Origin of the sequence: Marinovum sp. (genome assembly GCF_048263515.1) — a bacterium.
Taxonomy (GTDB): Bacteria; Pseudomonadota; Alphaproteobacteria; order Rhodobacterales; family Rhodobacteraceae; genus Marinovum.
This window is the reverse complement of record NZ_JBLXEC010000008.1, coordinates 113,420-157,617: the sequence shown is the minus strand read 5'-3', so window position 1 is coordinate 157,617 and position 44,198 is coordinate 113,420. Positions and strand designations below refer to the sequence as shown.

The 44,198-nt window shown below is 67.0% G+C and carries 44 protein-coding genes and 1 other RNA gene; 22 read left to right on the top strand and 23 right to left on the bottom strand.

Annotated features, from left to right (window positions below; genetic code table 11):
* Both ACN0SE_RS10225 and ACN0SE_RS10220 read right to left on the bottom strand, forming a co-directional pair.
* On the bottom strand, window positions 1–131 hold a 131-nt coding region (locus ACN0SE_RS10225; protein WP_417268718.1), incomplete at its 3' end, for a GTP-binding protein.
* 90 nt (window positions 132–221) lie between these two features.
* A complete protein-coding gene (locus ACN0SE_RS10220; protein WP_417524409.1) occupies window positions 222–827 on the bottom strand; it encodes a hypothetical protein in 606 nt (201 codons plus the stop codon).
* A 113-nt stretch (window positions 828–940) separates the two neighbouring features.
* Between ACN0SE_RS10220 and ACN0SE_RS10215 the strand changes: the two genes are divergently transcribed.
* Window positions 941–2,305, top strand: coding sequence for a cytochrome P450 (locus ACN0SE_RS10215; RefSeq protein ID WP_417524408.1), 1,365 nt, complete (start codon window positions 941–943; stop codon window positions 2,303–2,305).
* 249 nt (window positions 2,306–2,554) lie between these two features.
* Here ACN0SE_RS10215 and pheT read toward each other — a convergent pair whose 3' ends face one another.
* Window positions 2,555–4,954, bottom strand: a complete 2,400-nt coding sequence (pheT, locus tag ACN0SE_RS10210; protein WP_417524407.1) for a phenylalanine--tRNA ligase subunit beta — start codon at window positions 4,952–4,954, stop codon at window positions 2,555–2,557.
* Between the two features lie 582 nt (window positions 4,955–5,536).
* Window positions 5,537–6,658 (bottom strand): alanine dehydrogenase, encoded by a 1,122-nt coding sequence (gene ald, locus ACN0SE_RS10205; protein ID WP_417524406.1) that lies wholly within the window; start codon window positions 6,656–6,658, stop codon window positions 5,537–5,539.
* A 154-nt stretch (window positions 6,659–6,812) separates the two neighbouring features.
* Between ald and ACN0SE_RS10200 the strand changes: the two genes are divergently transcribed.
* The 4 genes from ACN0SE_RS10200 to ppk2 all read left to right on the top strand — a co-directional run bounded on the left by ACN0SE_RS10200 (window position 6,813) and on the right by ppk2 (window position 9,464).
* Window positions 6,813–7,271 carry an Lrp/AsnC family transcriptional regulator gene (locus ACN0SE_RS10200; RefSeq protein ID WP_048533159.1) on the top strand — a complete coding sequence of 153 codons (459 nt, stop codon included), beginning with the start codon at window positions 6,813–6,815 and terminating at the stop codon, window positions 7,269–7,271.
* 96 nt (window positions 7,272–7,367) lie between these two features.
* Window positions 7,368–7,703 carry a hypothetical protein gene (locus tag ACN0SE_RS10195; protein WP_417524405.1) on the top strand — a complete coding sequence of 112 codons (336 nt, stop codon included), beginning with the start codon at window positions 7,368–7,370 and terminating at the stop codon, window positions 7,701–7,703.
* Window positions 7,704–8,411, top strand: coding sequence for a Hint domain-containing protein (locus ACN0SE_RS10190; protein ID WP_417524415.1), 708 nt, complete (start codon window positions 7,704–7,706; stop codon window positions 8,409–8,411).
* Between the two features lie 138 nt (window positions 8,412–8,549).
* Window positions 8,550–9,464, top strand: coding sequence for a polyphosphate kinase 2 (gene ppk2 / locus ACN0SE_RS10185; protein WP_417524404.1), 915 nt, complete (start codon window positions 8,550–8,552; stop codon window positions 9,462–9,464).
* 94 nt (window positions 9,465–9,558) lie between these two features.
* Here ppk2 and ACN0SE_RS10180 read toward each other — a convergent pair whose 3' ends face one another.
* The 3 genes from ACN0SE_RS10180 to ACN0SE_RS10170 form a co-directional block, all read right to left on the bottom strand.
* Entirely contained in the window at window positions 9,559–10,683 is a 1,125-nt protein-coding gene (locus ACN0SE_RS10180) for a M48 family metallopeptidase (RefSeq protein WP_417524403.1), read from the bottom strand.
* Entirely contained in the window at window positions 10,680–11,996 is a 1,317-nt protein-coding gene (locus ACN0SE_RS10175) for a DUF898 family protein (RefSeq protein ID WP_417524402.1), read from the bottom strand. The genes ACN0SE_RS10180 and ACN0SE_RS10175 overlap by 4 nt, the downstream gene beginning before the upstream one ends.
* Window positions 11,997–12,074: 78 nt before the next feature.
* On the bottom strand, window positions 12,075–14,381 hold the full coding sequence (locus ACN0SE_RS10170) for a DNA topoisomerase IV subunit A (RefSeq protein ID WP_417524401.1): 2,307 nt from the start codon (window positions 14,379–14,381) through the stop codon (window positions 12,075–12,077).
* Between the two features lie 200 nt (window positions 14,382–14,581).
* Between ACN0SE_RS10170 and ACN0SE_RS10165 the strand changes: the two genes are divergently transcribed.
* From ACN0SE_RS10165 to ACN0SE_RS10145, 5 genes are all read left to right on the top strand, one after another.
* Window positions 14,582–15,124: an SH3 domain-containing protein gene (locus ACN0SE_RS10165; protein ID WP_417524400.1), complete on the top strand. Its 543-nt coding sequence runs from the start codon at window positions 14,582–14,584 to the stop codon at window positions 15,122–15,124.
* A gap of 300 nt (window positions 15,125–15,424) precedes the next feature.
* Entirely contained in the window at window positions 15,425–16,183 is a 759-nt protein-coding gene (locus ACN0SE_RS10160) for an SH3 domain-containing protein (RefSeq protein ID WP_417524399.1), read from the top strand.
* A gap of 79 nt (window positions 16,184–16,262) precedes the next feature.
* Entirely contained in the window at window positions 16,263–17,090 is an 828-nt protein-coding gene (locus ACN0SE_RS10155; protein ID WP_417524398.1) for an SDR family NAD(P)-dependent oxidoreductase, read from the top strand.
* Window positions 17,091–17,177: 87 nt separating this feature from the next.
* Entirely contained in the window at window positions 17,178–17,381 is a 204-nt protein-coding gene (locus tag ACN0SE_RS10150) for a twin transmembrane helix small protein (RefSeq protein ID WP_417524397.1), read from the top strand.
* 1 nt (window position 17,382) lies between these two features.
* Window positions 17,383–17,955, top strand: coding sequence for a cob(I)yrinic acid a,c-diamide adenosyltransferase (locus ACN0SE_RS10145; RefSeq protein ID WP_417524396.1), 573 nt, complete (start codon window positions 17,383–17,385; stop codon window positions 17,953–17,955).
* Between the two features lie 398 nt (window positions 17,956–18,353).
* On the opposite strand, the gene ACN0SE_RS10140 is transcribed toward ACN0SE_RS10145, so the two are convergent.
* From ACN0SE_RS10140 to nudC, 3 genes are read right to left on the bottom strand one after another with little or no spacing between them, the layout of a single operon-like run.
* Window positions 18,354–19,169, bottom strand: a complete 816-nt coding sequence (locus ACN0SE_RS10140) for a DUF4198 domain-containing protein (protein ID WP_417524395.1) — start codon at window positions 19,167–19,169, stop codon at window positions 18,354–18,356.
* A 59-nt stretch (window positions 19,170–19,228) separates the two neighbouring features.
* Entirely contained in the window at window positions 19,229–19,696 is a 468-nt protein-coding gene (locus ACN0SE_RS10135) for an SRPBCC family protein (RefSeq protein WP_417524394.1), read from the bottom strand.
* A gap of 39 nt (window positions 19,697–19,735) precedes the next feature.
* A complete protein-coding gene (gene nudC / locus ACN0SE_RS10130; protein WP_417524393.1) occupies window positions 19,736–20,701 on the bottom strand; it encodes an NAD(+) diphosphatase in 966 nt (321 codons plus the stop codon).
* 97 nt (window positions 20,702–20,798) lie between these two features.
* On the opposite strand from nudC, the gene ffs reads away from it, so the two are divergent.
* An RNA gene (ffs, locus tag ACN0SE_RS10125) (signal recognition particle sRNA small type) lies at window positions 20,799–20,897 on the top strand.
* Window positions 20,898–21,165: 268 nt separating this feature from the next.
* Here ffs and ACN0SE_RS10120 read toward each other — a convergent pair.
* The 7 genes from ACN0SE_RS10120 to ACN0SE_RS10090 form a co-directional block, all read right to left on the bottom strand.
* On the bottom strand, window positions 21,166–22,203 hold the full coding sequence (locus tag ACN0SE_RS10120; protein WP_417524392.1) for a YeiH family protein: 1,038 nt from the start codon (window positions 22,201–22,203) through the stop codon (window positions 21,166–21,168).
* Window positions 22,204–22,231: 28 nt separating this feature from the next.
* Complete coding sequence (locus ACN0SE_RS10115) at window positions 22,232–24,220, bottom strand: tripartite tricarboxylate transporter permease (RefSeq protein WP_417524391.1); 1,989 nt, start codon at window positions 24,218–24,220, stop codon at window positions 22,232–22,234.
* A 106-nt stretch (window positions 24,221–24,326) separates the two neighbouring features.
* Window positions 24,327–25,289 (bottom strand): tripartite tricarboxylate transporter substrate binding protein, encoded by a 963-nt coding sequence (locus ACN0SE_RS10110; protein ID WP_417524390.1) that lies wholly within the window; start codon window positions 25,287–25,289, stop codon window positions 24,327–24,329.
* Between the two features lie 40 nt (window positions 25,290–25,329).
* On the bottom strand, window positions 25,330–26,331 hold the full coding sequence (locus ACN0SE_RS10105) for an Ldh family oxidoreductase (protein WP_417524389.1): 1,002 nt from the start codon (window positions 26,329–26,331) through the stop codon (window positions 25,330–25,332).
* The gene (locus ACN0SE_RS10100) at window positions 26,324–27,256 is read right to left on the bottom strand and encodes a hydroxyacid dehydrogenase (protein ID WP_417524388.1); all 933 of its coding nucleotides are present in this window, start codon (window positions 27,254–27,256) and stop codon (window positions 26,324–26,326) included. The genes ACN0SE_RS10105 and ACN0SE_RS10100 overlap by 8 nt, the downstream gene beginning before the upstream one ends.
* A 2-nt stretch (window positions 27,257–27,258) precedes the next feature.
* Window positions 27,259–28,419 carry a UxaA family hydrolase gene (locus tag ACN0SE_RS10095; protein ID WP_417524387.1) on the bottom strand — a complete coding sequence of 387 codons (1,161 nt, stop codon included), beginning with the start codon at window positions 28,417–28,419 and terminating at the stop codon, window positions 27,259–27,261.
* Between the two features lie 32 nt (window positions 28,420–28,451).
* Entirely contained in the window at window positions 28,452–28,742 is a 291-nt protein-coding gene (locus ACN0SE_RS10090; RefSeq protein WP_417524386.1) for a UxaA family hydrolase, read from the bottom strand.
* A 142-nt stretch (window positions 28,743–28,884) separates the two neighbouring features.
* Between ACN0SE_RS10090 and ACN0SE_RS10085 the strand changes: the two genes are divergently transcribed.
* Window positions 28,885–29,586, top strand: coding sequence for a GntR family transcriptional regulator (locus ACN0SE_RS10085; RefSeq protein ID WP_417524385.1), 702 nt, complete (start codon window positions 28,885–28,887; stop codon window positions 29,584–29,586).
* A gap of 59 nt (window positions 29,587–29,645) precedes the next feature.
* Here the strand turns inward: ACN0SE_RS10085 and ACN0SE_RS10080 are convergent, their stop codons facing one another.
* The 3 genes from ACN0SE_RS10080 to ACN0SE_RS10070 all read right to left on the bottom strand — a co-directional run bounded on the left by ACN0SE_RS10080 (window position 29,646) and on the right by ACN0SE_RS10070 (window position 31,372).
* Window positions 29,646–30,491: a neutral zinc metallopeptidase gene (locus ACN0SE_RS10080; protein ID WP_417524384.1), complete on the bottom strand. Its 846-nt coding sequence runs from the start codon at window positions 30,489–30,491 to the stop codon at window positions 29,646–29,648.
* Window positions 30,492–30,627: 136 nt separating this feature from the next.
* Entirely contained in the window at window positions 30,628–30,999 is a 372-nt protein-coding gene (locus tag ACN0SE_RS10075; RefSeq protein ID WP_417524383.1) for an STAS/SEC14 domain-containing protein, read from the bottom strand.
* A gap of 70 nt (window positions 31,000–31,069) precedes the next feature.
* Window positions 31,070–31,372 carry an HNH endonuclease gene (locus ACN0SE_RS10070; protein ID WP_417524382.1) on the bottom strand — a complete coding sequence of 101 codons (303 nt, stop codon included), beginning with the start codon at window positions 31,370–31,372 and terminating at the stop codon, window positions 31,070–31,072.
* A 153-nt stretch (window positions 31,373–31,525) separates the two neighbouring features.
* On the opposite strand from ACN0SE_RS10070, the gene ACN0SE_RS10065 reads away from it, so the two are divergent.
* The 4 genes from ACN0SE_RS10065 (at window position 31,526) to ACN0SE_RS10050 (ending at window position 36,458) form a co-directional block, all read left to right on the top strand.
* Window positions 31,526–32,890 (top strand): mechanosensitive ion channel family protein, encoded by a 1,365-nt coding sequence (locus ACN0SE_RS10065; RefSeq protein ID WP_417524381.1) that lies wholly within the window; start codon window positions 31,526–31,528, stop codon window positions 32,888–32,890.
* Window positions 32,887–34,077, top strand: coding sequence for a TIGR03862 family flavoprotein (locus tag ACN0SE_RS10060; RefSeq protein WP_417524380.1), 1,191 nt, complete (start codon window positions 32,887–32,889; stop codon window positions 34,075–34,077). Before ACN0SE_RS10065 ends, ACN0SE_RS10060 begins: the two co-directional genes overlap by 4 nt.
* Before the next feature lie 27 nt (window positions 34,078–34,104).
* Complete coding sequence (locus tag ACN0SE_RS10055; protein WP_417524379.1) at window positions 34,105–35,280, top strand: MFS transporter; 1,176 nt, start codon at window positions 34,105–34,107, stop codon at window positions 35,278–35,280.
* A gap of 155 nt (window positions 35,281–35,435) precedes the next feature.
* Window positions 35,436–36,458, top strand: coding sequence for an aspartate-semialdehyde dehydrogenase (locus ACN0SE_RS10050; RefSeq protein WP_417524378.1), 1,023 nt, complete (start codon window positions 35,436–35,438; stop codon window positions 36,456–36,458).
* Window positions 36,459–36,519: 61 nt separating this feature from the next.
* Here ACN0SE_RS10050 and ACN0SE_RS10045 read toward each other — a convergent pair whose 3' ends face one another.
* Entirely contained in the window at window positions 36,520–36,972 is a 453-nt protein-coding gene (locus ACN0SE_RS10045; RefSeq protein WP_417524377.1) for a hypothetical protein, read from the bottom strand.
* Between the two features lie 181 nt (window positions 36,973–37,153).
* Between ACN0SE_RS10045 and ACN0SE_RS10040 the strand changes: the two genes are divergently transcribed.
* Window positions 37,154–37,507, top strand: coding sequence for a hypothetical protein (locus ACN0SE_RS10040; protein ID WP_417524376.1), 354 nt, complete (start codon window positions 37,154–37,156; stop codon window positions 37,505–37,507).
* Window positions 37,508–37,529: 22 nt separating this feature from the next.
* Here the strand turns inward: ACN0SE_RS10040 and ACN0SE_RS10035 are convergent, their stop codons facing one another.
* The gene (locus tag ACN0SE_RS10035; protein ID WP_417524375.1) at window positions 37,530–38,183 is read right to left on the bottom strand and encodes a carbonic anhydrase; all 654 of its coding nucleotides are present in this window, start codon (window positions 38,181–38,183) and stop codon (window positions 37,530–37,532) included.
* A 164-nt stretch (window positions 38,184–38,347) separates the two neighbouring features.
* Between ACN0SE_RS10035 and ACN0SE_RS10030 the strand changes: the two genes are divergently transcribed.
* The 4 genes from ACN0SE_RS10030 (at window position 38,348) to speB (ending at window position 42,050) form a co-directional block, all read left to right on the top strand.
* Complete coding sequence (locus ACN0SE_RS10030) at window positions 38,348–38,713, top strand: hypothetical protein (protein WP_417524374.1); 366 nt, start codon at window positions 38,348–38,350, stop codon at window positions 38,711–38,713.
* 103 nt (window positions 38,714–38,816) lie between these two features.
* Window positions 38,817–40,229 (top strand): leucyl aminopeptidase family protein, encoded by a 1,413-nt coding sequence (locus ACN0SE_RS10025; RefSeq protein WP_417524373.1) that lies wholly within the window; start codon window positions 38,817–38,819, stop codon window positions 40,227–40,229.
* A complete protein-coding gene (locus ACN0SE_RS10020) occupies window positions 40,226–41,098 on the top strand; it encodes an NlpC/P60 family protein (RefSeq protein ID WP_417524372.1) in 873 nt (290 codons plus the stop codon). Before ACN0SE_RS10025 ends, ACN0SE_RS10020 begins: the two co-directional genes overlap by 4 nt.
* Window position 41,099: 1 nt before the next feature.
* Window positions 41,100–42,050, top strand: coding sequence for an agmatinase (gene speB / locus ACN0SE_RS10015; RefSeq protein WP_417524371.1), 951 nt, complete (start codon window positions 41,100–41,102; stop codon window positions 42,048–42,050).
* Between the two features lie 277 nt (window positions 42,051–42,327).
* On the opposite strand, the gene ACN0SE_RS10010 is transcribed toward speB, so the two are convergent.
* Window positions 42,328–42,813 (bottom strand): DUF3576 domain-containing protein, encoded by a 486-nt coding sequence (locus ACN0SE_RS10010; RefSeq protein WP_417524370.1) that lies wholly within the window; start codon window positions 42,811–42,813, stop codon window positions 42,328–42,330.
* A gap of 297 nt (window positions 42,814–43,110) precedes the next feature.
* On the opposite strand from ACN0SE_RS10010, the gene ACN0SE_RS10005 reads away from it, so the two are divergent.
* Window positions 43,111–44,148, top strand: a complete 1,038-nt coding sequence (locus ACN0SE_RS10005; RefSeq protein WP_417524369.1) for a porin — start codon at window positions 43,111–43,113, stop codon at window positions 44,146–44,148.
* The last annotated feature ends 50 nt before the right edge of the window (window positions 44,149–44,198 follow it).

Below are 44,198 nucleotides of genomic sequence, written 5' to 3'. Positions count from 1 at the left end.
TGGTCGTAGGCCTTGAAGTCACCGAAGTACTTGGTGATCGCCGCGGTCAGCGTTGTCTTGCCGTGGTCAACATGGCCGATGGTGCCAATGTTGCAGTGCGGTTTGGAACGCTCAAACTTTTCCTTTGCCATGTCTTCTGGCGCCTCGTGGTCTGGGGGGCCGGACTTGGCCCGTTGCTACATCGCGGGCGAGATATTGGCTTTGAAGAGGAAAATCAAGCGTCAGTTGACCGGTTGCGCCGCCTTGTTGGTCTTCTTGCCCTCGGGGGCTTTCTCGACGCGGGCCTCGGGGGTGAACCAGCCGAAGCGCTTCTGCTGCACGCCGAGCCAGACCTCGAGCTGCTTGGCGCCCTTGATCACCAGGTTTTCCATCTGCTCCTCGGCGGTCTGGGTCAGGCCCGAGCCCGCCACCGTCTCGGCGCTGAGCGCCTCGAGCACGGTGATCTCGTGCGGTTCCTCGTTCAGCTTGATGCCCTTTTCGTCGTCCCAGACGGTGACCCGGAAGATCAGCACCGACTTGGGCTGCAGCACCAGCGGCACGCCGACCTGGGCCAGCACGTAGCCCTCGATCGAGATGCCGAAGTGATAGAGCCGCTTGTCCTCACCGTCGTAGCGGCGGAAACGGTCCTCGACCGCCTTGTCGAGCGCCGCGACCCATTGCTCTTCGCTGGCCTCGCGCGACAGCGGGCCCTTGACGAGGTTGGGGGCGATGACGATCGAATGCGCCAGCTTGAAGTCGCCCAGCGGTGCCGGGGCCTCGTCGAGATCGCGGCCGTCGCCACAGGACACAAGGGTGACAAGGGCAATCAGGGCAATCAACGCGCGCATCGGCAAGGGTCCTCTCTGGATCGTGCAGGATCGTTCCTAGCCGAGAGGACAAGGTGGCGCAATTGCACGCGGGCCCCTGACCCCTATATCTTGTAGGCAAAGGAGACCGTGCCATGCCGGACACCACCCTGCCACCGCGCCTGCCGGTGCATGTGCCGCTGGGCACGAGGCCGCTGGGCCTGCTGGCCAGCCTCTCGGCCGCACGGCGCAACCTGTTGAGCATCATACCGAAAATCGCCACCACCCAGCCGATGGTCTCTGGCCGGACCGGCGCGCGCTGGCACATGGTGATGGACCCCGAGGCGATCCGCGCGATGCTGCTCGAGCGGCTCGACGATTACCCCAAGTCCTTGGTGACAAAGAACCTCTTGCGCCCGGCGATCGGCGAATCGTTGTTCATCGCCGAGGGCGCGCATTGGCGCTGGCAGCGCCGGGCGGCGGCGCCGGTGTTCTCGCATCGCAACGTGATGAACCTGGCGCCGATCATGAGCCAGGCCGCAGAGCGCTGCTGCGCGCGCATTGCCGAGGCCGGGCCGAGGGCCGTGAACCTGCATGACGAGATGGTGACCACCACCTTCGACGTGATCTCTGACGTGACCTTTTCCGGTGACAGCGTGTTCGACAAATCCGGCGTGCACCGGGCGATCGACGACTACATCGCGGCGGCGGGGAAGATTTCGCTCTTCGACATGCTGGGCTTTCCCGACTGGGTGCCGCGACCCGGGCGCATCCTGTCCGGCGGCGCGGTCAAGCAGATGAAGGCGGTGGCCGACAGCGCCATCGACGCCCGCGCCGCGCGCAGTCATGACGGGGTGCCGGACCTCCTCGACCTGCTGCTGGCCGGCGAGGACCCCGAGACCAAGCGCAAGATGAGCGTGGCCGAGCTGCGCGACAACCTGCTGACCTTCATCGTCGCCGGGCATGAGACCACGGCGCTGGCGCTGTCGTGGTCGCTCTACCTCTGTGCTTTCGACCAGAAGGTGCAGGACCGCGCGCGCGAAGAGGCGCAGGCGGTGTTGCAGGGGCGGGCGGCCGGTGGCGAGGACCTGGCGCAGTTGCCGTTTGTCCGCCAGATCGTCGACGAAGCGATGCGGCTGTATCCGCCGGCGGGGATCATCTCGCGCACGGCGCAGAAGGCCGACACGCTCTGCGGTCGCGAGGTGCGGCCGGGAGATACGGTGATGGTGCCGATCTATGCGCTGCACCGGAATGCGCTGCTCTGGGAGGAACCGGACGCCTTTCGGCCCGAGCGGTTTGCCGACCGCAAGGCGGTGCCGCGTTATGCCTATCTGCCGTTTGGTGACGGGCCGCGGATCTGTATCGGCGCAAGTTTCGCCATCCAGGAAGCGGTGATCATTCTCGCGACGCTGTTGTCGCGGTTCCGGTTCACGCCGGTGCCGGGGCGGGAGCCCGAGCCGGTGATGATCATCACCGTGCGTCCCGAGGGCGGGGTGTGGTTGGAGGCGGAGGCGGTGTGAATGGTGGGTTGGAAACCCACCTTACACGGTCCGTAGGGTGGGTTTGTAACCCACCTTACCGATTAGATTTCGTCCGGCGCGGAATCAAGGCCGTCAGGCCGCCGCGCCATCGCCGACCCGCCCCCCGGGGCGGCGATTTGGGTGCGTAGGCGCGTCGCTCAGGTCTTTTCCGGATTTGGCAGGGATAAAGTGCTGCCGATCGACGGTTGGATCGCCACCCCGCGTGTCGGCGATGGCGCCCGCCAAACCTCAGCCCCGCAGCACGCCGCCTGTCGCCTTGCCGACCTTCTCGACCACCTTGGCGGAGACCGCCTCGATGTCCTTTTCGGTCAGCGTCTTGTCGGTCGGCTGCAGCCGCACGGTGATCGCCAGGGATTTCTTGCCCTCGCCGAGCGAGCCACCGATGAACTCGTCGAACACCCGCACCTCGGAAATCAGCCCCTTGTCGGCCCCGCCAGCGGCATTGACCACGTCGAGCGCCGCCACGTCCGCATCCAGCACGAAGGCGAAATCGCGTTCCACCGCCTGCAGGTCGTTCAGCTCGAGCGCAGAGCGCGTCGCGCCGGAGTTGCGCGGCAGGGGGATTTGCTCGGGGAAGAGGGTGAAGGCCATCGCCGGGCCCTTCACGTCCATTGCCTGCAGCACCCTGGGGTGCAGCTCGCCGAAGACGCCCAGCACCTTCTTGGGCCCGAGGCAGATCACCCCGTGGCGACCGGGATGGAACCAGCCCGGGCCGTCGCGGCGGATCTGCGCCTTGGCGGGGGCGCCCATGGCGGCCAGGATCGCCTCGGCATCAGCCTTGGCGTCAAAGACATTCACCGGGCGCGAGGCGCCATGCACGTCCTTGGGACCAGTGCGGCCGACCAGCAGGCCCGCCACCTGGTTGCTCTGCTCGCCGGGTTCGCCGCCCTGAAAGACATGGCCCAGCTCGAAGAGCGCCATGTCCATGAAGCCCCGCGCCTGGTTGCGCGCGGCGGCCTGCAACAGGCCCGGCAGCAGGTCGGGGCGCATGTGGCTCATCTCGGACGAGATCGGGTTGGCCAGACGGGTGGCATCCTCGCCACCGTCGAACAGCTGCGCCGAGCGCTCGTCGATGAAGCTGTAGGTCACGCATTCGTTGTAGCCCAGCGCCGCGGTGGTGCGCCGCGCGGCGGCCTCACGTTTCTGCATCGGCGACAGGATCGGCCGCGGCACGCCCTCGGAGGGGCGGGGCAGCGGACGGGCCGGCAGCTTGGTCAGCGAGGCGACGCGCGCCACCTCTTCCACCAGGTCGGCGGTGCCCAGCACATCGGGGCGCCAGGAGGGGACATGCGCCATGTTGCCCTCGAGCCGGAAGCCCAGCGAGGTCAGGATCTGGCGCTGTTCGCTCTCGGGGATCTCCATGCCGACCAGCGATTGCAGCCGCTTGGGGTCAAGCTCGTAGGCCCGCGCCACGTTGGGCACCTCGCCCGCGACCACGATCGACGAGGCCTCGCCGCCGCAGAGATCGAGGATCATCTGCGTCGCATCCTCCATCGCCTGCATGTTGTAGGCCGGGTCGATGCCGCGTTCGTTGCGATAGCGCGCGTCGGAGTTGATCTTGAGCGCGCGGCCGGTCATGGCGATCTGGATGTGATCCCAGACCGCGGCCTCGAGAAAGACATTGGTGGTCTCGTACGTGCAGCCGGTGGGCAACCCGCCCATGATGCCGCCGATGCTCTCGATGCCCTGGTCGTCGGAGATCACCACCTGGCCCTCGGAGAAGGTGTATTCCTTTTCGTCGAGGCCCATCAGGGTCTCGCCGCCCCGGGCGCGGTGAACGCGCAGGTTGCCCTGCACCTTGTCGGCGTCGAAGACGTGCAGCGGACGGTTGCGGTCATAGGTGAAGAAGTTGGTGATATCGACCAGCCGCGAGATCGGCCGCAGGCCGATGGCGCGCAGCCGGGTCTGCAGCCACTCGGGCGAGGGGCCGTTCTCGACATTGCGGATCAGCCGGCCGGCAAAGACCTCGCAGCCATCCTTGCGGGTGTCCTCGTCAATGCTGACGCTGATCGGGCAGGGGAAATGGCTTTCGACGTGGCTGGCGTCGGGGCGCTTGAGCTTGCCCAGGCCGCGCGCCGCGAGGTCGCGGGCGATGCCATGCACCCCCAGCGCATCGGGGCGGTTGGGGGTGATCGCAATCTCGATCACCGGGTCGACCTTGGCGGGATCATTCTCGGCCAGCCAGTCGGTGAAGCGCTGGCCGACCTCGCCGGAGGGCAGCTCGATGATGCCGTCGTGTTCTTCGCTGAGTTCCATCTCGCGCTCGGAGCACATCATGCCGTAGCTCTCGATGCCGCGGATCTTGCCGACGCCGATGGTGGTGTCGATGCCGGGGACATAGACGCCGGGCTTGGCGATCACCACGGTGATGCCTTCGCGCGCATTGGGGGCGCCGCAGATGATCTGGGTCTCGCCGTCGGCGGTGGCCACCTGGCAGACCTTGAGCTTGTCGGCATCGGGGTGTTTCTCTGCCTTGAGCACCTTGCCGATGGTGAATTCCCCCAGACGTTCCGCCGGGTTCGAGACCTCCTCGACCTCGAGGCCGAGATCGGTGAGCGCATAGGTGATCTCGTCGACCGAGGCCTGCGTGTCGAGATGATCCTTGAGCCAGGACAGGGTGAATTTCATGTGCGTCGCTTCCGGTCAGTCATTCGGGTTGCGCCGGGAGATACCGCAAAGGGCAGAGAGGGGAAAGACCTGGTGAGTTTGGGGGGTGACGGTGCGCAGAGGCCATGGAGCAAAGCGCCAAGCGCGTTAACAGCGGCTGCAAGCCGCCGCGCATCGCCGGGCCGCCCCTCGGCACGGCGATTTGGCCAACGAGGCGCGTCGATCTGATCCTTTGCGGACTTGGCTGGGATAAAGTGCTGCCGAACCAACCGGGGTCGCCGCACCGCGGCCCGTCGATACGCGGCTCGCGCTTGGATCAGGACAGGTGGCGAAGCAAGCGGCGCGTTCGGATTGAAGGACCAAGCGCGTTAACAGCGGCCAAAGGCCGCCGCGCATCATGCCAGAGGCATGCCTTTGGCATGACGGGCCGCCTCCACGGCACGGCGATTTGGCTGACCCAAGCGCGCCGACCTGATCTCTTCCGGTCTTGGCGGGGATAAAGTGCTGTTGAACCAGCCGCAGATCGCCGCACCGCGGCCCGACGAGACGCGGCTTGAGCAAACCGCCGGACCGCCCACCGGCCCGGCGATCCACGCCAGGCGCCTAGCCTGCCGAGACCAGAGCCTTGGGGTCGGTCACCGAGATGCCCAGAGCCTCGCCCACGGCGGCATAAGTCAGCTGCCCGGCATGCACGTTCAACCCGGCCAGCAGATGCGGGTCATCGGCGCAGGCCTGCTTCCAGCCCTTGTCGGCCAGGGCCAGCAGGAAGGGCATCGTCGCATTGCCCAGCGCGATGGTCGAGGTGCGCGCCACGGCGCCGGGCATGTTGGCCACGCAGTAATGCATGATGCCGTCGACCTCGTAGATCGGATCGGCATGGGTGGTGGCCTTCGAGGTCTCGAAACAGCCGCCCTGGTCGATCGCCACGTCCACAAGCGCCGCGCCGGGTTTCATGTCAGCCAGCTCGGCCCGTGAAATCAGCTTGGGCGCCGCCGCTCCGGGGATCAGCACAGCGCCGATCACCATGTCGGCCTCGCGGGCGATCTCGGCGGTATTGCCGGCGCTGGCGAACATCGTCTTGAAGGTGCCGCCGAAGACGTCGTCGAGATAGCGCATCCGCGGCAGTGACCGGTCGAGCACGGTGACATCGGCGCCCATGCCGGCCGCGACGCGGGCCGCGTGGGTGCCGACCACGCCGCCACCGATCACCGCCACCTTGGCCGGGCCCACACCGGGTACGCCGCCCATCAGCACCCCACGGCCGCCATTGGCCTTCTGCAGGGTCCAGGCGCCGACCTGCGGCGCCAGCTTGCCGGCGACCTCGGACATCGGCGCCAGCAGCGGCAGGCCGCCACGGGAATCGGTCACCGTCTCGTAGGCGATGCAGGTCGCGCCCGAGGCCAGCAGGTCATGCGTCTGGTCCGGATCGGGGGCGAGGTGGAGGTAGGTAAAGAGCAGCTGGCCCTCGCGCAGCATCTTGCGTTCGGCGGCCTGCGGCTCCTTGACCTTGACGATCATGTCTGCGGTGGCAAAGACCTCTTCGGCGCTGTCGACGATCGCCGCGCCGATGGCGGCATAGGCGGCATCGTCAAAGCCCGAGCCGGTCCCGGCGCCGCTCTGCACCACGACCTCGTGGCCATGGGCGATCGCTTCCTGCGCGGCATTGGGCGTCAGGCCGACGCGGAATTCCTGCGGTTTGATCTCGGTTGGACAGCCGATCTTCATCAAAATCTCCCTGTTGGACGTGTTGTTTTTTGGGTGTTTTCCTCCAGCCTTGCGCAGAATTCGGTGCAGGTGATTGACTTTTTTCCCCGAGCCGGCTGTCATTTTCGAAGAGGCTTCGATAAAATCGCGGGATGATCGAAGGATACGCCGCCTGATGCAGCTCGACCCGACGGACCGACGAATCCTGACCGTGCTGCAGAAGCATGGCCGGATGTCCAACGCCGACCTCGCCGAACGCATCAACCTCTCGGCCTCGGCCTGTCACCGGCGGGTGCAGCGGCTCGAAGACGAAGGCATCATCCGCGATTATGTCGCCATGCTCGACCCGCGCAAGCTGGGCCTGCCCTCGACGGTCTTTGTCGAGATCTCGCTGTCTGGCCAGTCGGACGAATTGCTCGAGGGCTTCGAGACCGCGGTGGCGCGCATCCCGAACGTTCTGGAATGCCACCTGATGGCCGGCACCGCGGATTACATCCTCAAGCTGGTGGTCGAGGACACCGACGATTTCGCCCGCATCCACCGGCAATACCTGACCCGCATCCCCGGCGTGGCGCGGATGCAGTCGAGCTTTGCCCTGCGCACGGTGTTCAAGACCACGGCCCTGCCGGTCTGACACGTCGCAAGACGCCGACAATTGTCAGAGATTATTTGGCGGGATTAACCCGGTGTTTCCGGTTCTGCGGCATATCCGCGGCACCGGGGAAGCCAGATGCCATTTAATTTCAACGCCGTCGACACCCAGTTCGCCACCGCCACCGGCGCCCATGTCGGCACCGGCGACGACCGCTCGCATTTCGATGGCCCGCCGTCAGAGACCACCGGGCTGACGATCACCTCGCACGACGGTGACAGCGATCCGCGGCTGTTCGAGGTCGGCGAGACCTATTCGGTGAGCTACATCGGGCCGAACGGGCCGGTGACCATCGCCAATGCTGTGGTGATGCGCAGCGATGCGGCGCCGGTCGACGGGTCGACCAGCACTACGCCCACCGATGCCGGGGTGATCGTGCTCAGCGGGCTCGACCAGAACGGCCATGAGAGCTAGATCGTCTGGACGCCGGAGTTCGACCTCGAGCAATGGTATCTTGCCGCGCTTCAGGATGGCAGCCCGGCCTTCTACACCGCCGACCAGCAGGCGGACTACAACCACCGGTTCGTCTGTTTCGCCGCCGAGACGCGGATCGCCGCGCGCGGCGGGCCGGTGGCGGCGGAAGACATTGGTACCGGCCGTCTGCTGCGCACGCTGGACGCCGGGCTGCAGCCGGTGGCCTGGTACGGGCAGCGGCGGCTGGCGGGGCGGGGGGCGGCGGCGCCGGTGCTCTTTGCGCCCGGCACCATCGGCAACCATGCGCCGCTGCGGCTGAGCCAGCAGCACCGGGTGCTGCTCCGTTCGCCGCTGGCCGAGCTGATGTTCGGTACGGCCGAGGTGCTGGTGCCGGCCAGGGCCCTGGTCAACGGCACCAGCATCCGCATCGCCCCCTGCGCGCGGATCACCTATGTGCATGTCCTGCTGGAGGCCCATCACATCCTGCGGGCCGAGGGCGCGCTCTGCGAGAGCCTGCTGATGGGCGACGAGGCCATGAGACTTCTTCAGGCCCCGCGCTGCGCGGGCCGCGCCGCGATGCGCCCGGCCCGGCCGATCCTGCGCGGCTTCGAGGCGGCGGCGCTGGTGCGGGCGCCGCCCGCGAAAACCGCGCCGCGCCCGCCGCGCGCGGCCCCTGTGACAAGAATTCCGGCCTGCGCCGCGCTTTGACGTTCAGCGCGGCGGACAAACCGGCTAGGATTGCGCAAAACGGGCGCATGCCCGGGCGGGGCGCTGGCAGGCCTCGGGCTGACATCAAAGCGTCAAACCCGACTGGTAGGGGCCCCGGGACAGGACCTGGAGCACCATATGACCGAAGATGACAATTGCGCGCTGGACTGGCTGGAAGCCGAGCTTCAGGACACGTTCGACGAGGATATCGAGATCGAGTTCTCGGAGCCGATGCTGAGCCGCGAGATTCGCAAGATCTACCTGCGCGAACACCCCGAGATGCTGGACCGCGAGGTCTATTTCCGCAACCTGCTGCGGCTGCAGTCGGAACTGATCAAGGTGCAGGACTGGGTGCAGCACACCGGCGCCAAGGTCTGCATCCTGTTCGAAGGCCGCGACAGCGCCGGCAAGGGCGGGGTGATCAAGCGCATTGCCCAGCGGCTCGATCCGCGGGTGGCGCGGGTGGTGGCGCTGCCGGCACCGTCGCGGCGCGAGCAGTCGCAATGGTTCTTCCAGCGCTACGTGCCGCATCTGCCGGCGGGCGGCGAGATCGTGATGTTCGATCGCTCCTGGTACAACCGCGCCGGGGTCGAGCGGGTGATGGGCTTTGCCAGCGAGAAGGAGGTCGAGAACTTCTTCCAGGACGTGCCGGAATTCGAGCGGATGCTGGTGCGCTCGGGGGTGATCCTGCTGAAATACTGGTTCTCGATCACCGACCAGGAGCAGCAGCTGCGCTTCCTGATGCGCATCCATGATCCGATGAAACAGTGGAAGCTGTCGCCGATGGATCTCGAGAGCCGGATCCGCTGGGAGCAATATACCAAGGCCAAGGAAGAGATGTTCGCGCGGACCAACATTCCCGAGGCGCCCTGGTACATCGTCGAGGGCAACGACAAGAAGCGCGAGCGGCTGAACTGCATCGAGCACATCCTGACGAAGATCCCTTACGAGGAGGTGCCGCACGAGAAGGTGACCCTGCCGGAGCGGGTCTACAACCCCGACTACGAGCGGCAGGTGCTGCCGGATGAGCTTTACGTGCCGAAGGTGTTTTAGGGCGGCTGGTGGCGCGCAGGTTGGGGGCGCTGCCCCCGTCGCCTTTGGCGACTCCCCCGAGGGTATTTTCGGCAAGAGGAATGGAGGCTGCGGCTCAGTTGCAGATGGTCTGCAGGGACTGCCACTCGGGGTCTGTCAGGAGGGGGCGGGGGGTGAAGTTGTCGGGCAGGTCGGCCTGGGCGGCGAGGATGCGGTCTGACAGGGCGGGATGCGAGGTGAAATGGGCGAGGAAGCCTTCCTCTTCGCCGAAGGCGCGGCGCAGGCGGTCGAAGAAGACGCCGAGCGCGGCGGGGTCGATGGCGGTGTCCATCAGCAGGGCGCGGGCGAAATCATCGGCGGCGGCCTCGGCCTCGCGGGCGTAGCTGGCCTCGATCAGGCGTTCTGCGAGAAACAGCACCAGCGCGCCGCCGGCGAAATCGCCGAAGAGCAGGCCCAGCACGCCGATCGAGCCGGCGGAGCGCAGGGCATGGCGGGTCGGGTCGCGGCTGACCACATGGCCGATTTCGTGGGCGAAGACGGCGGCAACCTCTTCCGGGGTCTCGGCGGCCTGGATCAAGCCGCGGAAGAAGACCACGTAGCCGCCGGGCAGGACGAAGGCGTTGATCATCTCGTGATCGAGCACATGCACCGAGATCTCCTGGCCTTCGGGCAGGCCGGGGGCGAGGCGGGCGCGCAGTGTCTCGAGCGCGGTGAGGCCTTCGGGGGCGTTGCAGAAGGCCACCGGTTCGCCCATGCCGCTTTCGTCCAGCGCGCTGCGGATCTGGTCGAGCGTGGCGGCGCCGAGCGCGCGTTCGCCGGCGGGCGGGATGTAGTCTGCCATCTGGTCGGCCATGGTGGGCACCAGCACGAAGACGATCAGCGCCACCGAGGCCAGCGCCGCCGCGGCCCAGGCCATCAGCCGGCCGCGCCGCACCAGCGGCGCCGGGCGGCGGACGTCGGGCAGGCGCTGGAGCAGCAGGCCGTCGTCGAGGATCAGCCGCGCCACCGGGTCGTCGCGTCGGTGCAGGATCACTAGGTCGCCGCCGGCCTGATCCGGCAGTTGGCGCAGATCGTCGAGCGGCCAGAGCAGGGGCGCAAAGCCCATGCGGCCAATGCGCAGGGCGCGGGCGTCTTCGTCGACGGTGACATGCGCCAGATCGCCGACTGCGGTGTCGCCGTCGAAATAGAGGCCTCGGGACTCGAAGGAGTCTGGCGCGGCGCCGACGCGGATCACCGTCATATCGCGGCCCCCAGGTCGAGCGCCTCGGCAAAGCCCTCGGCCTCGTGAAACTCGTCGCGGGCGCGCTGCGAGACCTGCGTCAGGGCGGCGGGATTGTCGAGGGTCAGCGTGGTGGCATAATGCCGCCAGGTGGGCAGGGTCACCCAGGCATGGGTGAAGGTGGCCCAGAGCAGGAAGATCGCGAAGTAGAGCGCCACGCCCACCGCCAGCAGCAGCGGCTGCGGCAAGGCAGAGACCAGAGCGCCGAGCTCGCCGAAATCCTGCATGATCTCGGTCTGCGAGAATTGCACCAGCATGATCCCGAAGGCCAGCAGCCCCAGCGGCACCGCCAGCACCACGGCGGTGGCGAGATGGCCCAGGACGGTGATCATCAGGATGCGGAAGGGGCGGGGCCGCGCGGTCAGGGTGAGGCCGCTGGCGGATTTGTGGTTGGCGAGGATGCGCGTGGTCTCGACCCGGTAGTAGACATAGCCGTAGGCCGCCAGCACCCAGGCCGCGAGGACAAGCACATAGGCCTCGGGGTAGCCGGCGCCTTCGGCCAGGGCGAGGCCCGCCACGGCCAGCAGGAGGGCCGTGAACATCGGCCAGGTGGCGCGGTAGAGCATGGTCCAGCGGCCGCCCTGGTTGAGACGGACATTGCCGAACCAGGTCCGGTCGGTGCGGTATTTCTCGAGCCAGAAGGTCATGCGCGGCCAGAGCAGGCCGAGGGTGAGCAGGGTGATCGTCCAGTGCAGCAGCGCCCGCCAGACATAACCCCAGGCGCCGGGTGCCATGCCGAAGCGCACGCCGCGCCAGCGGGTGCGGGCCAGGACGTAGCGGCGGGCGCGGTAGCGGGCGTAGAACCACAGCGGGATCACCCCCAGAAAGCTGACCGCATAGGCCATGTAGTTCTGCTGGAACAGCGAGAAGCTGACGAACATCAGCGCCAGGTTCACCACGCCGATATAGAAGGCGAGGATCACCACGGCGATCAGGAAGCCCAGCAGCTTTTCGTAAGGATCGCCGACGTATTCCAGCGGCGTGCCGCCGGGGCGGGTGGCCGACCAGTACCAGCGTCGCAGCCGGGTCTTCATCCAGAAGCGGTAGAGGCCCAGGGTCAGCACGGTCAAGGCGCCGGTCTTGAGCGCCAGCCAGAAGACCGCGCGGCGCTTGCCGACGAAGTCCGTGGTCAGCGTCTCTGGCGGGGTGGGGCTGGCGTAGCTGCCGGGCGGTGGCCAACTGGCCGCGGGCAGGGACGCGCTGGGCGTCAGAGGCACGGGCTGCCCGCCGCCGGTCGCGGGCGAGGCCTTTTCCCAGGCTGAGGTCTCGGGCATGTCAGGCTCTCCGCGGGCTCTCTGGCCACAGAGGAAGACGGCGCCGCCCGGTTGTCAACCAGCCGGGCGGCGGCGCTGTCAGGTAAAGCTGTTGTCGCGCGGGAAGCCGCGCGGCGCCATGCGGCCGGTGCCGGCACGTTTGCCCAGCCATTCGCCAAGATCGCTCTCGGTGCGGGTGCGGCCGGCGGGATCGCGCCAGCTCAGCCCTTCGGCGAGGGTGAAGGTGGTGGCGTCGGACATGCCGCCATCCTTGTACTTCTGCAGGCGCACGCCCTTGCCGCGGCCCATCTCCGGCAGTTCGTCGAGCGGGAAGACCAGCACCTTGCGGTTCTCGCCCACCACGGCCACGGCATCGCCGGTCACCGGCTTGCAGACGCGGGCGCGGGCCGGCGCGCGGACGTTGAGCACCTGCTTGCCGGCGCGGGTCTGGGCCACCACTTCACCCTCGGGCACGACGAAGCCGTCACCAGCGGAGGAGGCGACCAGCAGCTTGCGCTCGGGTCGGTGGATGAAGAGATCGACGATCTCGGCCTCGTTGGGCAGGTCGACCATCAGCCGCAGCGGTTCACCCATGCCGCGGCCGCCGGGCAGGTTGGCAGCGGAAATGGTGTAGAACCTGCCGTTCGAGCCAAAGACCAGCAGCCGGTCGGTCGTTTCGGCATGGAAGATGAAGCGCGGGCCGTCGCCGTCCTTGAACTTGAGTTCGCGGCCCAGGTCGATATGGCCGGTCATGGCGCGGATCCAGCCCATCTGCGAGCAGACCACGGTGATCGGCTCGCGGTCGATCATCGCTTCGATCGGGACCTCCTCGATCTCGCCGGCCTCGGCAAAGACGGTGCGGCGAGTGCCGGCCTCATATCCCTTGCCGAAGGTCTTTTTCGCCTCTTTCAGCTGGTCGGCGATCCGGGCCCATTGCAGGCCCTCGTTCTCGAGCAGATCCTCGAGCCCGGCGCGTTCCTCCATCAGGGCATCGCGCTCGTTCAGAAGCGCCATCTCCTCGAGCCGGCGCAGGGCGCGCAGGCGCATGTTGAGGATCGCCTCGGCCTGGACCTCGGTCAGGCTGAGCGCCTCGGTCGCGGCCGGCGGGACATAGTCGCTTTCGTCCGTGGCGCGCACGAAGTCGCGGCCCCAGTCCTCGCGCATCAGGGCCGGCTTGGGCTCGTTGTCGTAGCGGATGATGTCGATCACCCGGTCGAGGTTGAGGAAGGCGATGATCAGGCCTTCCAGCACTTCCAGCCGGTGGTCGATCTTTTCCATCCGGTGCAGCGAGCGCCGTTGCAGCACCTCGCGGCGGAAGTCGAGGAAGGCGCGCAGCACCTCCTTCATCGAGCAGACCTTGGGCGTGACGCCGTCGATCAGCACGTTCATGTTGAGCGAAAAGCGCACCTCGAGATCGGAGTTGCGGTAGAGCATGCCCATCAGCACGTCGGGATCGACGTTCTTGGACCTCGGTTCCAGCACCATGCGGATGTCGTCGGCGCTCTCGTCGCGGATGTCGGCGAGGATCGGCACCTTCTTGGTCTGGATCAGCTCGGCGATCTTTTCGATCAGCTTGGACTTCTGCACCTGATAGGGGATCTCGGTGACGACGATCTGCCACTGGCCGCGGCCGAGGTCCTCGACCTCGTGCTTGGCCCGCAGGCGGAAGGAGCCACGGCCGGTGCGATAGGCCTCGGCGATGTTTTCGCGCGGCTCGACGATCACGCCGCCGGTGGGGAAATCGGGGCCGGGCACGTAGTTCAGCAGGGTCTCGTCGCGGGCGTCGGGCACCTTGATCAGATGCAGACAGGCGTCGATCAGCTCGGGGATGTTGTGTGGCGGAATGTTGGTCGCCATGCCGACGGCAATGCCCGAAGAGCCATTGGCCAGCAGGTTGGGGAATTCGGCGGGCAGGACAACCGGCTCGGTCAGGCGGCCGTCATAGTTGTCGCGGAAATCCACCGCATTTTCATCAAGTCCGTTGAGAAGCGCCTCGGCGACAAAAGTCATCCGCGCCTCGGTGTACCGGCTGGCGGCGGGATTGTCGCCGTCGATATTGCCGAAGTTGCCCTGGCCGTCGACCAGCGGGTAGCGGACGTTGAAATCCTGCGCCAGCCGCGCCATCGCATCATAGATCGCGGCATCGCCATGGGGGTGGAAATCGCCCATGGTGTCGCCAGAGATCTTGGCGGATTTCAGGAACTTGCCATTCGACGCCAGCCGCAGCCGGTGCATCGCATAAAGGATGCGCCGGTGCACCGGTTTCAGCCCGTCACGCGCATCGGGCAGGGCCCGGTGCATGATGGTCGAAAGCGCATAGGTGAGATAGCGTTCACCCAGCGCCCGGCGCAGGGGTTCTGCCAGTTCGGCTTGGCCGATATTGTTGTCGGGTGTCTCTTCGCTCATGCATATGGTGTAGCCTCAGCCGCGAGAACCGTAAAGCACCTGAAAGGCGCAACCGATCACTATCCTTGGGGTCATGTCGGGGTGCATCAGGTTAGATGGGAAAATCCAAAGCGGTTTTCCCTTAGTTCGAGAGGCCGAATCTGGTATCCAGACTCCGGAGCGTGGAAAAGTCTGCAGGTACGAGTGAGCGGGGGAGCGGCATGAAATCCTATATCTGGGTGACCTTCGGGTTTTTGGCGGTAGCATATTACCAGTTGTCCGACGGTGCGGAGTTCAAGCCCGGGGCCAACGGCATCGAGGTCTTTGCCGAGGTCGACCCCCTGCTTGTGCAGGAGATCGCCCGCCGCCACGAAGTCACGCGGCTGGCATTGGTCGACAGCGCCAGCCTGGCGCCAGCGCCGGGCGAAACCATCGATCCGGCCCAGGCGCAGCTGGAGACCGCGGTGCTGACCGCGATTCGCAGCCAGGAGCCGTCGGTCGAGACCGCGCCGGTGTCTGAGGAGACCCGCGTCGCGGTGACCCTTCCCGCCACCGAGGCCGAGGCGCGCGACCTGCGCTCGGTCAACGGCACCCGCGTCAACCTGCGTGAAGGGCCGGGCACCGATCACGGTGTCCTTGGCCAGCTGACGCGCGGCACCTCGGTCGAGGTGCTCGAGGATGATGGTGCAGGCTGGGTGCGGCTGCAGGTTCTGCCCGAAGGCCAGATCGGCTGGATCGCCGACTTCCTGCTCGACGAGGTCTGAGACCTAGCAACCGCCCCTCGTTCGACACCGGCCAGAGGGCCGACGCCGCGCCGCACTGCGAGCGCGGCGTTCTTTTTGTCAATAAAAAAGTTCTCAATTCGGGAACCAAGTGACTCCCGCCGCGGTTAACTCGACAACTGGCCACGACGGCTGAGACGGCACAATCGGGCGGCAGCACTTCCGGGAAACCTGCATCGGTTTTCCCCGCGTTTCGCGGGCCCTTTCGTGCAATCCAGGTCTCACCTCACGCGCCGAACCTGTCGCCGTTCAGGCGACGATATGTGAACAAGGGATACCGCCATGAAAACCTACGTCTGGTTGACTTTCGCATTTCTCGGCTGGGGCTACTACGAGGCATCCGGCGGCGCCGATTTCCAGGCCGGACCGTCCAAGACCGACACCGCCCCGATCCTTGCCGCTGCCCAAGCCGCGCCGGCTGACACAGCCCCGCACCAAGTGGCCGAGGCCGATCTCGGCCCCCGCGGCAGCGTTCAGCGTCAGCTCGAAACCGCCCTGCTGACCGCCCTGCGTGACAAGCATCCCGCCACCCGCACCGGCAGCCTCGAGAACATCCAGGCCGTATCCTTTGCCGCCGATGCCGCCGAGGCGCAACCGGCCCAGCCCGAAGCCGCGCCCCAAGCCACCATCAAGATCACCAGCAAGACCATCTCGCCGCGTCTGCGCCCCGATGATCTGACCGAAGAGGCCGAGGCCCCCATCACCCTTGCCATCGGCCCCAACACCGCTGCCGCCCCCGACGCTTCGCCCCGCCCGCGCATGCGCCCGCGAGAGCTGGCCGGCGCGCCGACCGGCGTGATGCCGACGATCTCGACCCGTGGCGAGAGCCCCGCCGTGTCGCGATTTGCCGCCGGTCGGATCAAGGGCACCCGCGCCAACATGCGCATGGGTCCCGGCACCAACTTCCCGGTGCTCAAGGCGATGCCCGCAGGGTCCAACGTGCGCATCCTGCGCAACGGTCCCGACGGCTGGGTCAAGCTGAAGTCGGAAGACGACGGCCGCATCGGCTGGATGGCCGGCCGCCTCGTCGCCCGCCAGTAGGCCGACAGCACGCTACCTGCTTGCACCTTCCCCCCGACTGACCCACATCTTGCGCATGAGTCCTCAGACAGGAGCCTTCATGCGCAAGTCCATTCTGATTACCGGCTGTTCGTCGGGCATCGGCCGCGATGCGGCCCTTGGTCTGCAACGCCGTGGCTGGCGCGTCTTTGCCTCCTGCCGCAAGGAAGTCGACTGCCAGACCCTGCGCGACGAAGGCTTCGAGAGCCCGCGCATCGACTACGCCGATCCCGAGAGCATAAAGACCGGCCTTGCCGAAGTGCTCCAGGCCACCGGCGGCACCCTCGACGCGCTGTTCAACAACGGCGCCTTTGCCACCCCCGGTGCGGTCGAAGACCTGCCGCGCGAGGCGCTGGTCGAGCTTTTCCAGACCAATGTCTTCGGTGTTCATGACCTCACCCGCCAGGTGATCCCGGTGATGCGGGCGCAGGGGCATGGCCGCATCGTCAATTGCTCGTCCGTCCTCGGCTTTGTCGCGGCGCCTTGGCGCGGCGCCTATAACGCCAGCAAACACGCGCTGGAAGGGCTGACCGACACGCTGCGGATCGAGATGCGCGACACGCCGCTCAAGATCATCACGATCGAACCCGGCCCGGTGACCTCGCAATTCCGCAAGAACTCGGCGGCGCATTTCGAGCGCTGGGTTGACTGGGAGGCCTCGCCCCGTGCCGAGCAATATCGCACCCGCCTGCTCAAACGCCTCTACGATGAAAACGGCCCGGCCCGGTTTGAACTGCCACCCTCGGCGGTAACCGAAAAGCTCTGGCGCGCGCTCGAGGATCCCGCGCCCCGCGCGCGGTACTACGTGACCACGCCGACCTACGCCATGGGCGCGCTGAAGCGGCTCCTGCCCACCGCCTGGCTCGACTGGATCCTCGCCAAGGGCTGATGCGCCGCGGGGTGAGGCGAAACGCCGGTTCGCTTTCGCCGCCCCTTGGCTTATGTCACACTGCAGCTACAAATTCCGGAGGCCGTCATGGCGAACGACCCGCTTTTCTACATCATCGGCATCGCGCTGCTCGCCGTGGTGGTCATTCTGTTCTTTGGCATCGGAAGCTTTGCCAAGGGCGGAGATTTCAACAAGAAATACGCCAACAAGGCGATGCGCTGGCGGATCATCGCGCAATTCGTCGCGGTGGTGCTGATCCTGGCCTTCGTCTGGATCCGGGGGAAGAGCTGAGATGGTTGTCCTGAGCAAGATCTACACCCGCACCGGCGACAAGGGTGACACCGCGCTGGGCAATGGCACGCGGGTCGCCAAGCACGCGCTGCGGGTTTCGGCCTATGGCACCTCTGATGAGTTGAATGCCACCGTCGGCTTGGCACGGCTGCACGCCGAGGGCGAGGCCGACGCGGCGCTGGCGCGCATCCAGAACGACCTCTTCGACCTGGGTGCCGACCTCTGCAACCCCGAGCCGGAAGGGGACGTCGAGCCCGAGTATCCGCCGCTGCGGATGGTGGCGGAACAGACCGCACGGCTCGAAGCCGAGATCGACGCGATGAACGCCAAGCTGACGCCGCTTCGGAGCTTCATCCTGCCGGGTGGATCGGCCTTGGCGGCACATCTGCACCTGTGCCGCACAGTGGCACGCCGGGCTGAGCGGCTGGCGGTGCAACTGGCCGGGGTCGAGTCGATCAACAGCCATGCGGTGACCTATCTGAACCGCCTGTCCGACTGGTTCTTCGTGGCCGGGCGGATTGCGAATAACGACGGGGCGGATGACGTGCTCTGGGTGCCTGGGGCCAATCGATAAGTTCGTCTTGTGTCGCGCCCCCGGACCTGATCCGGGGCCTCTTGTCAGGCGCTGGTGCTGAGGTCCCGGATCAAGTCCGGGACGTGCGGAAGTGGGGGCGGCGTCTAAAGAGCCTCTGCGGTGACGTGCTTGTCTGGTGCCAACGGTCATTATTCCAGCGCAACGCGCCCCGGACTTGATCCGGGGCCTCTTGTCAGACGTTGGAGGAGAGGTCCCGGATCAAGTCCGGGACGTGCGAAGCGGGTAGGCGACGTCTAGAGAGCCTCGGTCGTGACGTGCTTGCCTGGTGCCAACGGTCATCATTCCAGCGCAACGCGCCCCGGACCTGATCCGGGGCCTCATGGCAGGCGCTGGAGACGAGGTCCCGGGTCAAGCCCGGGACGTGTCGCGCCTCACCCTCACTCCGGCACCTTGAACGTCAGCGACGCCCAGAGCGATTCCCACACCGGGTCCTCTGCCGTCGCCGGCTCCAGCGGGCGCACCACCACCGCATCGGCCAGGTAGACATGACCGGGTGAGACCGGCAGCACGGCCACGCCCTCGGCATCGGTGCGCAGCAGGCTGACGGTCACCTCACCCTCCGGCGACTTGGCGAAGAGCTCGACCTGCGCATCCCCGCGCGGCGCGCCCTGGTAGAGCACCCGTACCGGCAGCCCGTCAGACAGATCGTCGGTATAGGGGTTGGCCAGCGCCACGATCTCGGTCTGCAGGCCGGCCTCGCGATCGGCCCCGGCGCCATCGCCCACGGCAATCAACGCCTTGCCGTAGCGAGAGTAATTCTCGCGAAAGCCGGTTTCGGGCAGGCCGCGTGCCTGGTGGTCGGCGATCAGCCCGGCCCAGTCCTTGTGGGTGACAAACCGCTGGAACAGCTCCCAGTCGCTGTAGGTCAGGGTGGTGTCATTGGTCACATGCACCACCACCGCCAACCCGTTCTCGGGCGTCGCCATGCGCAGGGCCGGACGGTCGCCGGCGCGGCCTTCGACCGGATAGGTGTTGTCGCCCATCAGGATGTCGAAGCGCTGGATGCGCGGCGGAAAGTAGGAATAGGCCGGGCCCTCGAAATCCTCGCCGACGCGCAGGTTGGCGATCAGTTGGCTGTTCGAAGGCACTTCCCAGGCAAGGGCGTCAATGTAGAACTCATGCGCCGCCGCAAGCAGCGGCAGGGTGCTCAGGCCCAGCGCGAGGCTGAGCGAGGCGGCAAATCGGCGTATCATCGGGGATCCCTCCTGCAAGGGGCCAAGGGTAGCGCCCCCCGCGGGGGGAGCAAGCCGGATCACGCAACCTTGCGCGCGCGGTCCTCCAGCGTCTTGGCAAATTGCGCCACCCGGACCGAGAACTTGCGCGTCATCCGCGCCCGCGCCAGCTTGAGCGATTGCACCAGAAGGCGCGCCGAGAGCGTCTTCGGCGCCAGCCGCGCGGCGATGTTCATCCGGGTGCGGTTGGGGGTGAGGGCGGTCAGGTCGACCTCCATCTCGGTCTCCATGCCACCGGCCCTGGCGGCAAAGGCCAGAGTTTCCGGCGCGGCGATGCGCAGCACCTCGATCTCGGCGGTCATCTCGCGGCCGCGGAACTTGAAGGTGGCGGTCCAGCTGGGCACGCCGGCGCCACCCGCCTTGGGCGCATGGCGACGGACCTGCACGCCGCGGCGCATCGCCTGACGCTCGAGCGTTTCATAATCCGACAGCGCGGCAAAGACCTTGTCGATCGGCGCCTCGATGTCTTCCTGACTGGTGAATTCCATCTGACTGCTCGGTCTTGTTTGTTTGCCGGCAGTGTCGCGTCAATCCAGCGTGTCCGCAAGCCAGTTCCGCAGGAGAAATTGTGCAATTGCACCTTTCCGCGCGGGCTTGAGCCGGGGGTGTTCACCGGCAAAGGCCAGCGCCATCTCCTCGCGGCTGACCCAGAGCGCATCCTCGAGTTCGACCGGATCGAGGGTGATCTCTCGGGCCAGTGCCTCGCCGCGGCAGCCGAACATCAGCGAGGCCGGAAAGGGCCAGGGTTGCGAAGCGAGGTAGCTCACCTCGCCCACCGGCACGCCGGATTCCTCCAGCACCTCGCGGCGCACGGCCGCCTCGAGCGTCTCGCCCGGTTCGACAAAGCCAGCGAGCAGCGAATACATCCCATCGGGCCAGCCCGGCGAGCGGCCCATCAGCACCGAATTGCCGTGGGTGATCAGCATGATGACCACCGGATCGGTGCGCGGGAAGTGCTGCGCGCCGCAGTCGCGGCAGGCGCGTTGCCAGCCGGCGTTGATGATCTCGGACCGGGTGCCGCAGCGCGAGCAGAAGCGGTGACTGTCGTGCCAGCCGAGAATCGCCTTGGCGGTGGCCGCCAGCTCGGCGTCGCGCGGGCTCAGCCGGGTCATGTTCATCCGCAGCTCGGCAAATCCCATGGCGCCGGGCAGGTCCGGGTGACGCTGCACCGAGGAATCGACAAACTGCCCCAGCACAGCCCCGTCAAGGTCCACCGGCTCCCATGCCGACAGGTTGCAGGCAAAGATCGCGACGCCGTCTTCGCGCCCCAGCAGCATCAGATCGTCGTCGCCCTGTTTCAGCGCCTTGTGATCCAGTGGCAGCCGCACCAGCGCGCCGCTTTCCTCGTCGATCAGCGGCTTGCCGCGCCAGATCAGGATGGCGCGCGCTGCCGGATCGCCTTGGGCCGCGGCCAGAGCCGCCGCATCGCCGCGGATCTCTGCCGCCCGGTCGAGGGAGGATCCGCCGAAGGTCACCGTCTCCGCGTGTTTCATGCCGTGCCTCTCCCGCGCTTCCCTGTTGTCTGCCCGGTCGGGATGGCATGGGCCGCCCCCTCTTGCAAGCGGCGGCCGGGTTGATTACATAGCGGGTCGAGAGGTTGGCGCGGGCAGGCGCCTCGCCAACCCGGTCAGGTCCGGAAGGAAGCAGCCGTAACGAGCCCCGCTTGGGTCGTTGTCCAGCCTCTCACCTGCCCTCCCCAGGGCGAAAATCACGCCCCCTGTCACCCGGCCCGAGCGTTGCAGTCCCTGCAGCGATCCCGGTCGGTTTGCGGTTGGATGGGGATTGCTTGCTGGCTCGGTGCAAGACGACGCCGGGATCAAGGCGAGATCGCCATTCGATCCGGAGCAAGGTGGCAGGGGGCCTCCCGGCATGGCAGGAGACTCCGGAATGAGCCTGTGCCGCCTGGCCGGAAGACCCCTTGAAGGTCAAAAAGGGTGTCAGCTGGGTCCCGGCGGCCTCAGAGCCCCAGCAAGAGCACGCCGGCCAGGATCACGCCGGCAATGAACAGCGTCTCGAGAAAGATCAGTACCACCGATTGCGGCGGCACCGAGAGGATGCGCTTCAGCTCGGTCTTCATGCCCACCGCGGCAATCGCCGTCAGCATCGCCCATTTCGACGTCGCCCAGAGGGTGTTCTGCACCCAGGCCGGGATGATCCCCGTCGAATTGAGCAGAGCCAGGACAAAGAAGGCGAGCACAAAACCCGGCAGGATCGGCGGGCGCTTGCCGTCGGTCGCCTCGGCCACCCCGGCCTGGCGCAGCGAGAGTGTGAGGATCAGCACGAAGGGCGCCAGCAACGAGACCCGGATCAGCTTGACCGTGGTCGATGTCTCGCCGACCGCCTCCGACACCGAAAAACCCGCGCCGACGACCTGGGCCACGTCGTGAATAGTGCCGCCGAGAAAGACACCTGAGGCCAGGTCCGAGAGGTCCAGCAGCTGGGCGAGGATCGGATAGACCACCATCGCCACGGTGCTGAGGAGGGTGACGCCGAAGACGGTAAAGCTCAGGTTGCGTTCACTGTGCTCGTTTCGGGGCAGGACGGCGGCGATGGCCATGGCCGCCGAGGCGCCGCAGATCGACACCGCTCCGGCGGTCAGGATCGCCAGCCGCCAGCCTCGGCCCAGCCCACGCGCGGCCAAGGCGCCGAAAACCAGCGTGGCGAGCAGGGCACCGACGATCAGGGCAATGACGCCGAGGCCCAGCTCGGCAAAGACCTCGAAGCTGATCCGCGCCCCCAGCAGCGCCACGCCGAGCCGCAACACCCCCTTGGCCGAAAAGGTGATGCCCGGCGCGCAGCGCTCGCCGTCCTCGACAAGGAAGTGCAGCGACAGCCCCATCAGCAGCGCCAGCAGCATCGCCGGCGCACCGTAGTGGTCCGACAGGAACTGCGCCGCCAGCGCCGCCAGCCCGCAGACCAGCAGCCCCGGCCAGTAGAGGTGCAGGCGCTGGGAAAGGGCGCGCAGGCGCGGCGGAGCCAAGGCAGAAGTGGTCATCGGCGGAGGGGTCCTTTCGAGGGGGAAGTCAGAACAGCAGGCCGGCGGGAAGTGGCACCGACAGCAGGTCGCGAAAGCCGAGGGTGAAGGCGACGATCACCACCGCCACACCCAGCGCCAGAAGCGCCCAGCTGCGGGGGCTGCGACGCTCGTGCTCGGCGGCCAGCATCAGACCGGCGGCCATGACGATGCCGGCAGCGGCAAAGCCCAGCACCGGCACCAACGCGACACCGACCGCCATGGCCAGCGGCACACCGACGCGGCGCAGCGGCGCGCCGCTGCTCAGGTCCTCGACCACCCGGCCGGTCATCAGAGTCTCCAGCGCCGCCAGTGCGCAGAGCACCAGCATGCCGATGGCGATGGTGCGCGGAAAGACTGCCGCCTCGGGGTTCAGCCCGGCGGCCTGCACCAGCACGACGATGGCCACGGCCGCCATGGCGCCGATGCCGGCAAGGTCGCGCAGCACGGCGCGGGGGGTGGCCCGGGGCGCGCGCGGCGCGGGTTGCAGTCCGGCGGACATCGCGGCAGCACCGGGGCGCAAACGGCGGAGGATTGCCGGGGCGAAGGGGTAGAGAAAGCTCATCAGCGTGAGCGCGATGATCACCATCGACAGCGGTCGGCCGAAGAACTGGCCCCAGAGGTTGCCCATGGCATCGCCGATGGTCCAGCTCTGCACGAAGCCCTCTTCGGCGATCCGCCCGAGGATCAGCCCCAGCACGATCGGCGAGACCGAGAAGCCGCGGCGGTTGGCGACCCAGCCGACGACGCCCAGCGCGACCATGATGCCGACGTCGGCCAGGCTGTTGCGGATCGCGAAGCTGCCGATGATGGTCATGAAGGCCACCACCGGCACCAGCGCCGCCTTGGGCGCGCGGACGATGGCGCCATAGGCAAAACGGCCGATCAGCAGCCCCACCGGCAGCATCAGCAACGTGGCGAGGAACAGCCCGAAGATGAAGGTGAAGACGATGTTGGATTCGCCGGTGAACAAGGTCGGACCTGTTCGCACCCCCTGCACCAGCAGCGCGCCCAGGATCACGGCGTCCGGCGGCGTGCCGGGAATGCCCAGCACCAGCGTCGGGATGAAGCCGCCGCCGACGGTGGCATTGTTGGCCGATTCCGTGGCGACGATGCCGCCGGGGTTGCCGGTGCCGTAGTCCGGCGCGCGGCGGTTGGCGCGGCGGGCCTCGGAATAGGCCACCAGCCCGGCAATCGAGCCGCCGGCCCCGGGCAGGGCGCCGACCAGCGTGCCGATCACCGAGCTTTTCACCACGTTGAGCTTCTCGTGCATCAGCGTCGTCACGGCTTCGGGCAGGCGAAAGCCGCGCGTGGCCTCCGGCGGCTCGAGGTGACGGTCGCGGCGGGCGGCAAGCTCGATCAGGACCGGCACGCAATAGAGGCCGATCAACGCCGAGACGGTCTCGATCCCGCCCAGCAGGGTCTGCGAGCCAAAGGTGAAGCGGACCTCGGCGCTGGTCTCGGAGATGCCGATCATCGCGATCAGGATGCCGAAACAGGCGCCGATCAACCCCTTGAGGAAGTCGCGTGTCGACAGCGCGGCAATCAGCGACAGGCCGAAGATCGCCAGCCAGAAGTACTCGACCGGGCCGAAGGCCAGCGCGGCCTGGGCCAGCGGCGGCGCCAGCAACAGCAGGGCGGTGGCCCCGATCAAGCCGCCGACCATCGACGACAGGCAGGCGATGGTCACCGCAAGGTCTCCGTTGCCCTTCTTTGCCATCGGGTAGCCGTCGAAGGTGGTGCCGATGGCCGAGGGCGTGCCCGGCGTGTTCAGCAGGATCGCGGCATAGGCGCCGCCGTAGATCGCGCCGGTATAGATCGCGCCCAGCAGGATCAGGGCGCTTTCCGGCGGCATGCCGAAGGTGAAGGGCACCAGCACGGCTACCGCCATTGTGGCGGTCAGCCCCGGCACCGAGCCGATGATCGTGCCGGCCGCGACGCCGGCCAGAGCCAGCAACAGGTTGAGGGGTGAGAATGCGGCAATCAGGTAGTCGAACATGAGCGGATCCCGTCTGACAGTGGCACCGGGCCTCGGGGCCGCGGCTGGGGGTCAAGAAAGGGCAGGCGGCCCGGGACAGGCCGCCTGCAACAACCTCGGTCGGTTGTCAGTCGAGAATGCCGGCCGCCTTGGCGGCGCCGATGTCCTCGGAGGTGCGATGGGCCATGAAGGCGTCCATCTTCTCGCCATAGGGCACGTCGAGCAGGGCAAAGCCGCCGTCGATCATCTTCTGGCGGAACTCTTCGTCGGCGTTGATCGCGGCAATCGCGTCGGACACCGCCTGACGGGTCTCTTCCGAGGCGCTTTTCGGCACGGCGATGCCGCGGTAAGCGCCCGAGACGATGTCATAGCCCAGCTCGCGGAAGGTCGGCACATCGGGGAAGGCCGGGTGACGCTCTTCCATCGCGATGGCCAGCAGGCGGACGTTGTCGCCCTGACCGACACCGACGGTGGTATAGCCCCATTCTGCATCGACCTGACCGCCCAGCATGGCGGTGACCGCTGCACCGGTGCCTTTGAATGCCACATAGGTCGTCTCGGTCCCGGCCAACTGGTCGAACTTGACCGAGACCAGGTGGTTCGCCGTGCCCTTGCCAGAGCCTGCGAAGGTCACTTGGCGCGGCTTCTCATTGGCCGCGGCGATCAGGTCGTCGAGGGTCTGGAACGGGCTGTCGGCGCGCACCACGATGGCATCGGGCGTGTAGTGAAAGAAGAAGACATTGACGATGTCCTCGGTCACGAAGCCGACATTGCCCTGTTCGGGCTTGACGATGATATGCGGCAGATTGGTGCCCATGATGACCGACCCGTCATCGGCCATTGAGTTGAGCTGCGACCAGCCGACCGCACCGCCGCCGCCGGGCTTGTAGGACACCACCAGCTGCGAGTCGAAGATCTGTTCGAAGAAGGGCTGCTGCATCCGCGCGGTGATGTCGGATTCACCGCCCGGGCCGAAGGGGATGATGTAATCCACCTGCGACGGCGGAAAGCCCTCGGCCTGCGCCATCGGCGCAAATGCGATCGCGGCGGCAAGCCCCAGCGCGGCGCTGGTCAATCTGGTAAGTTTCATGGTCTTCCTCCCTTGGTTTTTTGCGTGTTGTATCAAGGCCTCAGCACGGCGTCAGGGCCTCAATTTCCTCGATCAGGTGGCCCGGTACCGTGACCTCCGCGCCTCCCTGCGCGGCGGCCCGTCCGGCCAGTCGGGACTGTCCCGGTAGGCGGGCACCTTCCTGCGCGGTGATGGCAGACAGCAGCGCTTCGAGCCTGTCGCCGAAACCCGCGACGGCGCCGGTGTCGAAGGCCAGGATCATCTGGCCGACACCGGGCGGCGGGCCCTCGGCCTCGAAAAACGAGCTGGCCTCGTCGGAGCGGTTGGCGCCGGTCAGCGTGGCGGCGAGGATTTCGACCACCAGCGCCAGGGCCGCGCCCTTGGCATCGCCCGCCGGCACCATGGTGCCGGCAAGGGCGGCGGCGGGATCTGTGGTGGGCTGGCCTTGCGCATCCAGCGCCCAGCCCTCGGGGATCGGCGTGCCGGCCTTCTGGGCTGCCATGACCTTGCCGCGCGCCACCTTGGAGAGCGACAGGTCGATCACCAGCGGCGGCGCCGGCGCCCGGGGCGCGGCAAAGGCAATCGGGTTGGTGCCAAAGAGCGCCGAGCTACCGCCCCAGGGGGCCATTGCCTTGGGCGTATTGGCCACCATCAGCGCGCTGAACCCGGCCTCGGCCAGCCGCTCCACATGGGCGCCAAGCTGGCCGCAATGGTGCGACCTGCGGATCGCCGCCATGGCAACGCCGGTCCGTGGTGTCAGGGCCTTGAGTTGGTCGATGGCCAGGTCGATGGCCGGGAAGGCCAGGCCATTGCCGGCATCGATATCGATCCGCGCGCCGCGCACTTGCGCCACTGGGCGCGCCTTGCCGGAAACCTTGCCGCTGCGCAGTTGGGCGGCATAGGCGGCGACGCGGGAAAAGCCGTGGCCCTTCTGACCGTCGATCTCGGCCGCCACCAGCGCTCTTGCGCTGCTGTCCGCCATGGCGGGCGAGGCGCCGCTGGCGGTGAAGGCGCGGGTGACCAGCGCCTCAGCCTCTTCGCGAGACATCAGGCGGTCAGGCATCGGCCTGCTCCAGCGCGCCGCGGACGTTCTCGACCGTGACGCTGCTGACGCGGACATTGCCCTCGCGGGTGACGCCGGCGATGTGTGGCGTCAGGATCAGGTTGGGCACATCCGCGAAGATCGCGGCCGCCTCGGCGGTCAGCGGCTCGACGGCAAAGACATCAAGTGCCGCACCCCCCAGCCGACCTTCGCGCAGCGCCGCGGCCAGGGCCGCCTCGTCGACGATGCCACCGCGGGCGGTGTTGATCAGCACCGCGCCGGGCTTCATCCGCCGCAGCGCATCGTCAGACAGCAGGTCGCGGGTCCCCTCGGTCAGCGGCACGTGCAGCGACAGCACGTCGGACGTGGCCAGCAGCTCATCGACCGAGCAGCGGCGCACGCCTTTCCAGGCCGGATCCCCGGCAGGCAGGAAGGGATCATGCGCGGCAATTGTCATGCCAAGCGCCCGGGCCCGTTCGGCCACCGCGCGGGCAATACCGCCATAGCCCAGAAGCCCCATTACCCGGCCAGAGGCTTCGCCGCCGATCAGCGCATTGCGCGGCCAGTCGCCGGCAATCATCGCGTTGTTTGCAGTGTAGGCACCGCGCAGTAGCACCAACGCGGCGGTAATGACGTATTCCGCCACCGAGAGCGTGTTCGCCCCGGTCGCGGGCTTTACCGCCACCCGGCGGGCGGCGCAGCCCTCGAGATCGATATTGTCGAGGCCGACACCCAGCCGGCCCACGACTCTCAGCTCCGGCGCCGCGTCGAGCAGCTCAGTGTCGACCCGTGTGCGGTTGCGCACGATCAGCGCCGCGGCATCCGGAAGGGCTGCAAGCAGCGCCTCCCGGTTGTCGACGAGATCGGGGTCGTAGACCACCTCTACCCCCGGCCCGAAGGCCGGCAGGGCAGAGGCATCCATGAATTCCGAGACAACCACCTTCATGATCACGCGCTGCGATAGAGCTTGGTCATCGAGAACTCGCGGTGGCCCAGCGCCTCGGCGGCGGTGTTGCGGCCGTTGGCGGTGCGGCGGATCATCTCGATCAGCGCGTCGCCGGCCTCGTCGATGGTCTGTTCACGGCGCAGGATGCCCGAGACGTCGACGTCGACGTGCTCGCTCATGGTGCGCACGGTGCGCGGGTTGGCGGTGATCTTGATGACCGGCACGATCGGGTTGCCGACCACGTTGCCCTGACCGGTCGGGAAGGTGTGGATTACCGCGCCGCCGGCGGCCATCAGGGTCACGCATTCGGCGGCTGCAGACGAGCTGTCCATGAAGTAGAGACCATTGCCCGACTGCGGCGCCTCGGCCGGTTCGAGAATGTCGATGAACTGCGAGGTGCGGCCGATCTTTTCGAGGTTGCCGAGCGCCTTTTCCTCGATGGTGGTCAAGCCGCCCTCGATATTGCCCTTAGTGGGCTGGCTGTCGGACAGGTCATCGGTCTGATGGGCAAAGATCACGTCGTCCTGATAGGCCTTCCACATCTTGTACCAGCGCTCGCCGACCTCTTCGTTGATCGCGCGTTTCTGGCAGATGTGCTCGGCGCCGGTGATTTCCGAGGTTTCGCCGAAGAAGCCGGTGATGCCTTCGGGCAGCAGCTTGTCGTACATGTTGCCGACGGTGGGGCAGGAACCCAGACCGGTGGTGGTGTCGCTCTCGCCGCATTTGGTCGAAACCCAGAGCTCGGAGATCGAACATTCCTCGCGCTGCACCTCGGTCGCCTTGTGGACAAAGTCCTTGGCGGCCCAGCTGGCGGCGCGGATGGTCTCGAAATCGCCCTTCTGTTCGATCGAGAACTCGGCCACTTCCTTGCCGGTGGCGCGGATGCCGTCGGCGATGCGTTTGGTCCAGCCGGGCTCGATGCCGATCACCACCACCGAATGCACGTTGGGGTTGGCGCCGGTGCCGATCATGGTGCGGAAGTGCAGGTCGAGGTCTTCGCCGAACTGCAGCCGGCCATAGGCATGCGGGATCGCCAGCGTGCCCTTGACGTTGTTGGCCACCGCCTCGCAGGCGGCGTTGGAGATGTCGTCGACCGGCAGGATGACCACGTGGTTGCGGACCCCGACCCGGCCGTTTTCACGACGGTAGGCCTGGACGGTCATGTTTGAATACTTCGATGCCATCTGGGGGCTCCTTACCAACGCTTCGTTTTGCAGTTGTGGGTGTGGACATGCGCGCCCTTGGGGATGTCGGCGATGATCTTGCCGATGTCCTCGCCGTATTTGATCGCGGTGTCGCCGTCCTTGAGGTCCTTGAGCGCGACCTTGTGACCGATCGGCACATCGGCTTCGGACGTCAGGCGAAAGGTGGAATTGTCGTGGGTGACGCAGACCAGCATGTCGGTGCCGGCGGTCAGCCCTTCGACCACGACGACGCCGACGTTGTCGTCATGCTCGTGGACCAGCAGGTGGGGAATTTCAGCCATTGGAAAGGGTCTCCTCTTACCCGGGGTGTGGTGAGGGACTCGTAACATGTATAAGAATTCTTATACAAGATATATTATAGAAAACTTGCGCAAGACATCCCGAGCCGGATGGTCTATCTTCGCGGTTCGGGGAGGCTGGTGAATGGCAAGACCACTGTATCAAACTGTAATCGACACCATCGTCGAGCGAATCGCCTCGGGCGTTCTGCCCTCCGGGGCGATGCTGCCGAGCGAGACCCAGCTGGGCGCCGAGCTGGGGGTCAGCCAGGGCACGGCGCGCAAGGCGCTGATCGAGTTGGAGCAGCGCGGGTTGGTGCAACGGGCGCAGGGGCGGGGGACCTTCGTCACCGTCCGGACGCCGGAAACCTCGCTGTTCAACTTCTTTCGCCTGCGCGAAAGCGAGAAGACGCTGGAGCAGCCGAAGCTGGAGCGGGAGGCGGTGCGGTCCCGTGCTGCCACCGAAGACGAGCGCGCCGCGCTGTTCGGCGCACCGGACAAGGTGATCGAGATCGAGCGGGTGCGCAGCCTTCAGGGCCGGGCGGTCACGCATGAGATCTCGGTGGTCTCGGCCACGATGTTCCCCGGGCTGGAGAACCGGCAACCGCTGCCCAACACGCTCTATGTCTTCTACCAGCAGGCCTATTCGGTAATCATCGTGCGGGCGGACGAGCGGCTGGGCGCCATCGCAGCCTCGGAGGCCAGTGCCGGGGCGCTGGGAATCGCGGTCGGCCTGCCAGTGATGGAGGTGCAGCGGCGGGCGGTCGATGTGCTGGACCGGGTGGTCGAGTTGCGCCGCAGCATCAACCTGACCGAGGACCTCGGCTACTTCATCTCGCTGTCATAGGCGCACGAAAAGGCCCCTCGCCGGGGGGGCGAGAGGCCGGTACCGGTTAAAGGCACATCTTACAGCCGGTCGGCCGAGAAAGTGTCACAGGCCGCGACCTGGCCGGATTCGTAGCCCCGGGCGAACCAACCGGACCGCTGTTCCGAGGTGCCGTGGGTGAAGGTATGCGGATTGGGCACACGACCCGCGCGGCGTTGCAGGTAATCGTCGCCGATCCGCCGGGCGGCATTCAGCGCTTCATCCAGATCGCCGGGCTCGAGGCTGCCTTGCACCGCCTGCGCCCAGACACCCGACAGGCAATCCGCCTGCAACTCCAGCCGCACGGTCAGCGCATTGGCCTCGCGCTCGCTCGATTGCTGGCGCGCCTGCTGAACCTGACCGAGGATGCCGAGTTCGTTCTGAACGTGGTGCGCCACCTCGTGGGCGATCACGTAGGCCGCCGCGAAATCGCCACCGGCGCCCAGCTCCTGCGAGAGCGTGGCAAAGAAGGCGGTGTCGAGATAGGCCTTCTCGTCCGCCGGGCAGTAGAACGGGCCGGTGGCGCCGCTGGCACCGCCGCAGGGCGACTGGGTGACGCCGGAAAACAGCACCAGCACCGGCGGCTCATAGGGGCGGCCGATCTGTTCGGGGAAGATCTGCGCCCAGACATCCTCGGTGGTGGCCAGAACCTGACCGGTGAACTGCGCGGCGCGCTCTTCTTCGGGCGAGATCTCGCGCGGGGCGCTGGAGGAGCTCTCGGTGAAGCCGGTGCCCTGCAACAGCGGGGTGACGTCGATGCCGGTGAAATAGCCGATGGCCAGCACCACCAGCAGGCCGACGCCGCCGATGCCGCCAGCCTTGGCGCCACCTCCCATGCGGCGGCGGTCCTCGATGTTGCGGCTGACGCGGGTGCCTCTCAGGCGCATGGGCGGTCTCCTCGCTGTGCGTGGTCGGTCTGGGGCCGGACAAGGCCTGCGGCAGGGGCCCGGGCCCCGCGCCGCCCTGCGCGATCCGGGATGACAACGGCGTGAGGCGCGGGAAAGTTCCGTCGCGTCGTGCCGCTCACGCTGCGCGCACCTCGTCGAGCCAGGCGCGGGCATCCTCGAGCCCGTCGCGCGGAAAGACCCTCAGACGGGTCGGCAGCAGCGCGCCGACGGCCCTGGCGATCGGGCTGATCCAGCCGATGTCGGTGACCACGGCGATATGGCTGATATGCGGGATCGCCTTGATGTCTAAGGAGATCCCCGGCAGCAGGATCGCCGGATCAAAGCCGGAAAAGCTGTCGACCACCTCGATCATCTGCACGGTGCCGTGGGTCTCGATGAAGGCCTCCATCGGCGTGACGATGCGCTGGTAATCGGCCTTGCTGATATGGCCGCCGACGGCGAATTCCACCCGCTTCCTGTCGGGGATCTCGATATAGGTGATGCTCATCTGCGACGCTCCTCCTGTCGGTCTGCGGGGCCAGTCTGCCCCGGGCCCGCGCCGCGCGCCCTGACCTGGATCAACGTTTGCGCCGCCCGCCGGCGCTGCGGGCATGGAACTCCGGCGGGCGTTTGGCGACCCAGCGGATGAACCGCGCGAGCCTTGGATGGGCGCGCAGCGCCTCGGGCGTGTTGAAGTCGCGCGCCAGCTCGGCCTCGGTCAGGGTGGCATGGATCTCGTTGTGGCAGATCTGATGCAAGAGCACCGTCGGCCCGTGCTTGCCGCCCTTGAGCTTGGGGGTCAGGTGATGCAGCGACTGCCTGGCGCCCTTGGGGATCGGGCGGCCACACAGCGGGCAGAGCGGGGCGGATGCGTCGGTCATCGCCCCCAAATCTAGCGGCAAGCGGGGCGGGGAACAGCCCCCCGGAGGCGCTATGGCGCGGGTTTGCGGGGAAATCGCCGGGGTCGGAAACCTTGCCTCGCGCGTCACATCGCGGCATCAGGGTGGGAACGCTAAAGCGATGTGGGGACGGGAATGGACTTCGATCTCGCCGGCCAGCCGGAGATTGTGCAGCAGGCCTGGGGCTACGGGCTGCAGGGCTGGGACCTGGCCAAGGGCTGGCTGCTGAGCCCTGAGGCCTGGTCGCAGTTCGGCCTGTTGCTGCTGGCGTGGTTCATCGCCAAGCTGGTCAATCGCAAGCTGCAGCCGGTGCTGACCCGATGGCTGACCCCGCCGGAGGGACATCTGGGACTTCTGTCAAAGGCGCGGCACTTCCTGCGCCAGTTCCTGCCGCTGCTGCTGCCGGTGCTGGCCTATGCCTTCACCGGCGCGGGCGAGGCGGTGGTGCGCTCGATATTCGACAGCGGCGCGGTGATCGCCCTGGGCAAGCGGTTGTTCCTGTTTCTCGCGGTGCGCATCCTGGTGCGCGACATCATCACCGATCCGCTGTTCAAGATGCTGGGCAAGTTCGTCCTCGTGCCGGTGGCCGGGCTCTATGTGCTGGGCGTGCTCGACCTGGTGCAGCTGCGGCTGGCCGAGACCATCGTGCCCTTGGGCAACCTGTCGTTCTCGGTGTTGTCGCTCATCCAGTTCATCATCGTCGGCGGCATCATCTTCTGGATGGGCCGCTGGTCCAAGGATCAATCCGCCGCGCTGATCCACAAGAACGAGGACATGCGCCCTGCCACCCGGCAACTGGCGGAAAAGGCGGCGGAAATCGCCATCTTCGGCGTGGCCTTTCTGGTTTTCATGAACATCATGGGGATCGATCTGAGCACGCTGGCGGTGCTGACCGGGGCGCTGGGCGTGGGCATCGGCTTCGGCCTGCAGAAGATCGCCTCGAACTTCATCTCGGGGGTGATTCTGCTGCTCGAGGGTCAGGCCACGGTGGGCGATTACGTCGAACTGGACGGCGGCGAGGCCGGAACGATCATCAAGATGACCGCTCGCGCCGCCATTCTGGAAAGCTTCGATGGCCGCTGGATCGTGGTGCCGAACGAGGATTTCATCGTCACCCGCGTGGTCAACTACTCCGACCAGGGCAGCGCCAACCGCTTCGAGGCGCCGTTCTCGGTGAGCTATGACACCGACATCAATCGCGTGCCGGCGATCATCGAGGCGGCGGTCAGCACGCATCCCCGGGTGCTCGACGCGCCCTATCCGCCGGATTGCGAGCTGCGGGGTTTCGGCGAGTCGGGCGTTGATTTCGCGGTGGAATTCTGGGTCAACGGGCTGGACGACGGGCCCAACAAGTTCACCTCGGACGTGCTCTTCCTGATCTGGAACGCGCTCAAGGACAACGGCATCGAGATCCCCTATCCGCACCGCGTGGTCGAACTCAAGGCCGATGCGGCGGCTCTGGCGGGGCAGGGTGTTGCGCCCTCTGCAGCCGGGGCATGAAGGTCGCGGCACTGGTGATCGGCGGCGGCCCGGCCGGGCTGATGGCGGCCGAGGTGCTGGGGCAGGCGGGGCACGAGGTGCTCTTGGCCGAGGCCAAGCCTTCGCCCGCGCGCAAGTTCCTGATGGCCGGGAAATCAGGGCTGAACCTGACCAAGGCGGAAGCGCCCGAGGCTTTCCTCGCGGCGTATGGCGCCCGCGCTGAGGCGCTGCGCCCGATGCTGGATGCGCTGGGGCCTGATGCGGTGCAGGGCTGGGCCGAAGAGCTGGGCCAGCCGCTGTTCACCGGCCCCACCGGCCGGGTCTTTCCTAAGGCGATGAAGGCCTCGCCCCTGCTGCGCGCCTGGTTGGCGCGGCTCGACGGGCTCGGCGTGACGCGCCGCACCCGCTGGCGTTGGCAAGGCTGGGACGGCAAGGCGGCGGTCTTCGCCACGCTGGAGGGCGCGCAGCGGGTCACGGCAGGGGTCACCGTTCTGGCGCTGGGCGGCGCCAGCTGGGCGCGGCTGGGCTCCGACGGGGCCTGGGCCGATATCCTGAGTGCCGAGGGCGTTCCGCTGGCCCCGTTCAAGCCCGTCAACATGGGATTTGAAGTGCCTTGGTCGCCGCATATGGCCGCGCGCTTCGGCCAGCCCATCAAAGGTGTCGCCTGGCACGCCGGCGACACGATCAGCCGCGGCGAGGCGGTGATTTCCGAGCGCGGCCTCGAAGGCGGCGGCATCTATGCGATCTCGGCGGCGGTGCGCGATGGCGCGGCGCTGACCGTCGATCTGGCCCCCGACACCGCTCTTGCGACTCTGGCCCGACGCCTCGCCAAACCGCGCGGCAAGATGTCGGCGGCGAACTTCCGGCGCAAGCAGGCGCGGCTCGACCCGGTACAACAAGCGCTTCTGCTGGAGTTCGGCCAGCCGCTGCCCAGCGACCCGCAGGCGCTGGCGCAACTGATCAAGGCGCTGCCCATCCGCCACGCCGGCCCGCGCCCGATGGACGAGGCCATCTCCACCGCCGGCGGCCTGCCTTTCGAGGCGCTGACCGAGGGGCTCGAACTGAAGGCCCGGCCAGGTGTTTTCGCCGCCGGCGAGATGCTTGACTGGGAGGCGCCCACCGGTGGCTACCTGCTGACCGCCTGTCTTGCCACCGGTGCTTGGGCCGGACATCACGCGGCGGCTTGCCTTGCCGGACGGCCTGTGTAATCCAAGGCCGTTTTCTAAGGAGGTCTCATGAACGCCGGTTTGATCCTGCTGACGCTGGGCTATGTGTTCAGCCAGTTCTTTCGCTCGTTCCTCGCTGTTCTGGCCGAGGTGCTCGAGCGTGACATCGGCGCGCGCCCCGATGATCTTGCCACCGCCTCTGGCACCTGGTTCCTGGTCTTTGCGCTGATGCAGATCCCCGTGGGCGCGGCGCTTGACCGGATCGGGCCGCGCCGCACTTCGGCGGTGCTCTTTGCCATCGGCGGCGCGGGCGGTGCGGCGGCCTTTGCGCTGGCGCAGACCCCGGCGCATGTGACCTTCGCCATGGGGCTGATCGGGCTCGGCTGTTCGCCGGTGCTCATGGCCTCCTACTACATCTTCGCGCGCACCTACCGCCCGGCGATCTTTGCCTCGCTGGCGGCCACGGTGCTGGGCGTCGGCACGCTGGGCAACCTTGCCGGCACCCTGCCGCTGACCCTGCTGGTCGAGGCCATCGGCTGGCGCGAGACGCTCTGGACGCTGGCCGCGGCGACAGCGGTGATCGCGCTCGGCATCTTCCTCGTGGTGCGCGATCCGCCGGCCGCCGAGACAACACAGCGTGGCTCGGTGCTCGACCTGCTGCGACTGCCGGCGCTCTGGCTGATCTTTCCAATGATGTTCGTCAACTATGCCGCCGCCGGCGGGCTGCGGGCGGTGTGGATCGGGCCCTACCTGCGCGACGTGCACGGGCTGACACCCAATGCGGTCGGGCTGGCGACGCTGGCGATGGGCGTGGCGATGATTGCCGGCACCTTCGCCTATGGCCCGCTCGACCGCTGGCTCGGTACCCGCAAATGGGTGATCCTGCCGGGCAATGCGCTGGTGGTGCTAGGCTGCACCGCGCTCTGGCTCTGGCCGGTCTCCGGCGTGACCGCGGCGATTGCGCTGTTCTGCATAGTGGGCTTCTTCGGCATGACCTTTCCGATGATCCTGGCCCATGGCCGCAGCTATGCGCCGGCCCATCTGACCGGCCGCGGAGTGACGCTGATGAACCTCTTCGGCATCGCCGGCGTGGGCATCTTCCAGGTGGTCACCGGGCGGGTTCAGGAGGCCGCGGCCACCAGCGGCCCGGTCGAGGCCAGCTATGCGCCGGTCTTTGCCATCTTTGCGCTGATCACCCTGGTCGGGATGATCCCCTACCTCTTCAGCCGCGACCGGCTGGACTAAGGCACCTTGCAGGCACCTTGGGCGCGGCCCCGGCCCCCGGGCCCGGTCGCGCCGCGCCGGGCCTGCCCGGAAGCCTCGGCGAATGCCCCTTTCATAAATCGGCGCAACCCTGTATCAGGCGCCCCATTCACATTGAGACGAAGGAAAAGGAACCGATGGGTTATCGTATCGTCGTCGCAGGTGCCACGGGCAACGTGGGCCGCGAAATGCTCAACATCCTCGCCGAACGGGGCTTCCCGGTCGACGAAATCGCAGTGCTGGCTTCGCGCCGGTCGCTGGGCACCGAGGTGAGCTTTGGCGACAAGACGCTCACGACCAAGGACATCGAGGGCTTTGACTTCTCCGGATGGGACATGGCGCTCTTTGCCATCGGGTCCGACGCGACCAAGAAATACGCGCCGATCGCCGCCGCCGCCGGCTGCGTTGTCATCGACAACTCCTCGCTCTATCGCTACGACCCGGACGTGCCGCTGATCGTGCCCGAGGTGAACCCCGAGGCGATCGAGGGCTATTCCAAGAAGAACATCATCGCCAACCCCAACTGCTCGACCGCGCAGATGGTGGTGGCGCTCAAGCCGCTGCACGACCGCGCGAAGATCAAGCGCGTCGTGGTCTCGACCTACCAGTCGGTGTCGGGCTCGGGCAAGGAAGCCATCGACGAGCTCTGGGACCAGACCAAGGCGGTCTACAACCCGACCGACAACTACGAGCGCAAAGTCTACACCAAGCAGATCGCCTTCAACGTCATTCCCCACATCGACGTCTTCCTCGAGGACGGCTCGACCAAGGAAGAATGGAAGATGGTCGCCGAGACCAAGAAGATCGTCGGCCCCTCGATCAAGGTCACCGCGACCTGCGTGCGGGTGCCGGTCTTTGTCGGCCACTCCGAGTCGCTGAACATCGAGTTCGAGGAGCACCTCGACGAGGACGAAGCGCGCGACATCCTGCGCGAGGCGCCGGGCATCATGGTGATCGACAAGCGCGAGGACGGCGGCTACGTGACGCCGATCGAATGCGTCGGCGATTACGCCACCTTCATCAGCCGCATCCGTCAGGACAGCACCATCGACAACGGTCTGAACCTGTGGTGCGTGTCTGACAACCTGCGCAAGGGCGCGGCGCTGAACGCGGTTCAGATCGCCGAAACCCTGGGCAACCGGGTGCTGAAGAAGGGCTGATCGCCTTTGACAGACTGGATTGGAGGGGCCGCCGAGTGCGGCCCTTTTTCGTTTGGCTGGCTCAGAACGGCTCGATCAGATCATCCGAACGGCCGAGGTGCCGCACCACCAGATGGTCATGCGAATGGCCGGGGAAGGGCGCGTTGAAGCGGCGCATCAGGCTGGCGTAGCTGTGGCCCAACTCCGAGGCCTTGCAGAGCCTGCGCCCTTGCGGAAAATCATGCAGCGCCAGGCCGCCGCCGGCCTCTCTCAGCACATATCCCTTGGCCCGCAATCGTGCCTGCAGATCGGTCCAGCCCCGCGCCTGTCCCAGATCGGCGGCGAGGAGCGACCGCAAGGGCGCGAGGAGCTGCTCCTCCGTCCTGGCGGACGTCCTCGCGGGGCGGGTGTTGCGTTTCAGCTCGGCCGCCAGCGCATCGCGCACCACCTGTCCGACGCTGACATCGCGCTGCTTTGCCAGCGTCTCGGCAGCCCGCAGCAGCGGCTCCTGCAGCTTCATCGTGATCCTGTGCATCTCCATGCGCCCAGAGTGCCCACCGAGGGTTAACCCCCGGTAAACGCTCACCTTCTTCACTCAATATTCACGCATGCGAAACAATCTGTGCTTCGAGAGCCGCTTTGCACAATATGTGAAAACATTCGTCACGGTGTTGCCACATTCGAGTCGCAGGCTAATTGGGTAGGAGGTAATGAGTATGATGAAACACATAGAAATCCCCGCCAAGGCCAGCCCCTCAGAGGTGCGCTGGCGCGGGTCCGAGAGTAGCAATCGGCTCGATTGCGAAACCGGTGTTCTGCTGCGCGCGATGCTCGCGCCGGTGTTCCAACAGGCAACAAGCTGGGCCAATCTGCGCCGCAAGCTGGCAAGCAAGGGCTTCGGCCTCGGCTTCTATCAGGGGCGTCTGGTGCTGACCGACCGAAACAGCGGCGAGCGGATCTGCTCGTGCAAGTTCCTCGGTCATCCGCTGCGGGCGCTGAGCCAGCGGCTCGGTCGCGCCAAGGTTCTGGCCTCGCGCGATGGCATGGGCCGGGGCGTCATTCTCGCCTGATCCGGCCCGCGCCTCTTGCGGGTCAGCCCACCGGGCGGAACTGGTCCGATGCCGGGTTGTATTCCTCGAGCGCGCCCTCGCCGATGCCGGTCCAGAGCCCGTGCAGCGACAGCTCACCGGTCTTGACGCGCTCTTCGACGAAGGGGAAGGTCATCAGGTTCTCGAGCGAGATCACCACCGACCGTTTCTCCAGCGCGCGCGACTGCTCCTCGCCCTCGGGCGCCGACTTCACCGACTCGTATCCGGGACGAAGGATGTCCATCCAGCGCCCGACAAAGGAATTGGGTTTCTCCAGTTCCGGCGCCTTGCCGTTGCACATGTCGATGCAGCCCTGCACCCCGCCACATTGCGAATGTCCCAGCACGATCAGATGCGCGACCTTGAGCGCGGTGACGGCATATTCCACCGCCGCCGAGGTGCCGTGGTTGGCGCCGTCGGGCGCATAGGGCGGCACCAGGTTGGCGATATTGCGGTGAATGAAGAATTCGCCGGTGTCCGCCCCGAAGATCGAGGTCACATGAACCCGGCTGTCACAGCAGGAAATCACCATGGCGCGGGGCCGCTGCCCCTCGGTTGCCAGTCGGCGGTACCAGGCGGCGTTTTCGGCGTAATCGGTGGCTTTCCATCCCTGGTAGCGTTGCACCAGGTACTTCGGCAGGCTTTTCGCATGTTCCATCGGCGGTCTCCCGTCAGTCATTCTGCCGCAGGGTAATACGCGCGAACTGCCGCGAATTCGAGCGAAATAATGCAACTGCCTCAAGGTTTCGCAAATGATTTGACGCCATGATGGTCCCAGCCGTGGGGGCGTGAGGAATGGTGGGAACCGTGGAACAGGTACAAATGCTCGCATACCGAGAAGGTGTCAGGCTCGATCAGCGACGGATCGAGGAACTTTATCAACGCATGGGCGACGTCGGCGCCGAGGATGTGGTCTGCCGCGCGCTCGAAGAGATCGCGGTGCGCATGTCCTATGCCAACAAGCTGCACAAGCGCGGCGACCTGGCAGAGATGCGCAAATGTCTGCGCTCTCTGGCGAAGATCGCCGATCAGATCGGCATGATCGCCCTGTCAGAGGTGGCGCGCGATGTCTGCACCTGCATCGACCAGAACGATGCGGTGGCGATGGCCGCCACGCTGTCGCGGCTGGCGCGCACCGGCGATGGCTCGCTCACCGCGATCTGGGACCTGCAGGAATTCATGATCTAGGCCGGGCAGGGCCGGGCGACGCGACGCAAAGGCACCTCTGCTCTTGCAGGTGCGAACGGGCAGGATAGGCTGCGGCGAAACCCATTCGCCGGAGTACCCCGCCATGTCGCAGGACAATTCGCTGACCTTCGCCGCGCCCGACGCGGTCTCGATCCCGCTTGCCCTTCTCACCGCCGAGGCCTTTGACGCCTGGCGCCTGGCGCAAGAGCCGGGCGCACGCGGCTGGGCCGAGGCCAACGGCTTTACCGCCGGCCCGGGCCAGGTGCTGCTCTTTCCCGGCGAGGATGGCACGCCAGAGGCCGCGCTTGGCGGCGTCGGCTCGGCCAAAGACCGCGTCCGCGGCCGCTTTGCGCTTGCTGCCGTGGCCCAGAGCCTGCCCGCCGGCACCTATCAGATCGAAAGTGGTCTGCCGGAGGATCCGGCGGATATCGAGGCCGAGCTTCTCGGCTGGCTGCTCGCCGGCTACAGCTTTGATCGCTACAAGGAAAAACCCGCCAAAGAGGTCCGCCTCGTGGCCCCCGAAGGCGTCGATACCGCAAGGATCGAGGCCATCGCCGCCGGCGAGGCCCTGACCCGCGACCTGATCAACACGCCCGCCAATGACATGACGCCCGATGGCCTTCAGGCCGCCGCAGCCGCGCTGGCCAATGACCATGGCGCCAGCTGCGCGGTGATCGCCGGCACCGAGCTTCTGGCCGAGAACTTCCCGCTGATCCATGCGGTCGGCCGCGCCTCTGACTGTCCGCCCCGGCTGATCGACATGCGCTGGGGCGACACCGGCCCCAGGGTGACGCTGGTCGGCAAGGGTGTCTGTTTTGACACCGGCGGGCTCAACCTCAAGCCCGGCGCCTCGATGGGCCTGATGAAAAAGGACATGGGCGGCGCGGCCACGGTCCTGGGCCTGGCGCAGATGATCATGGCGCTGGAGCTGCCGCTGCAACTGCGGGTTCTGATCCCCGCGGTCGAGAACTCGGTCTCCGCCGGCGCCTTTCGCCCCGGCGACATCCTGACCTCGCGCAAGGGGCTGACGATCGAGATCAACAACACCGACGCCGAGGGCCGGCTGGTGCTGGCCGATGCGCTGGCCTTGGCCTGCGAGGAGGAGAGCGACCTCGTGATCTCGATGGCGACGCTGACCGGCGCGGCGCGGGTGGCCGTCGGCCCCGATCTTGCGCCTTTCTATGCCGATGACACCACCGCCGCGGCGTTGGAGGCCGGCGGCGAGCGCGCCCAGGACCCGCTCTGGCGCATGCCCTTCTGGGACCCCTACGAGACGATGATCGAGCCCGGGATCGCCGATCTCGACAATGCGCCCAAGGGCGGTTTTGCCGGCTCGATCACCGCTGCGCTGTTCCTGCGCCGCTTCGTGGGCGAGGAGACGCGCTACGCGCATTTCGACATCTACGGCTGGCAGCCCGAGGCGAAACCCGCCCGCCCCAAGGGTGGGGTCGGCATGGGCGCCCGCGCCATCCTCGAGGCGCTGCCCGATCTCCTGGGCCTGGAGCCTGCCGAATGATCAGCGACCCCAGGGTGCTGAAATCCAACGGCCGCGTGGCCCATGCCTCGCTTGCGGGGCAGGTCGCGGCCGAGCGCTTTACCGAGGGCGAAAGCTGGCAGGTGATCGCCGGCAAGGCAGTGGTGAGCGATGCCGAGGGGCTGAGACGCGAGCGCGAGCTGCTGCTGGGCCAGAGCTTCCGGGTACTCGACCTGCGCGGCCGCATGGCCTTTGGCTACTGCGAGCACAACGGCTATGTCGGCCATGTCGACACGATCTTCCTGGCCCGGGGCAGGCCTGCTCCTACGCACAGGGTCGCAGCGCGGCTGACCTATTCCAAGACGGCGCCGGAGCTGAAGGCGCGCAACGAGGTCTCGCTGCTGTCGCACGGATCGCTGGTCACCGTGCGCGGCGCGAGCGGCGACTGGACCGAAATCGCCATGTTCGCCGGTGCCGAGAGCGACCCGGCCTGGGTCTGGGTGCCCAGCGCCCACCTGACGCCACTGGCGGCGCGAGAGCCCGACCCGGTCGCCGTCGCCGAGCGCCTGCTCGGCACGCCTTACCTCTGGGGCGGCAATTCCGCCTCCGGCATCGATTGCTCCGGTCTGGTCGAGGCCGGCTGCCTCGCCTGCGGCATTCCCTGCCCCGGCGATTCAGACCTGCAGGAGGCGGCGCTGGGCGAGACCCTGGCAGAGGAGACGCCGCTGCAACGCGGCGACCTGCTGTTCTGGAAAGGCCACGTCGGCTGGGTCGCCGGCCCCGACCTCCTGCTGCATGCCAACGCACATCACATGGCGGTGGCGCATGAGCCGCTGACCGCCGCCATCACCCGGATCGCACGCCAGGGCGGCGGCCCGGTCACCCGCCGCGCCCGACTGGAAAGGCCCTGAGATGACACAGGATTTCTTCACCCCCGTCTCCGGCATGGAGCTGCCGCGCTTTGCCGGTGTGCCGAGCTTCATGCGCCTGCCGGTGGTCCCGCCGGGCCATCCGCGGTTCGACGAGGTCGACATCGGGCTGATCGGCGTGCCCTGGGACAGCGGCACCACCAACCGGCCGGGCCCGCGCCACGGGCCGCGCCAGCTGCGCGACGCCTCGACGATGATCCGCGCCGAGAATGCCGCCACCCGCCGCCGTCCCTTCGAGGCCGCCAATTGCGCCGATCTCGGTGATGTCGGCATCAATCCGGCCGATATCGACGACAGCCTCGACCGGATCACCGCCTTCTACCAGCGGCTGGCACCCGCCGGCATTCGCCCACTGACGGCCGGTGGCGATCACCTGACCTCGCTGCCGGTGCTGCGCGCCCTGGCCGAGGATGGCCCGTTGGGCATGGTGCATTTCGACGCCCATACCGACCTCTTCCACAGCTATTTCGGCGGAACGATGTACACCCATGGCACGCCGTTCCGCCGCGCCATCGAGGAAGAGCTGCTCGATCCCACCCGGGTGGTGCAGATCGGCATCCGCGGCACCGCCTATGATTTCGAGGACCGCGATTTTGCCAAGGCGGTGGGCGTCCGCGTCATCCCGATCGAGGAATTCTTCGCCCGCGGCGTCACCGATGTCATGGCCGAGGCCTGCGAGATCGTCGGCGAGGCCCCGGTCTACGTCAGCTACGACATCGATTTCGTCGACCCGGCCTTCGCCCCCGGCACCGGCACGCCGGAGGTCGGCGGCCCGAATTCCTTCCAGGCCCTTCAGGTGGTCCGCGGCCTCGCCGGGCTCGACGTCGTTGGCGCCGACCTGGTCGAGGTCTCGCCACCCTTCGACGCCAGCGGCGCCACCGCCTGGCTCGGCGTCTCGATCATGTTCGAACTGCTCTGCATCATGACCGCCTGACCCCGGGCTCCGACCCCGAACGCCCCGCGCTCCGCCCCCTCTTCTTCTCTTTCCAAATACCGCTGGGGGTCCGGGGGCAAGGCCCCCGGTCCGACCCTCCCCCCAAGCGCAACCTCTGGCCGGCGCACAAAAACCGGGGGCGCAGCCCCCGGCCCGTCGACACGCGCAGGCGTGGCGAAAATCCAAGCTGCCGACACGCGCAGGCGTGGCGAAAAATGAACGATGCCGACACGTGCAGGTGTGGCGAAATCAGATTCTGTCGGAAACGAGCGTCAGCTCAGAGCCGCTTGTCCAGTGCCCGCAGCTGCCGCGCCCGGGTCAGGATGGCGTCCTCGATGGCGCGCGCGGTTTCGGCCGAGACCGGCCCGGCGCGGGTCTGCAGGGCGAGGTTGAGCGAGCGGGCATCAAGCGCCGGATCGGTCACATAGACCGTGGCGCGATAGGCACGGCCGCCGCCCGGCGGGGTGCCGTAGCCGGTGACGATCACCCCGGTAAAGGGATCGACGGACTCGACCGGCAGAAAATCCAGCACCTCGAGCGAGGCATTCCAGATGTACTTGTTCACGCGCCCCACGCGCGACCGGTCCTGCGGTCCGCGAAAGAAATCCCACAGCGTCGAGCGCGGCGCGCCCCGGTCACCGTAGATTTCCTGGTTCAGAACCTCGTCGGGGTCCTGCCCGGGGCTGAACCGTGCCCCACAAGCCGTCAGGACAAGCAGGGCGGCAGCCAGGAGAATCGCGGCTTTTGGGGAAGTGGCGGTCATCAAGCGCTCCTGGCCGATAGGTTTCGGTGACGTCAGGCCCCTCAATACAAGCCGGGGCCAAAGACGACAAGATCCTCATTCGCAAACCCAATCCGGCGATCTTGCCGCTCGGGATGACCTCGGTATCAGGGCCATCGCCCGGGGCGGGATTTCTTGTGACAAAAGCGCATCACTCATGGCCTTGTTGCCGCCACAGTTTCGGCACGCGCTTGCATCGGTAGGGCCTGAGGGTGCAAGAGAGGCTCATCAAGGCCGGGCGACCGGTTTGGTACGTGCACAAGACACATGAGGGAAACAATGAAAAACATTCTGTTTGCAACCACCGCACTGGTCGCAACCGCAACCTTCGCTTCGGCAGAAGTCACGGGTTCCGGCCCCGGCACCGTCAACATCACCGGCTGGGCCGAGATGGGTGTCATCGGTGGCAACACGCTCACTCAGAACGGCGCTGGCTTCTGGAGCGAAACCGAGATGGAGCCCCAGTTCCACACCGACGTGGACGTCAGCTTCGCAATGTCCGGCACCGCCGACAACGGCCTGACCTTCGGTGCAACCGTTGATCTGGACGAAAACGGCGCATTCGGCAACACCACCCAAGGCGGCGAGACCATCTTCGTCTCCGCAGGCGGCGCGACCCTGACCATGGGCGACACCGACGGCGCATTCGACAAAGTCATGCAGGAAGTCAACCTGGCGGCCGGCTCGATCAACGACGACGAAACCGCGCACGCTGGTTTCTCGGGCAACGCCGGCTTCGACGGCACCCAGGACGGTCAGATCGCTCGCTTCGACTATGCCTTCTCCGGCCTGACCGCATCGCTGTCGACCGAAATCGACGACCGCGGTTCCGACAAACCCGTCTGGGGTGTTGGTGTTCGTTACTCCGGTGAGTTCTCCGGCGTTTCCGTGGGCTTCGGCATCGGTCACCAAGCTGGTGAAACCAGGTCAAATGCCGCGGCCGTCCCCCCCGTCGGCAGCGTGGACCAGAAGCTGACCGGTGTGTCGGTTGACGCGACCCTGGCCAACGGCCTGAAAATGGGTGTCAACCACACCCGTATGGACATCGACGGCACCGAGTCCAGCCACAGCGCAATCGGTCTCGGCTACGAGATGAACGCTCTGGCAGTTGGCGTGAACTACGGTGTGTTCGCTGACGACGATGGCGACGCAACCGCGTCGGGCTTCGGCATCGCAGCGTCCTACGACCTCGGCGGCGGCCTGTCGGCCAAAGCAGGTTACGGTCACAGCACCGTCAACGACCTCGCAGTTTCGGCGACCAACACCAAAGACCTGAACCGCGACTCGTTCTCGCTCGGTCTGGCAATGTCGTTCTAAGAACGACGCCAGTCTTCGGACTTAGGGAAGAGCGGGCCATCTGGCCCGCT

Bases quoted from the DNA above. Each gene is read 5' to 3' on its own strand.
- ACN0SE_RS10135 (WP_417524394.1), bottom strand. From the start codon at position 19,696: ATGGAATTCACCAGTCAGGAAGACATCGAGGCGCCGATCGACAAGGTC.
- ACN0SE_RS10150 (WP_417524397.1), top strand. From the start codon at position 17,178: ATGGCGAACGACCCGCTTTTCTACATCATCGGCATCGCGCTGCTCGCC.
- ACN0SE_RS10110 (WP_417524390.1), bottom strand. From the start codon at position 25,289: ATGAAACTTACCAGATTGACCAGCGCCGCGCTGGGGCTTGCCGCCGCG.
- ACN0SE_RS10120 (WP_417524392.1), bottom strand. From the start codon at position 22,203: ATGACCACTTCTGCCTTGGCTCCGCCGCGCCTGCGCGCCCTTTCCCAG.
- ppk2 (WP_417524404.1), top strand. From the start codon at position 8,550: ATGACCGAAGATGACAATTGCGCGCTGGACTGGCTGGAAGCCGAGCTT.
- nudC (WP_417524393.1), bottom strand. From the start codon at position 20,701: ATGAAACACGCGGAGACGGTGACCTTCGGCGGATCCTCCCTCGACCGG.
- ACN0SE_RS10055 (WP_417524379.1), top strand. From the start codon at position 34,105: ATGAACGCCGGTTTGATCCTGCTGACGCTGGGCTATGTGTTCAGCCAG.
- ACN0SE_RS10020 (WP_417524372.1), top strand. From the start codon at position 40,226: ATGATCAGCGACCCCAGGGTGCTGAAATCCAACGGCCGCGTGGCCCAT.
- ACN0SE_RS10085 (WP_417524385.1), top strand. From the start codon at position 28,885: ATGGCAAGACCACTGTATCAAACTGTAATCGACACCATCGTCGAGCGA.
- ACN0SE_RS10180 (WP_417524403.1), bottom strand. From the start codon at position 10,683: ATGACGGTGATCCGCGTCGGCGCCGCGCCAGACTCCTTCGAGTCCCGA.
- ACN0SE_RS10165 (WP_417524400.1), top strand. From the start codon at position 14,582: ATGAAATCCTATATCTGGGTGACCTTCGGGTTTTTGGCGGTAGCATAT.
- ACN0SE_RS10095 (WP_417524387.1), bottom strand. From the start codon at position 28,419: ATGACCGTCCAGGCCTACCGTCGTGAAAACGGCCGGGTCGGGGTCCGC.
- ACN0SE_RS10175 (WP_417524402.1), bottom strand. From the start codon at position 11,996: ATGCCCGAGACCTCAGCCTGGGAAAAGGCCTCGCCCGCGACCGGCGGC.
- ACN0SE_RS10160 (WP_417524399.1), top strand. From the start codon at position 15,425: ATGAAAACCTACGTCTGGTTGACTTTCGCATTTCTCGGCTGGGGCTAC.
- ACN0SE_RS10195 (WP_417524405.1), top strand. From the start codon at position 7,368: ATGCCATTTAATTTCAACGCCGTCGACACCCAGTTCGCCACCGCCACC.
- ACN0SE_RS10025 (WP_417524373.1), top strand. From the start codon at position 38,817: ATGTCGCAGGACAATTCGCTGACCTTCGCCGCGCCCGACGCGGTCTCG.
- ACN0SE_RS10170 (WP_417524401.1), bottom strand. From the start codon at position 14,381: ATGAGCGAAGAGACACCCGACAACAATATCGGCCAAGCCGAACTGGCA.
- ACN0SE_RS10065 (WP_417524381.1), top strand. From the start codon at position 31,526: ATGGACTTCGATCTCGCCGGCCAGCCGGAGATTGTGCAGCAGGCCTGG.
- ACN0SE_RS10155 (WP_417524398.1), top strand. From the start codon at position 16,263: ATGCGCAAGTCCATTCTGATTACCGGCTGTTCGTCGGGCATCGGCCGC.
- ACN0SE_RS10080 (WP_417524384.1), bottom strand. From the start codon at position 30,491: ATGCGCCTGAGAGGCACCCGCGTCAGCCGCAACATCGAGGACCGCCGC.
- ACN0SE_RS10105 (WP_417524389.1), bottom strand. From the start codon at position 26,331: ATGCCTGACCGCCTGATGTCTCGCGAAGAGGCTGAGGCGCTGGTCACC.
- ACN0SE_RS10035 (WP_417524375.1), bottom strand. From the start codon at position 38,183: ATGGAACATGCGAAAAGCCTGCCGAAGTACCTGGTGCAACGCTACCAG.
- ald (WP_417524406.1), bottom strand. From the start codon at position 6,658: ATGAAGATCGGCTGTCCAACCGAGATCAAACCGCAGGAATTCCGCGTC.
- ACN0SE_RS10010 (WP_417524370.1), bottom strand. From the start codon at position 42,813: ATGACCGCCACTTCCCCAAAAGCCGCGATTCTCCTGGCTGCCGCCCTG.
- ACN0SE_RS10075 (WP_417524383.1), bottom strand. From the start codon at position 30,999: ATGAGCATCACCTATATCGAGATCCCCGACAGGAAGCGGGTGGAATTC.
- ACN0SE_RS10220 (WP_417524409.1), bottom strand. From the start codon at position 827: ATGCGCGCGTTGATTGCCCTGATTGCCCTTGTCACCCTTGTGTCCTGT.
- pheT (WP_417524407.1), bottom strand. From the start codon at position 4,954: ATGAAATTCACCCTGTCCTGGCTCAAGGATCATCTCGACACGCAGGCC.
- ACN0SE_RS10050 (WP_417524378.1), top strand. From the start codon at position 35,436: ATGGGTTATCGTATCGTCGTCGCAGGTGCCACGGGCAACGTGGGCCGC.
- ACN0SE_RS10100 (WP_417524388.1), bottom strand. From the start codon at position 27,256: ATGAAGGTGGTTGTCTCGGAATTCATGGATGCCTCTGCCCTGCCGGCC.
- ACN0SE_RS10115 (WP_417524391.1), bottom strand. From the start codon at position 24,220: ATGTTCGACTACCTGATTGCCGCATTCTCACCCCTCAACCTGTTGCTG.
- ACN0SE_RS10070 (WP_417524382.1), bottom strand. From the start codon at position 31,372: ATGACCGACGCATCCGCCCCGCTCTGCCCGCTGTGTGGCCGCCCGATC.
- ACN0SE_RS10045 (WP_417524377.1), bottom strand. From the start codon at position 36,972: ATGCACAGGATCACGATGAAGCTGCAGGAGCCGCTGCTGCGGGCTGCC.
- ACN0SE_RS10215 (WP_417524408.1), top strand. From the start codon at position 941: ATGCCGGACACCACCCTGCCACCGCGCCTGCCGGTGCATGTGCCGCTG.
- ACN0SE_RS10140 (WP_417524395.1), bottom strand. From the start codon at position 19,169: ATGATACGCCGATTTGCCGCCTCGCTCAGCCTCGCGCTGGGCCTGAGC.
- speB (WP_417524371.1), top strand. From the start codon at position 41,100: ATGACACAGGATTTCTTCACCCCCGTCTCCGGCATGGAGCTGCCGCGC.
- ACN0SE_RS10005 (WP_417524369.1), top strand. From the start codon at position 43,111: ATGAAAAACATTCTGTTTGCAACCACCGCACTGGTCGCAACCGCAACC.
- ACN0SE_RS10040 (WP_417524376.1), top strand. From the start codon at position 37,154: ATGATGAAACACATAGAAATCCCCGCCAAGGCCAGCCCCTCAGAGGTG.
- ACN0SE_RS10145 (WP_417524396.1), top strand. From the start codon at position 17,383: ATGGTTGTCCTGAGCAAGATCTACACCCGCACCGGCGACAAGGGTGAC.
- ACN0SE_RS10030 (WP_417524374.1), top strand. From the start codon at position 38,348: ATGCTCGCATACCGAGAAGGTGTCAGGCTCGATCAGCGACGGATCGAG.
- ACN0SE_RS10060 (WP_417524380.1), top strand. From the start codon at position 32,887: ATGAAGGTCGCGGCACTGGTGATCGGCGGCGGCCCGGCCGGGCTGATG.
- ACN0SE_RS10090 (WP_417524386.1), bottom strand. From the start codon at position 28,742: ATGGCTGAAATTCCCCACCTGCTGGTCCACGAGCATGACGACAACGTC.
- ACN0SE_RS10200 (WP_048533159.1), top strand. From the start codon at position 6,813: ATGCAGCTCGACCCGACGGACCGACGAATCCTGACCGTGCTGCAGAAG.